General features: G+C 43.0%; 43 protein-coding genes and 3 tRNA genes (1 of these 46 running past the window's edge). 30 read left to right on the top strand and 16 right to left on the bottom strand.

Annotated elements, in window-relative coordinates:
* From ACT3TU_RS03720 to ACT3TU_RS03675, 10 genes are all read left to right on the top strand, one after another.
* Positions 1 to 894, top strand: partial view of a porin gene (locus ACT3TU_RS03720; protein WP_192528993.1) — the 3' portion only. 132 nt of this gene lie to the left of the window's left edge; the window shows 894 of its 1026 coding nt (coding positions 133-1026); its start codon lies beyond the left edge, outside the window; the stop codon is at positions 892 to 894.
* 213 nt (positions 895 to 1107) lie between these two features.
* Positions 1108 to 2742, top strand: coding sequence for a CTP synthase (locus ACT3TU_RS03715; protein ID WP_192528992.1), 1635 nt, complete (start codon positions 1108 to 1110; stop codon positions 2740 to 2742).
* 554 nt (positions 2743 to 3296) lie between these two features.
* Positions 3297 to 4172, top strand: coding sequence for a 3-deoxy-8-phosphooctulonate synthase (gene kdsA, locus ACT3TU_RS03710; protein WP_192528991.1), 876 nt, complete (start codon positions 3297 to 3299; stop codon positions 4170 to 4172).
* Positions 4173 to 4199: 27 nt separating this feature from the next.
* Positions 4200 to 4454 carry a cation transporter gene (locus ACT3TU_RS03705; protein ID WP_192522842.1) on the top strand — a complete coding sequence of 85 codons (255 nt, stop codon included), beginning with the start codon at positions 4200 to 4202 and terminating at the stop codon, positions 4452 to 4454.
* A gap of 344 nt (positions 4455 to 4798) precedes the next feature.
* Entirely contained in the window at positions 4799 to 5023 is a 225-nt protein-coding gene (locus ACT3TU_RS03700) for a heavy-metal-associated domain-containing protein (RefSeq protein WP_192522843.1), read from the top strand.
* 195 nt (positions 5024 to 5218) lie between these two features.
* Positions 5219 to 7585 (top strand): heavy metal translocating P-type ATPase, encoded by a 2367-nt coding sequence (locus tag ACT3TU_RS03695; protein WP_192528990.1) that lies wholly within the window; start codon positions 5219 to 5221, stop codon positions 7583 to 7585.
* Between the two features lie 496 nt (positions 7586 to 8081).
* Complete coding sequence (eno, locus tag ACT3TU_RS03690) at positions 8082 to 9398, top strand: phosphopyruvate hydratase (protein WP_192528989.1); 1317 nt, start codon at positions 8082 to 8084, stop codon at positions 9396 to 9398.
* Positions 9399 to 9506: 108 nt separating this feature from the next.
* On the top strand, positions 9507 to 9815 hold the full coding sequence (locus ACT3TU_RS03685; RefSeq protein ID WP_192522846.1) for an FtsB family cell division protein: 309 nt from the start codon (positions 9507 to 9509) through the stop codon (positions 9813 to 9815).
* Positions 9816 to 10106: 291 nt separating this feature from the next.
* Positions 10107 to 10865 (top strand): 2-C-methyl-D-erythritol 4-phosphate cytidylyltransferase, encoded by a 759-nt coding sequence (gene ispD, locus ACT3TU_RS03680; protein WP_192528988.1) that lies wholly within the window; start codon positions 10107 to 10109, stop codon positions 10863 to 10865.
* Between the two features lie 379 nt (positions 10866 to 11244).
* On the top strand, positions 11245 to 11868 hold the full coding sequence (locus ACT3TU_RS03675) for a BLUF domain-containing protein (RefSeq protein WP_192528987.1): 624 nt from the start codon (positions 11245 to 11247) through the stop codon (positions 11866 to 11868).
* Positions 11869 to 12061: 193 nt separating this feature from the next.
* On the opposite strand, the gene ACT3TU_RS03670 is transcribed toward ACT3TU_RS03675, so the two are convergent.
* The 3 genes from ACT3TU_RS03670 to pyrC form a co-directional block, all read right to left on the bottom strand.
* Positions 12062 to 12137 (bottom strand) — tRNA-Glu (locus ACT3TU_RS03670).
* A 552-nt stretch (positions 12138 to 12689) separates the two neighbouring features.
* The gene (gene rnt, locus ACT3TU_RS03665; RefSeq protein ID WP_444784028.1) at positions 12690 to 13352 is read right to left on the bottom strand and encodes a ribonuclease T; all 663 of its coding nucleotides are present in this window, start codon (positions 13350 to 13352) and stop codon (positions 12690 to 12692) included.
* A 260-nt stretch (positions 13353 to 13612) separates the two neighbouring features.
* Entirely contained in the window at positions 13613 to 14689 is a 1077-nt protein-coding gene (gene pyrC / locus ACT3TU_RS03660; protein WP_192528986.1) for a dihydroorotase, read from the bottom strand.
* 327 nt (positions 14690 to 15016) lie between these two features.
* Here pyrC and ACT3TU_RS03655 point away from each other — a divergent pair, with 327 nt between their 5' ends.
* On the top strand, positions 15017 to 16255 hold the full coding sequence (locus tag ACT3TU_RS03655; protein ID WP_192522851.1) for an argininosuccinate synthase: 1239 nt from the start codon (positions 15017 to 15019) through the stop codon (positions 16253 to 16255).
* A 192-nt stretch (positions 16256 to 16447) separates the two neighbouring features.
* On the opposite strand, the gene ACT3TU_RS03650 is transcribed toward ACT3TU_RS03655, so the two are convergent.
* Positions 16448 to 17923 (bottom strand): hypothetical protein, encoded by a 1476-nt coding sequence (locus ACT3TU_RS03650; RefSeq protein ID WP_444784027.1) that lies wholly within the window; start codon positions 17921 to 17923, stop codon positions 16448 to 16450.
* A 230-nt stretch (positions 17924 to 18153) separates the two neighbouring features.
* Here ACT3TU_RS03650 and ACT3TU_RS03645 point away from each other — a divergent pair, with 230 nt between their 5' ends.
* Complete coding sequence (locus ACT3TU_RS03645; RefSeq protein WP_192528985.1) at positions 18154 to 18696, top strand: L,D-transpeptidase; 543 nt, start codon at positions 18154 to 18156, stop codon at positions 18694 to 18696.
* 276 nt (positions 18697 to 18972) lie between these two features.
* Positions 18973 to 19593, top strand: a complete 621-nt coding sequence (locus tag ACT3TU_RS03640) for a nitroreductase family protein (RefSeq protein ID WP_192522854.1) — start codon at positions 18973 to 18975, stop codon at positions 19591 to 19593.
* 116 nt (positions 19594 to 19709) lie between these two features.
* Here ACT3TU_RS03640 and ACT3TU_RS03635 read toward each other — a convergent pair whose 3' ends face one another.
* Positions 19710 to 21332: a CYTH and CHAD domain-containing protein gene (locus ACT3TU_RS03635; protein ID WP_192528984.1), complete on the bottom strand. Its 1623-nt coding sequence runs from the start codon at positions 21330 to 21332 to the stop codon at positions 19710 to 19712.
* A gap of 204 nt (positions 21333 to 21536) precedes the next feature.
* Here ACT3TU_RS03635 and ACT3TU_RS03630 point away from each other — a divergent pair, with 204 nt between their 5' ends.
* Positions 21537 to 22811 (top strand): DUF4349 domain-containing protein, encoded by a 1275-nt coding sequence (locus tag ACT3TU_RS03630; protein WP_192528983.1) that lies wholly within the window; start codon positions 21537 to 21539, stop codon positions 22809 to 22811.
* A 284-nt stretch (positions 22812 to 23095) separates the two neighbouring features.
* Here the strand turns inward: ACT3TU_RS03630 and ACT3TU_RS03625 are convergent, their stop codons facing one another.
* Positions 23096 to 24679, bottom strand: a complete 1584-nt coding sequence (locus tag ACT3TU_RS03625; protein WP_192528982.1) for an isocitrate lyase — start codon at positions 24677 to 24679, stop codon at positions 23096 to 23098.
* A 796-nt stretch (positions 24680 to 25475) separates the two neighbouring features.
* Here ACT3TU_RS03625 and ACT3TU_RS03620 point away from each other — a divergent pair.
* Together ACT3TU_RS03620 and ACT3TU_RS03615 are read left to right on the top strand one after the other, a co-directional pair.
* Complete coding sequence (locus ACT3TU_RS03620) at positions 25476 to 26465, top strand: LysR family transcriptional regulator (RefSeq protein WP_192522858.1); 990 nt, start codon at positions 25476 to 25478, stop codon at positions 26463 to 26465.
* A 636-nt stretch (positions 26466 to 27101) separates the two neighbouring features.
* Entirely contained in the window at positions 27102 to 28490 is a 1389-nt protein-coding gene (locus ACT3TU_RS03615; protein ID WP_192528981.1) for an NAD-dependent succinate-semialdehyde dehydrogenase, read from the top strand.
* Between the two features lie 189 nt (positions 28491 to 28679).
* Here ACT3TU_RS03615 and purN read toward each other — a convergent pair whose 3' ends face one another.
* Together purN and purM are read right to left on the bottom strand one after the other, a co-directional pair.
* The gene (gene purN / locus ACT3TU_RS03610; RefSeq protein WP_192528994.1) at positions 28680 to 29399 is read right to left on the bottom strand and encodes a phosphoribosylglycinamide formyltransferase; all 720 of its coding nucleotides are present in this window, start codon (positions 29397 to 29399) and stop codon (positions 28680 to 28682) included.
* Between the two features lie 8 nt (positions 29400 to 29407).
* Positions 29408 to 30457 carry a phosphoribosylformylglycinamidine cyclo-ligase gene (purM, locus tag ACT3TU_RS03605; protein ID WP_192522861.1) on the bottom strand — a complete coding sequence of 350 codons (1050 nt, stop codon included), beginning with the start codon at positions 30455 to 30457 and terminating at the stop codon, positions 29408 to 29410.
* Between the two features lie 351 nt (positions 30458 to 30808).
* On the opposite strand from purM, the gene ACT3TU_RS03600 reads away from it, so the two are divergent.
* The 3 genes from ACT3TU_RS03600 to ACT3TU_RS03590 all read left to right on the top strand — a co-directional run bounded on the left by ACT3TU_RS03600 (position 30809) and on the right by ACT3TU_RS03590 (position 33780).
* Entirely contained in the window at positions 30809 to 31915 is a 1107-nt protein-coding gene (locus ACT3TU_RS03600; RefSeq protein ID WP_192522862.1) for an AI-2E family transporter, read from the top strand.
* Between the two features lie 291 nt (positions 31916 to 32206).
* Positions 32207 to 33019, top strand: coding sequence for a DnaA regulatory inactivator Hda (gene hda / locus ACT3TU_RS03595; protein WP_192522863.1), 813 nt, complete (start codon positions 32207 to 32209; stop codon positions 33017 to 33019).
* Positions 33020 to 33075: 56 nt separating this feature from the next.
* Positions 33076 to 33780, top strand: a complete 705-nt coding sequence (locus ACT3TU_RS03590) for a DUF2057 family protein (RefSeq protein WP_192528980.1) — start codon at positions 33076 to 33078, stop codon at positions 33778 to 33780.
* A gap of 237 nt (positions 33781 to 34017) precedes the next feature.
* Here ACT3TU_RS03590 and ACT3TU_RS03585 read toward each other — a convergent pair whose 3' ends face one another.
* Complete coding sequence (locus ACT3TU_RS03585) at positions 34018 to 34503, bottom strand: Dps family protein (RefSeq protein ID WP_192528979.1); 486 nt, start codon at positions 34501 to 34503, stop codon at positions 34018 to 34020.
* A 381-nt stretch (positions 34504 to 34884) separates the two neighbouring features.
* Positions 34885 to 35544 carry a YcxB family protein gene (locus ACT3TU_RS03580; protein WP_192522866.1) on the bottom strand — a complete coding sequence of 220 codons (660 nt, stop codon included), beginning with the start codon at positions 35542 to 35544 and terminating at the stop codon, positions 34885 to 34887.
* A gap of 527 nt (positions 35545 to 36071) precedes the next feature.
* Here ACT3TU_RS03580 and serS point away from each other — a divergent pair.
* Together serS and tkt are read left to right on the top strand one after the other, a co-directional pair.
* Positions 36072 to 37358, top strand: a complete 1287-nt coding sequence (gene serS / locus ACT3TU_RS03575) for a serine--tRNA ligase (protein ID WP_192528978.1) — start codon at positions 36072 to 36074, stop codon at positions 37356 to 37358.
* Positions 37359 to 37640: 282 nt separating this feature from the next.
* Complete coding sequence (gene tkt / locus ACT3TU_RS03570) at positions 37641 to 39638, top strand: transketolase (protein WP_192528977.1); 1998 nt, start codon at positions 37641 to 37643, stop codon at positions 39636 to 39638.
* An 83-nt stretch (positions 39639 to 39721) separates the two neighbouring features.
* On the opposite strand, the gene ACT3TU_RS03565 is transcribed toward tkt, so the two are convergent.
* The 4 genes from ACT3TU_RS03565 to exaC form a co-directional block, all read right to left on the bottom strand.
* Entirely contained in the window at positions 39722 to 40327 is a 606-nt protein-coding gene (locus tag ACT3TU_RS03565; RefSeq protein WP_192528976.1) for a YceI family protein, read from the bottom strand.
* 283 nt (positions 40328 to 40610) lie between these two features.
* On the bottom strand, positions 40611 to 42254 hold the full coding sequence (locus tag ACT3TU_RS03560; RefSeq protein ID WP_192528975.1) for a GMC family oxidoreductase: 1644 nt from the start codon (positions 42252 to 42254) through the stop codon (positions 40611 to 40613).
* Positions 42255 to 42621: 367 nt separating this feature from the next.
* Positions 42622 to 42951, bottom strand: a complete 330-nt coding sequence (locus ACT3TU_RS03555) for a DUF779 domain-containing protein (RefSeq protein ID WP_225735202.1) — start codon at positions 42949 to 42951, stop codon at positions 42622 to 42624.
* Between the two features lie 89 nt (positions 42952 to 43040).
* A complete protein-coding gene (gene exaC, locus ACT3TU_RS03550) occupies positions 43041 to 44567 on the bottom strand; it encodes an acetaldehyde dehydrogenase ExaC (protein WP_192528974.1) in 1527 nt (508 codons plus the stop codon).
* Positions 44568 to 44981: 414 nt separating this feature from the next.
* On the opposite strand from exaC, the gene ACT3TU_RS03545 reads away from it, so the two are divergent.
* From ACT3TU_RS03545 to ACT3TU_RS03535, 3 genes are all read left to right on the top strand, one after another.
* The gene (locus tag ACT3TU_RS03545; RefSeq protein WP_192523179.1) at positions 44982 to 46907 is read left to right on the top strand and encodes an AAA family ATPase; all 1926 of its coding nucleotides are present in this window, start codon (positions 44982 to 44984) and stop codon (positions 46905 to 46907) included.
* Positions 46908 to 46983: 76 nt separating this feature from the next.
* Positions 46984 to 48159 carry a type I glyceraldehyde-3-phosphate dehydrogenase gene (locus ACT3TU_RS03540; RefSeq protein WP_192523178.1) on the top strand — a complete coding sequence of 392 codons (1176 nt, stop codon included), beginning with the start codon at positions 46984 to 46986 and terminating at the stop codon, positions 48157 to 48159.
* Positions 48160 to 48251: 92 nt separating this feature from the next.
* A tRNA-Ser gene (locus tag ACT3TU_RS03535) sits at positions 48252 to 48342 on the top strand.
* A gap of 306 nt (positions 48343 to 48648) precedes the next feature.
* Here the strand turns inward: ACT3TU_RS03535 and ACT3TU_RS03530 are convergent.
* On the bottom strand, positions 48649 to 48975 hold the full coding sequence (locus ACT3TU_RS03530) for a CopG family transcriptional regulator (RefSeq protein ID WP_192528973.1): 327 nt from the start codon (positions 48973 to 48975) through the stop codon (positions 48649 to 48651).
* 206 nt (positions 48976 to 49181) lie between these two features.
* A tRNA-Asn gene (locus ACT3TU_RS03525) sits at positions 49182 to 49257 on the bottom strand.
* Positions 49258 to 49849: 592 nt separating this feature from the next.
* On the opposite strand from ACT3TU_RS03525, the gene ACT3TU_RS03520 reads away from it, so the two are divergent.
* From ACT3TU_RS03520 to ACT3TU_RS03495, 6 genes are all read left to right on the top strand, one after another.
* Positions 49850 to 50194: a DMT family transporter gene (locus ACT3TU_RS03520; RefSeq protein ID WP_192523176.1), complete on the top strand. Its 345-nt coding sequence runs from the start codon at positions 49850 to 49852 to the stop codon at positions 50192 to 50194.
* A gap of 21 nt (positions 50195 to 50215) precedes the next feature.
* Entirely contained in the window at positions 50216 to 50782 is a 567-nt protein-coding gene (locus ACT3TU_RS03515; protein WP_192523175.1) for a TetR/AcrR family transcriptional regulator, read from the top strand.
* A 289-nt stretch (positions 50783 to 51071) separates the two neighbouring features.
* Positions 51072 to 52574: a betaine-aldehyde dehydrogenase gene (gene betB, locus ACT3TU_RS03510; RefSeq protein ID WP_192523174.1), complete on the top strand. Its 1503-nt coding sequence runs from the start codon at positions 51072 to 51074 to the stop codon at positions 52572 to 52574.
* A gap of 274 nt (positions 52575 to 52848) precedes the next feature.
* Positions 52849 to 54549: a choline dehydrogenase gene (gene betA / locus ACT3TU_RS03505; protein ID WP_192523173.1), complete on the top strand. Its 1701-nt coding sequence runs from the start codon at positions 52849 to 52851 to the stop codon at positions 54547 to 54549.
* Positions 54550 to 54818: 269 nt separating this feature from the next.
* Positions 54819 to 56864 carry a choline BCCT transporter BetT gene (gene betT / locus ACT3TU_RS03500; protein WP_192523172.1) on the top strand — a complete coding sequence of 682 codons (2046 nt, stop codon included), beginning with the start codon at positions 54819 to 54821 and terminating at the stop codon, positions 56862 to 56864.
* Between the two features lie 247 nt (positions 56865 to 57111).
* Positions 57112 to 57603: a M48 metallopeptidase family protein gene (locus tag ACT3TU_RS03495; RefSeq protein ID WP_192523171.1), complete on the top strand. Its 492-nt coding sequence runs from the start codon at positions 57112 to 57114 to the stop codon at positions 57601 to 57603.
* Positions 57604 to 57671 lie beyond the last annotated feature (68 nt).

Genomic DNA, 57671 nt, shown 5'->3' with positions numbered 1-57671 from the left:
TCAAACTCGTTACAAATTAACTCAAACGCATCACGTTTAGGTTTTAAAGGCTCTGAAGCTATGACTGCCAACACTGATGTTGTGTATCAGTTAGAGTATGGCGTTGATATCGACGGTGAAGGTTCTCAAACTTTTAAAAGCCGTGATACTTTCTTGGGTTTAGCCAACAAAACTACTGGTGAGTTCCGCTTTGGTCGTAACACCTCTGTACTAGATTACGTAAACAACGTGACTGTTACTGAAGGCTTTTGGGATAACTTAGGCAGCAACACGCTTGCTGACGGTGGTGTTGTTGAAGCGCTAAATATGCAAAGCGATGAGCGTCAAGACAACTCAATCGTTTGGATTGCGCCAAAATATGCTGGCCTACCATTAGAGCTAGCACTACAGTACTCTGCTGACGAAAGCTTCGTTGAAGACAACGATGATCGTAACAACGGTTACGGTGCGTCATTGATGTTTGACCAAGGTACTGGCTACACTGCTGGTGTTGCTTATACTAAAGATATGGATGCTGGTGCCGGTGATGTTATCCGTGGTACTGCGACTGTTGATTTAGGTAAGTTCATCGCTGCACCAGTGATGCTAGGTGCTCTATATCAGCAAACTGATTATGACTTTGATGGCTCTGATAAAGAAAAAGGTCTAGTAGTAAGTGCTGAGATGGGTCTGGCTAACTTTGCTCGTCCAGCTTCTGTATACCTACAGTACAACAAAACTGATAACCTAGCTGGCTTGGAAGATTATGATTCTGACCAAATCGTCCTAGGTGGCAAGTACATGTATAAAGACAACATGATTGCTCATGCTTATATTGGTCAAAACTCAGCTGATTGGGAAGATAATGATGCTGATGTATTTGCAGTTGGTGGCGGTCTAGAATACTTATTCTAATCTAAGCATTAGAATTGTATTATAAAAAACTCATCCTTCGGGGTGGGTTTTTTTTGTTACGGCCTTTTTAATTGGGTAGTGGGCTATAATAGTGATGCGCTTATAACCGCTATACGCTAAAAACGGAATGTTTCAAAGAGTTTGTGCTTTTGCCCTATATTTTGTGCCGTATTTTTAGTAAAATCCTTCTTTACCAATTACCGACAGAGTACTATGACCAAGTTTATATTTGTGACCGGTGGGGTAGTGTCCTCACTAGGAAAAGGTATCACCGCCGCTTCTCTTGCTGCCGTCTTAGAAGCGCGTGGCGTAAACGTGACGATGACCAAAATGGATCCGTATATCAACGTCGATCCAGGGACGATGAGCCCGTTTCAGCATGGCGAAGTATTCGTCACTGAAGATGGCGCCGAGACTGATTTGGACTTGGGCTATTACGAGCGTTTTTTACGCCATTCAAAGATGAGTAAGAGCAATAACTTTACCAGTGGTCGTATTTATCAGAACGTCCTGAACAAAGAGCGTCGCGGCGAATATCTTGGTGGTACGGTGCAGGTGATTCCGCATATCACTGACGAAATCAAAAGCAAAATCATTGCTAGTGGCGAAGGCTACGATGTTGCCATCATCGAGATTGGTGGGACAGTGGGTGATATCGAGTCGTTACCGTTTATGGAAGCGGTGCGCCAAATGCAAGTAGAGCTAGGCCGTAATCGCGCCATGCTGATGCATTTAACACTGGTGCCTTATATTGCCAGCGCGGGTGAAACCAAAACCAAGCCTACCCAGCATTCGGTAAAAGAGCTACGTTCTATTGGTTTACAGCCAGATATTTTAATCTGCCGCTCTGATCATCACATCTCACAAGACAACCGCCGTAAGATTGCGCTATTCACCAATGTCGAAGAGCGTGCGGTCATCATGTGCGAAGATGCACAAAGTATCTATCAAATACCGCGTACCTTACATGAGCAAGATTTAGATGACTTAATCTGTGAGCGTTTCGGTCTTGATTTGCCAGAAGCAGATTTAAGCGATTGGGATAAGGTGGTCGAAGCGCAGCTAAACCCTGAAGCGACGGTGACAGTGGCGATGGTTGGCAAATACGTCGAGCTACCTGATGCCTATAAGTCTATCAACGAAGCATTGCTACACGCAGGTATCACTCATAAAGCGGATGTAAAAATTGATTATATCGATGCTGAGCTATTAGAGAGCGACGATAAGTTATTTGCCCGCCTGAGCGACGCCGATGCTATTTTGGTACCCGGTGGTTTCGGTGAGCGTGGCACGATGGGTAAAATGAAAGCCATTACCTATGCACGCGAAAAAAAGGTGCCGTATCTAGGTATTTGCTTAGGTATGCAGTTGGCAGTGATTGAATACGCGCGTAACGTGCTGCATATCGATGCCAACTCTTCTGAGTTCCATCGTACGGCGGCTGAACCTATCATTGGCTTGATTACCGAATGGTTAGATGAGCGCGGCGAATTACAGATTCGTAGTGACGATTCAGACCTTGGTGGCACCATGCGTTTAGGGGCCCAGCAAGCCGAATTGGTCGCTGGTAGTAAGCTTGCCCAAATCTATGGCGCAACCAATATTACTGAGCGTCATCGTCATCGTTATGAGATGAACAGTCGCTATATCGAGCCATTAGAGCAAGCTGGTATGATGGTTTCAGGGTATTCTGCCAAGCAGCATTTGGTAGAGTCGGTTGAGATTGCCGATCATCCTTGGTTCATCGCCGTACAGTTCCATCCAGAATTTACCAGCTCACCACGCGGTGGTCATCCACTGTTTAATAGCTTGGTAAAAGCCGCAAGAACTTATAGCGATAATAAATAAGCGTTAAGCTTAATGACGAACAAAACTTCAAAAAAGACTAATCTGCGGATTGGTCTTTTTTTTGGCTTTTTTATGATGATGTTTTGATTGTTGTGCAGTTAATATTATCGGTATAGTCGATTTACTATAAAAAATACAGTGCTACTGGGATAAGTTTTGCGCCGCCTTTGTCTGCGTAGGCACAGCAAGCAAGGAAAACTTATCCTAGGGCATGTCCTCAATCTGAACGAAAGCAACTAAATGGGTTAAAAACGGCTAAATCTTGCCAAACTGCGTCAAATAGCTGGCTAATATCTTGATATTATCTGTGCTACTTTCCTTGTTTGACAGCAGTTTATCTCATTTTTATCACCATTTTCAAAATGAGGACACGCCCTAGTAGCTCGCTATAATATTTGTGCTTATTTTATTGAGGATTGACTATAGGGTCTAATTACGCCCAATTACGCTTGGACACTTTTTTTCATCGGGCTATCGGTTACAATATGGGATAGACGTATTTATAACAACTATTCATACCAATTATTTATAACAATAACGAGGGCCAGCACTTCATGGAAAATTTATTAACGGCACAATCACATATTGAGCTTAATACCCCTAATAACAACACCATCAACATCGGCAACGATCAGCCGTTTGTGTTATTCGGTGGTATGAACGTCTTAGAGTCAAAAGAGATGGCGTTTGAAATTGCTGAGCAATATGTCGATATTTGCCAAAGGTTGGGTATTGACTATGTGTTTAAAGCTAGCTTTGATAAGGCCAATCGCTCAAGTCTACATTCGTATCGCGGCCCTGGATTAGAACAGGGTATCGATTGGCTTGGACAAATTAAAGAAAAGTTTAATGTGCCGATTATTACCGATGTGCATGAACCGTATCAAGCGGCACCGGTTGCTGAGGTTGCCGATATTATCCAACTGCCTGCTTTTTTATCGCGTCAGACGGATTTAGTCCATGCGATGGCCAAGACAGATGCCATTATTAATATTAAAAAGGCGCAGTTTTTAGCGCCACATGAGATGCGCCATATCGTTAATAAATGCCTTGAAGCAGGTAACGACAAGCTTATTCTTTGTGAGCGCGGCAGTGCCTTTGGTTATAATAACTTAGTCGTCGATATGCTGGGTTTTGATACCATGAAGCAGATGGATATTCCGGTGTTTTTTGATGTGACCCATAGTTTGCAGCAACCGGGTGCACGTAGCGACAGTGCTGGCGGACGCCGTGAGCAAATCACCACTCTGGCACGTGCAGGTATGGCGACCGGGTTGGCAGGGCTGTTTTTAGAGGCACATCCAAACCCAGAAACTGCTAAATGTGATGGGCCCTGTGCGCTGCGTATGAGCCAACTAGAACCATTTTTACGCCAGCTGAAGCAGATAGATGATTTGGTCAAAGGTTTTGAGGTATTGGATACGCAGTAATAACGTCAATGATGAGAGGATAAGACCATGGCAATTAAAATTGCGCAAGTAAGTATCGAAAATATCGATGATACCGAGGGGTTAGAAAGCGTGATGACAGCGCTGAAAAATATCACAGGCGTCACTGAAATTGAGCTAGATACTGATAACAGTATTGCGTTCATACGTTATGATGATACGCAAACGACCATTCATGCTTTTGTGGCGGCCATTAGTACGGTCGATTATGTCACCCAACCGTTTCCTATCGATGCCCCGCAAAATCCACGGTATGATGATTAATGGCAATACTTTGACAAACTGTACTTCTATAAAAAACACTTAAATAAAAACTGCTTTAATAAAGTTACAACCAAACGGACTTGTTGTTGACCTTGATTCGGCTTATGCTAGTTTCATACTGTATTTATAAGTATAGTTAATTTACTTTAAAACCGATACGAGTGCTACTGGAGTAAATTTTTCGCAGCCTCTGTCACGCTTGCGAACAGCAAGCAAGAAAAATTGATAACAGTAGCACGTGGTTGCTAACCTGCCAACGTATCAATTTTATTTAGAACTGCCTATATGTGTATAAAGACAATTATAAAAGCAGTGTATTCACCAATAAAAATAAGGAGCCTACCATGGCAAACCAAACCCGTATTATTAAAATCGATGGCATGACCTGTGGTGGCTGTGTGGCAAGTGTCCATACTGCTACTAGCGAAATCGATGGGGTAGAGACTATCTCTGTTGATCTGGCTGATAATTTAGCGACAGTAACCTTCGATGACAGCAAAACCAGTATAGAGGCAATTGCTGCTGCTATCGACGAGGCAGGCTTTGATGCCACCGTTGCAAACGCTTAATTGCTAATTGGGGTAAACGAAAAACCAGCTGCTATAGCTGGTTTTTTAGTGGCTGCGCTAAAGTAATGCTAAACTATGCGCATTTAACATTCATTATCATTATGTTTTTTAGTATAATAATTAAACCCTCTGTTATTTTTATGCGTGCTTTTTATATTTTATCCTATTTTACAAACGCCATATCGAGTTCTATCTATGAATGATTCTCTCCGTACCGATGCTCATAATCAGCAGCAAAACGCCTACGATGTTGAGACTGATATCCAGTCCAATACGTCGCTTGCACCCAAGCGTGCGCATTTGCAACTGGCGATTGAGGGGATGACATGTCAGGCCTGTGCATCACGAATCGAAAAGGTATTGAATAAAAAGCCTGCGATCTATGAAGTCAGTGTGAACTTCGCTGGTGAGACTGCCAACGTGGATTATGATCCGACGCAGACCACGCCTGAACAAGTGACAGAGTGGGTAAATAAAACAGGCTTTATTGCCAATTTGCAAGCGGCTGATAGTTTGTTTGCACAGACGGATGAAGATACGGCCACTCAGTACCCATGGCGCTTGATTGGTTTGTGGGTCTGTTTAGTGCCGTTCTTGGTTGGTATGGCAGGCATGCTGGTTGGTCAGGGTATGGCGTGGATGCCACCGGTTTGGATACAGTTTGTCCTAGCGACGATTGTACAGTTTGGGCTGGCATTGCCGTTTTATAAAAGCGCTTGGGCGTCTATCAAAGGCGGTCTTGCCAATATGGATGTATTGGTGGTCATTGGTACGGTGACCATTTGGGCGTATTCAACATATCTATGGCTGACACATGGCGACGGCACTTTGAATAGTCTATTGCAAAGTGGTCATGCTGGTGGTCACGGTATAGATGGCAGTCCTGCGGTATATTTTGAAGCAGGGGTGATGGTCATCGCTTTTGTGCGAACGGGTAAGTATCTTGAAGAGCGCACCAAAAAACACAGTCTCAACAGTATCGATTTATTATTGTCACTGACGCCTGATGAAGTCGAACAACAGCAGCCAAATGGTGACTTCCATAATGTCGCTTTACAAGAGGTACAAGTCGGCGATATCTTGCGTGCTAAGCAAGGCAGCCGCGTGGCAACCGATGGGATAGTTATCGATGGCAGCGGCTGGTGTGTAGAAAGCCATTTAACCGGCGAGTCGGTACCGCTTAAAAAAGAGCAGGGTGATGGGATATTGGCAGGGGCGTTGGTAGAAAACGGTAGCTTGCTCTACCGCGTACGCGCCAAAGGCAGTGATACCAAGCTGGGTGATATGGTACAAGCACTTAGCGATGCCCAAGGCTCAAAAGCCAATCTGGCGCGTCTGGCAGATAGGGTCACCGCTATTTTTGTGCCAGTAGTGGTGACGATTGCCTTGGTCACTTTTGGGCTGACGTGGTGGTTGACCGGTATGGTTGATACAGCATTAATGCACGCAGTATCGGTACTGGTGATTGCCTGTCCGTGTGCGCTTGGCTTGGCCACACCAGCCGCTATCATGGCAGGTATGGGGGTTGCTGCGCGTCATGGTGTCTGGTTTAAAGACGCGCAAAGCCTTGAAGCTGCTGGTAGTATTGATACGGTCGTACTCGATAAAACTGGCACATTGACCATTGGTAAGCCGACCATCGTCGATCAGGTGATGGTCGATAAATCACTTGCTGTTGACGATGTATTACAAATTGCCGCCAGTGTCGAAGCGCATGCCAGCCATCCGCTCGCCACTGCGCTTATTAATGCTGCTACCGATCGTCATTTGCCATTAATGAATGTGACTGATATCAGCGTCATCAAAGGCGCAGGTATTCAAGCAAACATCGAAGGGCTTGGACTGGTAAAAGTCGGCACCGCAGAGTTTGCTAATTTGACGCTGCCTAAGCTAATGCCAAAAGTATGGCAAATTGCCAGTACCGTTGCTATCAGTATTAATGATGAAGCTTTGGGTGCTTTCGCTTTAGCAGACGACTTAAAGGCAGATACCCCGCAGGCCATTACTGCGCTACAAGATGCTGGTATTAATGTCATTTTGATGAGTGGTGACAAACAATCAGTCGTTGACCATGTAGCAGGGCAGCTGGGTATCGCGCAAGCGTATGGTAAAATGAGCCCGCGTGACAAAGCCAGCCAAGTGGCTTTATTGCAAACGGCTGGTCATAAAGTGGCGATGGCAGGCGATGGTGTCAATGATGCGCCAGCGATGGCAACTGCAGATGCTAGCTTTGCGATGTTTGAAGGTACCGATGTCGCCCAGCACAGTGCGTCTGCACGCTTGATGGGTGAGTCATTGATGCATATTGATGCGGCGCAGAAAATCGCTAATGCGACGGTGCGTAATATTAAGCAAAACCTATTTTTTGCCTTTATCTATAATTGTTTAGGTATTCCGCTGGCAGCTTTTGGTTTCTTGAATCCTATGATTGCTGCTGCTGCTATGGCGCTTAGTTCTATTTCGGTATTAATGAATGCGTTACGCTTAACCCGATTTAAAACAAAGGTAGAGCTTGATAATACAGTATCGAACTCTAGGGCGTGTCCTCAAACTAAACAATAATACCTAAATGGGCTAAAAATGGCTAAATTTTGCCAAACATCGTCAAATAGTTGGCTAATATCCCGATATTATCTGCACTATTTTCCTTGTTTAACGGCAATTTAACTCATTTTTATCACCATTTTTAAAATGAGGACACGCCCTAGTAATAAAAGGCAACCACTCACAAAATCATAGGATTACTATCACTTTTGATATCATAGGCAATGAGACAGATAAATAATTATCAATATTGCTAATAGTGCATAGTTTTATGGCGGTAAGTTGCTGTAAGGTAAGGGCAGTTTGGCAAAATTTATGCTATGATGCCAAGCACTGTAGCCAACAGTTAAGGTACTAAAAAAACCTTTAATAATGCTTAAAAATAGCCGATTATATAAATAAATAAGGCTGTTTTTGGCGCATTGCTATACGATATTTTGTTTTATCTTTTTATATTCTAGTTGCCGTTATTTATCCCATAAACTTGGCATGACCAAAGGAATTAACAGACATTATGTACGCTGAAGAAACCAACAACGTCACCGCAATTAAAGACATTCGCGCTCGTGAGATTTTAGACTCGCGCGGTAACCCAACGATTGAAGCCGATGTTATCTTAGCTGATGGCACTATCGGACGCGCTGCAGTACCCAGTGGTGCATCAACCGGTTCACGCGAAGCCGTTGAGATACGTGATGGTGATCAAGATCGCTATATGGGCAAGGGCGTCAGAAAAGCAGTTGCCAATGTCAATAGCCAAATCCGTAGCGCTTTAATGGATAAAGATGTTAGTGAGCAGCAGAACATCGATGACACTATGATTGCGCTCGATGGCACGGACAACAAAGACAACCTTGGTGCCAATGCCATACTTGCGGTCTCACTTGCTGCAGCAAAAGCCGCGGCTAAGTCACAAAGTCTACCACTGCATCAATATATTGCTAATCTGCGTAATCAGACATCATTGACCATGCCTGTACCGATGATGAACATCTTAAACGGTGGCGAGCATGCAGATAACACCGTTGATATCCAAGAGTTTATGATTGAGCCGGTTGGTTTTACCAGCTTCTCAGAGGCGTTGCGTGCTGGTACTGAGATTTTCCACAGTTTAAAGTCAGTATTAAAATCTCAAGGTTTAAGCACCTCAGTCGGTGACGAAGGTGGTTTTGCACCAAACTTGCGTAGCAACGAAGAAGCCATCACCGTTATCATGCAAGCGATTGAGCAAGTCGGTTATAAAGCAGGCGAAGATATTCACCTAGCCTTAGATTGCGCGGCTACTGAGTTTTACAAAGATGGTAAATATATCTTGGCAGGCGAAGGCAATAAAGCTTTTGATAGCCAAGGATTTTCAGACTATCTAGTTGGATTGGCGCGTCAATATCCGATTATCTCTATTGAAGACGGTCTTGATGAATCAGATTGGGATGGTTGGAAATATTTAACTGAGCAAATCGGTGATAAAGTCCAATTGGTTGGTGATGATTTGTTTGTAACCAATCCTGTTATCCTGCAAGAAGGTATTGATAAGCATATTGCCAATGCTATTTTGATTAAGTTTAATCAAATCGGCACATTGTCTGAAACGCTAGATGCGATTTATCTAGCGAAGAAAAATGGCTATGCAACCATTATCTCGCATCGCTCAGGCGAAACCGAAGACAGCACCATTGCTGATTTAGCCGTGGGTACAGCGGCTGGTCAAATCAAAACTGGCTCGCTATGCCGTTCAGACCGTGTCGCAAAATACAATCAGCTACTACGTATCGAGCAGCAAGTACGTGCCAGCTATCGTGGCCGTGAAGAGTTTATCGGTCTACGTGGTTAATAATCGGGGCTGATAACCAATGCTAGGCGATAGGTGGTTTTAAGTATCGTCTAGCAATATTTATTGGTTTTATTCCATTGTTTCTATATCGTTTGGCGCTATCCTTTTATGAAATACTTTAGCCAATTTATACTACTTGCTTTAGCCGTTGCGGTACTTTTAGGACTGCAATACCAGTATTGGCTGGGTGAAAATGGTCGGTTTGAACATAGTAAGCTGATGACTGAAGTCGAAGAGCAACAGCGCTTGAATGACAATCAAGTCTCGGCAAATAAATTATTACGTACGGACGTAAATGATTTAAAAACGGGTCTTGAGGCCGTAGAAGAACATGCGCGTTTAGATTTAGGTCTAATTAAGCCAAATGAGACTTTTGTACAAGTATCAACGGCACCGACGACACATAGTCGCTATTAATTTTTATTAGCATCAGCGTTTATGATTAATCGTTTTGTTTGTCTTTTGAATGTCACATTTCTATCAAAATATACTTCCTTCTTATCTTATCAGCATACAGTGGATCCATAATATAGTGGAGTCGCTTTAAAAACGATACCGTGCTACGGCTATAGTTTTTCTTGCTTGCTGTTCGCAGGCGTGACAGATTCTGCGAAAAATTTATAGCCGTAGCACGTCATTACCATCGTATCGCTTTTATTTCAAACTGACTATACTATGCTACGAACACTGCCTTAAGAGCATTACTCTATGCACAGCACCCCTAATATATATGCCATGATTGTCGCTGCTGGCCGCGGTAGTCGCTTTGGCGCGTCTATTGCCAAGCAATACACCAAGATTGGAGAGCAGACATTGCTACAGCACAGCGTGGCGCGGCTCGCTGCTAGTGCTTATATTGATAAATGCCTATTGGTGGTAGCAGCAGATGACAGTACTGCACAGGCATTGAGTTTTGCCTTGCCTATCTATTATGCTATGGGCGGTGCTGAACGCTGGCAGTCTGTGCAGGCAGGGGTAGAGGCTATTAGCAATGTAGGTGCTGATGATGCAGATTTAGTCTTAATACACGATGCCGCGCGTCCTGCTGTGCCCAGCCATGATATTGATGCAGTGATTCAAGCCGCCATGTTAGAGCCTTACGGCGCTATATTAGCGACCCCAGTTGCTGATACTCTCAAACAGTCTTATAAGCACTCTAAAGCGCCATACGAGCGTCTGAATGACTCTTTAAGCGTCGATGAGGACATTTCCAACGCTTATATCGAACAAACGATTGAGCGCAATAACATATGGCAAGCTCAAACGCCGCAAGTATTTCGACTTGGTCAATTGAGGCAAGTGTTAGAGTATGTCGCTGCGCATAATCTTGCTATTACTGATGAAGCCAGTGCTTTTGAACACTTAGAGTTGCCCGTTCGTCTAGTGACTGGCAGTCGCCAAAACATTAAGCTCACCTATCCTGATGATGCCATACTACTCACCGCCATTCTTGCTGCACAATCGTAATCTTACTGACTATAGCGAATAACCTCCCACCAGATTGATGCTTATCCAAATTCTCATAAGTTTGTATTCTTTCATTCATTGCGATCTCCGGTCAGCGATTTATTGTGTAATTCGCATCTGAACATATTTTGAATTTCAGAGTTCAATGTTTCTAATATTATCGTTCAGCATTCGTAAGTCATTATTTAATATAAACATATATTGCTTTGATGACCAAACTAGCCTATGATGTAACTAACTTAATACAATTAATATAAAAGTTTACAAAATCAATAATATAACAAGCCGATATGTTGTTTTTAAACGTCTTGTTTCTATGTTTTTCTAAAATGAGTATGGTTGTCTTAGCAATATTTACCTAATAATAGGGAGAAGCTGATTGTCCATAATTAATGATTCGACGAATCCAGTAACGACGGGTCTTTGCCAGCTTGTATATATAAGTCGGATTACTTCGGCGGGCCTTGCAAGCCCTAGTACGCTCAATGATATCTCAGAGGTTGCTATCGAGCATAACCAAGCGGATAACATTACTGGTATTCTGTGCTATGGCAATGGTTATTTTTTACAATGTGTAGAGGGCTCAGAGCAGGCTCTAACCAATCTAAAAAATCGCTTATTATTAGATGATCGACATAAAGAATTAGACATTCTAGATTTTTCGGAAATTACCGCACGTCGTTTTACAAGTTGGTCACTGCGTTCTATTGCGCTGGAACGTTGGATGATTAAAGAGCCTGGTCTGAAAAAACTCATGCCATTTAAACCTTACAACTGGGCTTCTAATGACTGGCGACAATTTTTGGATATTATCCAAGAGTATTATGAAGAACAAGCAAGAACAGGCAGTATTGACACGCCACCTATCAAATATAATACCTTGGGTTTGACGTTAGGAAAAGTAGTGGGGCAGCACCAAGCTTTTTTCTTAATTCAGACTGTACTAGGTGGGTTAATTGTCCTAGCCTTAATTTGGCTGATGCTTGCAGATAAAATTTGGTAGAAGCTCTATTGAAATAAAGACCAGTCGAAAAAGGCCAGCATTCATTGCTGGCCTTTTTTGTTAGCTGTTAAAGGGATAGTTATAGACATAAAAAAGCCCCATCACAATATATTGTGATGGGGCTTTTGGTGGTGCACTTATTAGTCTTATCGAGTGCTTTGCAGCAATCTTGCTAATAAGAGACGCCAAATAGTGGCGTCCCCAGGGGGGTTCGAACCCCCGTTACCGCCGTGAAAGGGCGGTGTCCTAGGCCTCTAGACGATGGGGACTAGTAACAACACTTCAACTGCTTTCACCATTTATGTCGAAGTGGTGCGTATTCTAATAGCGTCTGCGTTTTCTGTCAAGCCTTTTTCTTCGTCTTTTTACAATTAAGTATCTTTTTTTGAGTGCGCGTCGCGGATGCAGGTCTTTACGCTTTAGATGATGTCGAATCCATAAGGTAGTACAGCCGCTAATAGTTAACGCTAACAACATATAACCGATGATGGCTCCCCATAACTTAAGCTGTGGATCCATAATAAAGTCCCTCCTATTAAGCTTGATAATGATTACTATCAAGTCAGTGTGAGCAACTTAGACCATCTATGGGATATAACCGTATCGTTTGAGCGTCGAATGTTATAAGCACTTTATTGGCTTATTTTATGCAAAAATATGACATAGAAAACTATGTGAAATAGTGAAGCTAAGGTCTATTTTTTTATCATGATATCAATCATATCCCTATTGACTGTAAATCAAGATGTTAAAGTCATCAAGCATTACAAATAGCACTATTGTTCACGCTTATCAATATAGGATATGTGATAAAGAGATTATTACTTATCGTTGGTAGCAGATTCAGGCTCTGCAGTTTCCGGCTCGCTATGCATCGCATTAGCCAACATAGGGTAATTATTTAAGATATGACAAAATAGCTCAGCGGTCTTCTGGGTGTCATATAGCGCTGAGTGAGCATTATTGCCATCGAAATCCAGCCCTGCAGCCTTACAGGCACGTGCAAGCACCGTTTGACCAAAAGCAAGTGCCGATAAAGTCACGGTATCAAAAACTGAAAAATTATGAAAAGGGTTGTGGTTTTTGCTGTTGCTACGTAGCACTGCGGCATTTAAAAATGCTAGATCAAAGTGGGCGTTGTGTCCGATTAAGACGCATTGACGGCAGTCTTCAGCGCGGCGTACTTCTTTTAAACCTTTAAAGATACGGCGTAGTGCGGTTTTTTCATCTTCGGCAATGGCTTTACGCATTGGGTTGTTAGGATCAATACCGGTAAAGGCGAGGGCGCTTGGTTCAAGGTTGGCGCCTTCAAAAGGCTCGATATGAGCATTTAATGCTTCACCTGGATAAAACATGCCATGCTCATCAAGTAACACAGGAATACAAGCGATTTCTAATAAAGCATCGGTTTGGGCGTTAAAGCCTGCAGTTTCGACGTCAACGACGACAGGCAAAAACTTACGAAAACGGTCCTTTAACTTCATTGGGGTTTGTTCGTCTGTTCCGGCGTCTGTAATATTGTTTGGAGCACTATCGAGGGTGTTATCTACATTATTAGCTAGAGTATCTTTAGGCAAGGCGGCATCGTTTTGAGTGGTCATATCAGGTTAAATCGCTTTTATCAGTCGTGCTAGGATATTAAATTTGAAAAGAAGCAGCCTATGATAACCGTCATACCTAATACCGCTTGGCATAAAGATGTAAAATTATCATAGGGTAAATATAGAAAGCTCTATTCTGGCAGTTAGTGTGACGCTTTAATTGACCAAGGTAATGTCTCACCAGCCATCAATGGGGTCAGGGTGCTACCATCAAAGTAAGGGTAAGATGCTGGCACTTGCATCGGGTTGTTGATGAGAGTCACTGTGTTGTCATTCACAGGTAGGCCATAGAATTGGGCACCAAATCGGCTGGTGAAGCCTTCTAATTTGTCGATTTTACCCACACTATCAAAAGCAGTGGCATATAGCGGCAGGGCAGTGGCGGAACTATAACAGCCTGCACAGCCACAAGCGGCTTCTTTTTTATCGGTTGCATGAGGCGCAGAGTCTGTCCCTAAAAAGAATTTTGGATTGCCGCTGGTGGCGACATCCAGTAATACTTTTTGATGGCTTTCACGCTTTAAAATAGGTAAGCAATAAAAATGCGGCTTTATACCACCGAGTAGCAGGTGATTGCGGTTAAACATCAAATGCTGCGGGGTAATAGTGGCGGCAATGTGATTGCCTTGCGACAATACAAAGTCTGCGGCATCACTGGTGGTGATATGCTCGACGACAATCTTTAGCGTCGGGAATTTGATGATAATCTGTGCCAACACTTCATCCAAAAAACGCTTTTCGCGGTCAAAAATATCTACATGATCTTGAGTGACTTCGCCATGTATCAGTAGTGGCAAGCTGTACTTTTCTAATGCTTCAAAGACATCGACGCAAGCATTGATATCGGTGACACCATCAGCAGAGTTAGTGGTAGCTCCTGCAGGGTACAGCTTAACCGCTTGTACGATACCTGACTTTGCCGCCATTTCGATATCTTGCGCAGTGGTGTTATCCGTGAGGTATAAGGTCATACGCGGGTCAAATGCTGATTTGCGCTCAGCAGTCAAATCACTGGACTGTAGATGTTCCATGATACGGGCACGGTAGGCGTGGGCATCATCGACATTTTTGACAGGTGGCACCAAGTTTGGCATACAGATGACACGGTTAAAGCTCTGGGCGGCATGGGGCACGGTGGTTGCTAACGCTTTATCGTCACGCAAATGAATATGCCAATCATCTGGCTGAAGGATGGTCAACTCTCTAATCGAAACAGTCATAATATCGTCGCGCTCTATATGGTCATATATGGGGATAAGGGGAAAGGGTGTTGTGTCGTTATCATAACAGATTTGCCTACTTGACTAAATATGCGGCTAACTATCTATACATAATTCACTGATTGTTTTTGAATAAAAGGTAGATAAGAAGTATCTGAACGTGAATAATTCAAAACTAGCAGCTACCAATATAAAGCAAAAGCTCATGCCTGAGGGCAGTTGCACTTTTGCCTATGATAAATATGATGTACACTGAGTAGGTAATTTATCTTTTGATTTAATCTTAGCGCTTTTACCAACATCAAATTCTCATAATAGGAGTTATTCATGGCTCAACTTGATCCAAAAAATATTAATAAAATCGTACTGGCATATTCAGGTGGCCTTGATACCTCAATTATCGCTAGATGGCTTAAAGAGACTTATGATGCAGAAGTGATTACCTTTACTGCTGATATCGGTCAGGGCGAGGAAGTTGAGCCAGCACGTGCTAAAGCAGAAGCGATGGGTATCAAAAATATCTATATCGAAGACTTACGCGAAGAGTTTGCCCGAGACTATGTATTCCCAATGTTCCGTGCCAATGCCATCTATGAAGGTGAGTATTTGCTCGGTACGTCTATCGCCCGTCCTCTAATTGCCAAGCGTTTGGTTGAGATTGCCAAAGAACACAACGCTGATGCGATTAGCCATGGTGCAACGGGTAAAGGTAATGACCAAGTACGCTTTGAGCTTGGTGCGGTTGCGTTATCTCCTGATGTGGTTACGATTGCGCCTTGGCGTGAGTGGGACTTATCTAGCCGCGAGAGCTTGATGCAATATGCTGAAGAGCACGACATTGCCATTGATTATGCGGGTAATAAGAAAAAGTCTCCTTATTCTATGGATGCCAACTTACTGCATATCTCTTATGAAGGCGGCATCCTAGAAGATCCGTATGCTGAAGCAGAAGAAGATATGTGGCGCTGGTCAGTTAGCCCAGAAGAAGCACCAGATAAAGCCCAATACTTAGAATTAGAGTATGAAAAAGGGGATATCGTTGCTATCGATGGCGAGAAGCTCAAGCCTTATGAAATTATGATTAAGCTTAATAAAATCGGTGGCGATCATGGTATCGGTCGTTTGGATATCGTCGAAAACCGTTACGTCGGTATGAAGTCACGCGGTTGCTACGAGACACCAGCCGGTACGATTATGCTAAAAGCGCATCGTGGTATCGAATCATTGACGCTAGATCGTGAAGCGGCACATCTAAAAGATGAGCTAATGCCGCGCTACGCTAAGATTATCTATAACGGCTATTGGTTCAGCCCTGAGCGCCTTATGCTACAGGAGTTAATCGACAAATCACAAGAATACGTCAACGGTACGGTTCGTGTGAAGCTGTATAAAGGTAGCGTAAGTGTGGTCGGACGCAAGTCAGATGACTCATTATTTGATGAAAAAATCGCCACCTTTGAAGACGATGCGGGTGCTTATGATCAAAAAGATGCAGAAGGTTTCATCCGTTTAAATGGTTTACGTTTGGCGATTGAAGCCAGCCGTGGTCGCGATTTATCAAAGTAATACCAAACCCAAAAAATAAGATTAGCTGTGTCAAACTCGTTTAGTGTAAAAGTGCGTAGTACTTTCACTTATTTTCCTTGGCACTCTAATTCTTGTGAATGGTATAAATTGTTTGGTTTTAAAATGATTCGTTAATGATCAATAAAAAGAGGCGCTATATAATAGCGCCTCTTTTTTTATGGCTGATTTTGTCTACTCGGTGGTTACTGTCTCTGCATCATCAGGTTCATCCTCGTCCATCATGACAATCGCCACATCTTGTTGCTGGCGTTCCTTGCGGCGATCTTGTTCTAATACTTCTTCGGTGGCAAGGATGACGCCATCAGATTTTTGCGCCTGATATTTTAGGGTCGCTAGGCCCCCAAGCACACCGATAACGACAATAATAATTAAGATAACGGGGTTTTTCCACAGTGGCGCTGACTTCTCATACTCAATCGGCTTTTCGCTGACTGTTGTTGGGGTAGTGTCGCTATTACCACCGACCAGTCCCAAGCTTACCAAAGGAGGTTTTGGCGGGGTGGTAGGTTCAGAGGTGACGCGTAAACGATTTCGACTGAGGTAGATGTCAGATATTTTTGCCAGCTGCAATAACCAGCGTTGATGTGGTAAGGCGATAGCGTGCATGTCTGTGAACACCAACATGTCATTGTGGCGGCCCTGTTGCAAGTTATCTGGTGAGCGACCAATGGCTTTTAAGTAATTGCCTGTGGCCAGTTGCATATCTTGTACGGGCTCATGTTTTTCAGGTTTGAATGTCGTCAGCTCGTACCAGTAAGGGTCAAAAGGCGGTGGATTGTCTGATAGCGGCTCAGGATTTGATATATGAGGCTTGGTGCTATTTTCTGGCTTTTCTGCTAACGGATTCTCTGCTAACGGATTCTCTGCTAACGGATTCTCTGCTGGCGCATTTTCTGCTGGCGCATTTTCTGCTGGCGCATTTTCTGCTGGCGCATTTTCTGCTGGCGCATTTTCTGCTGACGCATTTTCTGCTGACGCATTTTCTGCTGACGCATTTTCTGCTGACGCATTTTCTGCTGACGCATTCTCTGCTGACGCATTTTCTGATGATGTATCGACTGCTACAATAGAATTTTTATCATCGTTAGTCTTTTCTAGTTCGACAGAGGCTGCTTTTGGCTCATGTGCTGCAAAGCGAGCTGGGGTTAAAAACTGTGGCTGTAAGGCAAACCATTTGTTAATCTCATCATTATCCAGTTGACTATATTCTGTCAGGATAGCCAGCTCACGTAGAGCAATCACGCATAAAGACGTGAGTAAAATTTGGACTTGTTGCGACGTTGCGTCAATTTGTGCAGCAATATGCTCGCTCGCTTTAACCACCCGCGCATTGTCATTGAATATAGCGTCCGCAGTATCATGACGATGATAGAATGTGGCATTGAGCGTCGCAAAATTCATCGAGTTATACTGTCGTAGCTCCTTAACTGCACTACGTCCAAACAGTTTTTTGCTCACTACCTGTCCTTGATGGCGCTGCTGATAACTAAGAAGGGCACTAACGATGGCCTGTAAACTGGCATCCATGGCCAAACGCGCTTGTGGTATTGAAAGTTTTGCAGCATCTGCCAATAGTGACACCATAGGTTTGGTATCTTGATATAGAAAATCATACATCGACACACGTGTCGGTGAAATAGTCGTCATAATCTGCTAGCATCAAAAAGTGTGCCCCTATATTACGGTGCCTAATGTCTTGATACAATCCTTTAATAATAGAAAATCTCACTAATTTTACTCATGACACTGTCAATCATGGCATAAATGAGTGAGTCGATTCAGTTTAAAACGAGACAGTTAAGAAAAGCTCATAGCAATAGCACATAGCTATAAACTTCTCTTTTTTATTTAGACCTGACTATAGTAGGAATATGTCCATGACAAATGATAAAAAGTGTACTAAGCAATTGGTGGTCAATATTGCTCAGCAAACCTTGACGGTATATCAGCAAAATAAAGAAATTACTCAATACAAGGTATCGACCGCTAAAAATGGTATTGGTAGTCAGCAAGACAGTGGCTGTACACCTCTTGGTCAGCATGTTATTGCAGAAAAAATAGGCGGTAACGCAGCTATAAATGCGGTATTTATAGGAAGAGTGCTAACAGGCGAGTTATATGATGCTGAGCTTGGTAGATTGTACCCTGAGCGCGACTGGATATTGAGCCGTATTTTATGGTTGAGTGGACTTGAAGCAGGGGTGAATAAAGGCCGTAATAGCCAAGGTGGCTGCGATACTCATCAGCGTTATATCTATATTCATGGGACGCCAGACACCGAACCGATGGGTGTGCCTCTTTCGCATGGCTGTGTGCGTATGCGCAATAAAGACATCGTTGACTTGTTTGAGGAGGTTGATGAAGGCACGCCTGTATCTGTTATAAGTGGTGTTAATGGTATCACTGATACTATCGAATAGTAGCCAGCTGTGAAAAAGGAGGTGTCTAAAGGTTGATTGCTATTTTTGATATTATCAAAACTAAATTTACAAGACATACTTACAAGGTTATTTATAAAATAAAATTAACGATAACCAATGATCATTCAGTTCATTGCTATAATGGTCATTGAGATTAAGCGTCACCAAAAGACAGTTATAACTCTCAAAGCTATCAACCAAAGTTATCAACAAGATTATAAAAAATCTATAACGCTTTTTTTAAATATATTCATAATAATGATGGGGATAATAATAATGACTGAAGCCAGTCTAGTAAGCCTACAACAAGCTTTTGATGAACGCCGTACTATCTATGCCTTAGGTAATGATTTACCAGTAGACCCACGGGCGATTGTTAATATTGCTGAGCGTGTATTGCTACATACGCCGTCTGCTTTTAACTCGCAGTCTTCGCGGTTGATCGTGTTATTTGGTGAGCAGCATAAGCAGGTGTGGGATATTGCCGAAGATAAACTACGCATTGAGGTTGGCGATGGGGACTTTTCGGGTTCTAAGAAGAAAATGGACAGCTTTCGCGCGGCGGCAGGCACGGTGCTATTTTATGAAGATAAGGAAGTCACCAAGTCGTTGCAAGATAAGTTTGCGCTATATGCTGAAAAATTCCCTCTGTGGGCGCATCAGACCTCAGCGATGCACCAGTATGCCATGTGGACAGAATTGCGTACTTTAAACGTTGGTGCTAGCCTTCAGCACTACAACCCACTGATTGATGATGATGCCGCAGCGGCATTTTCGGTCCCTGAAAACTGGGAGTTAATCGCGCAGATGCCATTTGGTAATATCGTTGAACCTGCTGGTGAGAAAACGTATCAGCCACTTAATGAGCGTATGCAAGTATTTGGTTTAGAGGATTAATAGCAAAAAGACAGTCCTAAAAAAGACAGTCCTAAAAAAGACAGCCCTAATAAAGTGAGCTGTCTTTTTTAAGCTTTTATTAGAGGCTGTTTAACGGCTCCTATTTAGGCAGGTATTTATTTATCAAAAAACGAACTGTCCTGCACTTTAGCCAAGTATTTTTTGGTGCGCTTATCCTCTTTTTTTCGCATGGCAGCGAACCAACCAGCCCCATATAGCGCATTGCTATCTACTGCTGATTTCAGCTGATAACATTGCTGATACTGCATATGATCACGATATTGTCCTAGTGTTTTATCTGCTTTTTTCAAATCTTTTAGCCAGCGCTCACCCTTCTTTTTTGCCTCTTTTTTATTCAACAACGGTGTGACAAACTCACTGATATAGCGTAAGTCTTTGAGTTGACGACGCAATTTGTGCTGTGCTTGGTTTTTAGCATTAGCGATTGAATCGCTAGTATTTAAATCAATGCGTTCCGAGTCAATATTTTTTGAATCAGTGCTATCGAGTTCAGCGCTAGTCATCTCATCATATTCTCTATCAGCTTTTAAGAATTTATTATATTGCTTGGCCAGTATTTTTGAGAGTTTATCGCTGGCAAGTGTGTCAGCTTGAGGTTCAAGCTTTGGGTCGCTCATGGTAAAGGCAATCAGCTCTAATAGGGTTAGCTGAAAGTCATTGGCACTAACTGCATCGATAGGCTTAACTTTTAAAGTTTCTATGTCTGCTGTCCAATCGACGTTTGGTGCCCCATTTTTCCGTAATTTCGGCTCAATATGATTGATTAGATAGGTAAGCTCACGGTAGTCACCAAGTAAGTTGGCGGTTTGCTTCAGTATAGGCTGCCAATCAGGATTGAGCTCATCAGAGAAGCTTGCAAATGCTTTTATTGCAGCGCGTAAGCGGTTAATACCGATACGCAATTGCAAGGTGTGCTCATTGTCTGTGCTACCAGCGACGATGGCACTACTGTTCGGTAGGATTTGTAATAGACAGTTATGTACGGCGGCGCGGGCAAAGGCTGGCATGCTAGTTTTTTTATTGATATTTAGCTGGCTAAAGTCGGCGTTCATCGCTAGGCTATAGCGTTGTGCATTGATTAATAAACCGCCACGTTCGGCTTTGGTCACGGTGGATAAGCATAGTTTATAGCGCTTACACCAAGTTTTGGCTGTTGCAAATAAGAAATCTAAATCTCCTGATAACAGTTCAAACTCAATCTCTTGAATGGCATCTCGCTGGGTGTCATCGTTGCCATGGATGATGTCGCCATAATCGTATGCCATCTCGATACGGTTATCTGTTTTTTCATTATCATCATCTACCAGTACTCGCGTGATGCGCTCGACATCAGTAACATAGAGACGGGTGAGTTTTTTGGCCAGTTTTTTTAGCTTAAAACCCTCGAGAGCAGGGGCAACCGAGGTGTCTTTATAAATCGTCAAATCAGGCTTCAACTCGTTATGGTCGAGCATGGCTTGCACCAGCTCACTGTCCAATATGGCATTGTGCTCTAAACGTGCCGCAATCCCATCGCCACCCGCTTTGATGGTCTGTACCCAAGTATCTCCTTCTTTACGGATACGCAGGCCAATACTAGCCTGTGCAAGCTGCTGATCTGGTGTGTCGTAATAATGGGCTGCCAGTTGTGTTACTTGTGAAGATTTGACTTTTGCTTGACGCATGAGACCTTGTAACCGTGATTCTGGCACCAAAAACTTCAGCTCTATCTCTTGCATGATGGTTCCTTATTATTTTTATAAAAATAAATGTTTAGATATCTACCATCGTATGAGAGCGAACCATTAATGACAAGCGAAAGTTTTTTATGAATAAGTTGAGCTGATATTAGAGATGTACTTTCAATGAGGAATCATTATAATCAAAGCTAATTATTAAACAAAAGTAGGTCAAGGAATAATGGTTTTATAATGAAAATAAAAATGTTTTTATCTAATACCTCTACCATATCTCATAAAACTCCGGATTATAAAATAATGACGCAAGGCAATCAAAACAAGTCTGACACTCCTAAGACTTATTCAAGATTAACCACTAAAAGTGTATTATCAAAAGCTTATTCACAAGATTTGTTTCTACCCGCTGCTTTTTTGCCAGTAATGCTAGGATCTGTATTACTGATAAGTGGCTGTGATAAGGCTCCTGAATATGCAGAGAGTCGTGCTGATATGACAGAAGTGGTCACTGAAGAAGTTGCAGCAGCGACAGAAAGTGAAATGGTCGGCATGGTGTCCGATGTGGCAACTGATGATTTACAGGTGCAAAACCTATCGAACGGTAGCGAGCAAACGCTAGGCAGTCAGACAGCAGATATTCAAATCGCTGGTAAAAAGCTCTTGATAACTGCCAGTGCCAACTTCAAAGTCAAAGATGTGGTCAAGAGTAGCAATGCCATTGAGAGCTTGACGCGGCAACAAGGTGGCTATGTCGCGCTCAGCCATATTAATAATTATCCGGATGATAGACGCACCTTTGTGCAAGGTGATAAAAACATTACCATCACCACTTATACTCGCCAAGCGGACATGACGGTTCGCATACCTCGTGTCAATGTCAATAAGTTCTTAGACCAAGTACAGCAGCAAGTGGCATTTTTAAATGAGCAGCAGTTTAGTGCGCAAGACGTGACTCTCGATATTTACCGTGAACAGCTGGCCAGTCAGCTGAGTAGTGATATGGCAAGCGAGCTTAGCGCGGAGCGTTTAAACAGTAAGAATGACAAAGAGCAGACCAGCAATGTCGATGCTATCAGCGCCACGTATGCTGCGCGTCGTCAGCAAGAGCTGGCTAAGCTTGAGCAGCTAGCCATCGCTGATAAAGTTAAATACAGCAGTATTAGCCTCACTTTTAAGCAGCCAGATGTTAGCTATAAAGAAATCACAAAAAATCTAGACGTGCTGCTAGCGGCTGAGCGTCCAAGTTTTGGCGCTCAGGTGAGCGAGGCATTTCGAGAAGGCTGGGGGATACTGAGATCGTTTACACTTGGCCTGATACAACTGTGGTGGCTGCTCGTGCTTGGTGGGGTTTTTTATCTGATTTATAGGCTGATAAAAATGCTTTATCGTAAACGACTTAAAAATGAGCCGCGTCTAAAAAACATGAAGGGTGAGCGGATGGACAAAAAGCAAACACATCAATATTCAACAGATATAGAGAACAGTCGGGCAGAGATTAGTAATACCAAACCCAAAAAGTAAGATTAGCTGTGTCAAACTCGTTTAGTCTACAAGGCGTAGTACTTTCACTCATTTTCCTTGTCACTCTAATTTTTGTGAATGGTATAAGACTACTAATAACACCGACAGCGCCAATATTGACAGCACTGATAATAAACGCACTGATAATAAACGCCCTGATTAGAATTAATAAACTGGTCTTATTAGTGCCAAAATACAAGCCCATAAAAAAGCCGCCCTACATGATGTAGAGCGGCTTTTTTTATAGCTTATTCTTATAAAATGTACTTATAAGTGGTCGGTTATTAGAACTGGTTCATTGTGTTCTTGCCGCCGCCCGCTTTCAGTGCGTTGTCACCAGAGAAGATTTCTTTGTGATCATCGCCAAGGTCAGAACCAGCCATTGCTTGGTGCTTAACACAGTCGATGCCTTCACGGATTTCTTTACGTTGGACACCAGCTGCATAAGCAAGCATACCGTCTTCACCAAAGTAGCCTTTAGCAAGCTCATGCACGCTAAGCGCTGTAGTGTGGTAAGTCGGTAGGGTGATTAAGTGATGGAATACACCTGCTTCACGTGATGCGTCTTTTTGGAAGTTCTTAGCTGCTTCATCAGCTGCTGTATCAAGCTCAGTACCGTCGTAATCAGCACTCATCAAGTCATCTTTATTGTATTTAGAGATGTCTTTACCTGCTTCTTCCCACTCAGCGATAATTTGCTTACGGAAGTTTAGCGTCCAGTTAAATGATGGGCTGTTGTTATAAACAAGCTTGGCTTTTGGCTGTTGCTCTTTAATGCGATCAACCATCATTTTGATGTGTTCAACGTTTGGCGTAGGTGTTTCGATCCATAATAGATCTGCACCGTTTTCTAGCGCGGTTACACAGTCAAGTACCACACGGTCGACGTTGGTGTCTTCACGGAAGCTGTACAAGCCGTTTGGCATACGAACTGGACGTACCAGTTTGCCGTCATGCTTGAGTAGGCTATCGTTTTCGTTAGCATCTTCTAGAGAGACTTCTTCCATTTCGATGAAATCGATATATTTAGAAGCAAGATCGCCAGGCTCATTTGATACTGGAATTTTTTGCGTTAGTGATGCGCCTTCAGAGTCAGTACGGGCAACGATAACGCCGTCTTCAACACCTAGCTCTAAGAATGCATAACGCAGTGCGTTGATTTTTGCGATGTAGTCTTCATGTGGTACTGTAACTTTACCAGCTTGGTGACCACACTGTTTAGCATCAGATACTTGGTTTTCGATTTGTAGGGCACAAGCACCCGCTTCGATGATCTGTTTGGCCAATAGATACGTCGCTTCTTCGTTACCAAAACCAGCATCGATATCAGCAATGATTGGCACAACATGTGAATCAAAGTTTTCGATTTTTTCTAGAATAGCTTTCGTATCTTGACCCGCTTCTTCAGCTGCATTTAGCTCACGGAAGTAGTCGTTTAATACTTTAGCATCCGCTTGACGTAAGAAGGTGTAGATCTCTTCAACCAAACTCGCAACTGAGGTTTTTTCGTGCATAGATTGGTCAGGTAAAGGACCGAACTCAGAACGTAGCGCTGCTACCATCCAACCAGATAGGTAGATGTAAGTTTTAGAGGTAGTGCCAAAGTATTTTTTCTTAGCATACATGGTTTGCTGAGCGATAAAGCCATGCCAGGCACCTAAAGACTGGGTGTACTGAGAGGTATCGTTATCATAATCTTCCATGTCTTGACGCATGATTTTTGCAGTATACTTAGCGATATCTAAACCTGTTTTAAAACGGTTTTGTAACATCATACGTGCCGCATCGGTTTCACTGATATTTTCCCAGTTACCGTGTTTTTGCTTTAGTTCACGTACTAAATCGATCGCTGATTTATAAGTTGACATCTAAACTTCTCCATTGGTGATGAATAAATTAGTAAATTAAAGTAATTTAAATAATTTCCGTATATATAAAGATGCTGGCAGAGGTGAAAATTTGAGATAAAAGCCTCTTGCGTGAGCAATCCTTACTAAACTATAAGAAAATCGTCATAAAAGCAATAAAAACCTGTCGATTTGGTCAGCTTTTATCATTTGATCTGTCGTTTTGGGGGTAATTGGTTCTTTTTTAGGATTTGTTGGCCTATTAAAGCGCTTATTACCCTAAACAATGCTAGTGATTAATTCAAGCTCAAAGAGAAATAAGAGCCCTAAGTTAAATTTGCGCAAAGTTCAGTAATAGGGTTTATATTTCTATTTCAGCATAAAAATGCGATAAAATAGATACAATGCCAAGCCAGTCAAACTGATGATAATAGTCTTATATTAAGCAACGACTGACGAGCGCTTGCCAGTCACTATAGCTAGGTTACCTTAATTTATCTAATTTATGATAGTTATCTTTGGTATTTCTATTAATTATAGTATAGTAACAGCAAGGGTTTGAGGTGGGTTGTAGAGGTTATAAACAAAGGTTAATTAATATTTAATCCTTATTAAATGTAACAAATCCATTTATATGATTTAATCAATAACTATTGTATGGAAACGTTCTAAAAGCTAAAAACTGACTGTAAAGTAAGGTCCGTTGGTCAGCCTAGTGTTTTTGCTTTATTCGGTCGCGTACTTAAGAGTCGCCTGAAATTATAAATTTGCCTGAAATTAGAAAGTATTCTAAAAAGAGGCTTAAAGAGATGTTGATATGAATTTGCAACGTGTAGATCTAAACCTACTAGTACATTTAGATGTGTTATTAAGAGAGAAAAACGTAACACGTGCAGCTGAGCAGCTTGGAATCACTCAGCCTGCTATGAGCAATATTTTGCGCCGTTTGCGTAAGTTGTTTAATGATCCGTTGTTGGTGCGTTCATCTGAGGGTATGACGCCGACTGAACGTGCTTTAGAGTTGCAGCCACGAATCCGCGAAATATTGGCGGATTTGACCCAAGTATTAGAGCCGCGCACTGAATTTCGTCCTTATAGCACTTCGCGCGTTTTTCGTATCATGACCTCAGATTATGCTGAAGCGACCTTAGTACCAAAGCTGGTAAAAGCGCTAAGATCAGAGGCGCCGAACGTTATTTTAGATTTCTTGACGCCATCTGACGTTTCCTATCGCGATATGGAACAGGGGCGAGTAGATTTGGCGATTAATCGTTTTAATGAAATCCCGCAAAGCTTCCATCAGGTGTTGGTATGGCGCGATACGTTTAGTTGTTTATTGTCTTCTGAAAGCCCTTATGCCAATCGTTTTAATCTAAAAAACTATCTAAAAGCGCAACACGTTTGGGTCTCTAAAACAGGTATGGGCGTGGGATTTGGGGTCAATCCAGAAAAATCTGGCGGCTTAGGTTCTATCGATCAAGCCCTGCAGCGCTTAGGTCAAAAGCGTCAAATTAGTGTTTTTACCCGTCATTATCAAATGCCTGCGATGCTCGCTGCTAATAAAGATTTGGTTGCAACATTGCCGACCCGTGTGGCAAAAATGCAAGCCAATAACGACAGCATTATTATGGAAGAGCCACCTTTCTTTATCCCTGAGTTTGAGTTGACGATGGCGTGGTCGCCTTTATTGCAGCATCATCCAGCCCATCGTTGGTTGCGTCAACTTATCATGCATGTGGCCCGTCAAATCGTCGATGAAGAAGAGAATCCACCGCAAGAGATTCCGATTATTAATCACTTGTTTTAACTGTTTTAATGTATATTTTATTTAATACCCACTAAACCAGCCGCTGCGCTGGTTTTTTATTTGTTTGATTTTGAAATGAATTTCATCTTTATGCCAAACCTAGAAAGTACGATTAGCGACTTCAAACTCGTTTATAGTCAGTGAAACGTAAAATCGATACATCACGTACTGCAGGTACCGTTTTTTCTTGCTTGCTGTGCCTACGCAGACAGAGGCTACAAAAAAACCATACCCGCAGTATCGTAGTGTTTTTGAAGTATTTTTTAACTATAGTCTACAAGGCGTAGTACTTACACTCGTTTTCCCTACTATTCTAATTTTTGTGAATGGTTTATTTATAAGGGTGTCACATTCTTAACATCTTAAGCACACTTCTTTATAACTTGTAAAAACTATCGGCTGGGCATTTTGTTATGATAATTGAACGTTAAGAAAAAAAACAACTGAAATAAGCATTGTTAAGTTATACGTCACTATTATCATTTTCAATACTTTTAAATTATTCGTATAAATCTCAATATAGCTGTCCATTAATAATTAGCTGTCCATTAATAATCAGCGGCTCTCTAGATAGCTATTACCTTAACAGCAATTTTCATTCAATAAATCAATAATAAATAAACAAGGATAATTATCATGGCAGATATTACCACTGTAAACCCAGCGACGGGTAAAGACATTAAAGACTATCGCTATATGAGCAATGATGAAGTCAATAAAATCATTGATGCGTCTCACAAGGCATTTTCAGAATGGCGTTTAGTAAGCCCTGAAGAGCGTGCTAAAGTGATTACTTCTATTGGCGACACACTGATAAAGTATAAAGATGAATTGGCAAAACTGATGACCGAAGAGCGTGGTAAAACGTTAGCGGCCAGCTTAGGTGAAGTTGATTTATGTAAAGGTATTTGCGATTTCACTGCCAGTGAAGGCGCTGCTGCTCTGGCGAGTGATGAACGCGATATCGAGGGTATTAAGCAAGGTCTTATCAGTTACGATCCTATCGGTATTATCTATGGTATCCAACCATGGAACTTCCCCGCTTACCAGGTATTTCGCTATACCATTGCCAATTTAATGGCAGGTAACAGTATTTTGCTTAAGCACGCCTCTAACGTGACAGGTTCAGGCTTATTGATTGAAAAAATCATGCATGAGTCTGACCTACCAAATGATTTGTTCCGCGCATTAATTATCAGTCATGACCAATCTGAAAAAGTGATTGAACATGAAAAAGTACGCGGCGTCACACTAACCGGTAGTGATGTGGCGGGTCGCGTTGTAGCTCAACAGGCGGCTAAAGCGTTGAAAAAGACCGTCATGGAACTTGGTTCTAACGATGCGTTTATCGTATTAGAAGACGCCGACTTAGACTTGGCAGCGGCAACCTGTGCCCATGCACGCTTATACAATAATGGTGAAACTTGTATCGCCGCCAAACGGTTTGTCGTCGTCGATAGTGTTTATGACAAATTCCGCGATCTCGTTATTGAAAAATTCAATAACTACAAAGTAGGCGACCCAATGGACGACTCTACTGACGTCGGTCCCATGTCAAGTATCAAGCAGCGTGATGATTTGAATAAACAAGTTCAAGAAAGTGTGGATAAAGGCGCAACGATTACTTTAGGCGGGGAGGTTTCTGATAAGCCTGGTGCTTTTTATCCACCGACTATTTTGGAGAATATCACTCCAGAACAGCCTGCTTATAAAGACGAGCTATTCGGTCCAGTTGCCTCGCTTATTCGCGCCAAAGACCAAGATGATGCGTTCAGAATTGCCAACGACAGTCGTTATGGGCTAGGTGGTGCTATCTTCTCAAAAGATGAAGAGAAAGCCATTAAACTGGCTCAGCAGCACTTCGATACCGGTATGGTTTATATCAATGGCTATGATTTGGTCAATCCAGGTTTACCGTTTGGCGGTGTTAAAGACTCAGGTTACGGCCGTGAACATGGTGGCTTCGGTATAAAAGAGTTTGTAAATATCAAAGCAGTACATGTGGTTGGCAAAAAACCTGCTTAGTTTTAAATTATTTTAACAGCTTAATTTTAAATATCCCGTTACTCAGTAGCGGGATATTTTTTTTGCTATGAATCATCAGTGCTATAAATTATCAATCACGTTATTTGAGCGCATAAAAAAGCAGAACCAGTTATGGTTCTGCTTTTTTATCAAACGGAAAGTTATGGGTGAAATAGTTATGTTTAAAACTTAATTATTTAGCCATAGCTTTAAAGGTAAGGCTGGTAAATGGCTGGATTTATTATTAATGCCATCGTTCAAACTGATAACACCTTTAGCAATCAGTAATATCGTCCAAGGTAGCAGTTGGTGTTCGAGCTTTTGTACGCGTGATTGTAAGCCATCCACTGTATCTTTAACGCCAACCGTTAATACAGCTTGGGTTAAAACTGCGCCAGCATCGAGCTCAGCGGTGACCACATGAATACTACAACCATGATGACGCTCGCCCGCTTGTATGGCACGCTGGTGCGTATTAAGCCCTTTATAAGCAGGTAGCAGCGACGGATGCAGATTGATCATCGGTGCTGGTGCATTATTGATAAATGATCCGCTCAATACCCGCATAAATCCGGCCAAGGCAATCAAGTCAGGTTGCCATGATTTTAACTGCTCATTAGCGTGGCTCTCAAAAGTTTTAATCCCCATACGTTTGCCGCTATCGGTATGTGAGAGCAGGGCAACAGGGATATTTGCTTGCTCAGCGCGTTTAATCGCATAGGCATCTTCACGGTTACTAATGATACCGACAATCTCAATCGGTAGCGCGCCTGCTTGCATCGCATCGATCAATACTTGCAGGTTACTACCACTACCAGATACCAAGACAGCAATGCGCAATGGCTTACGGGCTTGGCTGATAGGTTCAACTGAGACAGTATCAACGGATATTGGTAATACATCTGACATTTCTGACATTAACGGTACACCACGGCGTCCGCTTCGCGGCTGACCATTTCACCCATTTGCCACGCATTTTCGCCTGCATCATTTAAGATTTTTATAGCCGTTTCGGCTTTATCTTTAGGAACCACGATGACAAAACCAACGCCGCAGTTAAAGGTACGGTACATCTCGCTTTGCTCAATATTACCTTGGGTTTGTAACCACGTAAATAGCTCTGAGAACTGCCAGCTATTGGCATCGATACTCGCCGCTAGATTATCTGGTAATACACGCGGTAAGTTATCCGTTAAGCCGCCACCAGTGATATGTGACATCGCATGTAGAGCTGAGCTACCGAGGGCGTCTTGTAGTGCTTTGATGGCTTTAACATAGATACGTGTCGGTGCCATTAGGGCATCTTGAATAGGTTGACCGTCTAATTGCTCATTGCTGGTAGTGACATCAATGCCGCTGACTTCAATGACTTTACGAACCAATGAATAACCGTTAGAATGCGCACCACTGGAAGCTAGGGCAATCAATACATCGCCTTCTGCGACATTTTCACCAGTGATTACCTCGCTCTCTTCAACGACGCCTACGCAGAACCCAGCCAAGTCATAATCGTCATCTTGATACATACCGGGCATCTCAGCCGTTTCGCCACCGATCAGTGCGCAATTTGATAGCTTACAGCCTTCGCCAATACCAGTAACGACCGTGGCCGCCACATCAACATCAAGCTTGCCTGTTGCATAGTAATCTAAGAAAAATAAAGGTTCTGCACCGCAGACCAATAAATCGTTGACGCACATGGCAACCAAATCGATACCGATGGTGTCATGGCGATTCAGTTGCAAGGCCAGTTTAAGCTTGGTGCCTACGCCGTCAGTACCCGAAACTAATAAGGGTGAGGTGTAACCAGTCGGAATACGACAAAGCGCCCCAAAACCGCCAAGTCCACCCACAACTTCAGAGCGTGAAGTGGCTTTTGCCACGGATTTGATACGTTGAACCAACGCATCGCCAGCATCAATATCAACGCCTGCATCTTTGTAGCTTAAAGAAGGCTTATTACTCATGGTCATCTCACAAATTTTATAGGAATGAAGGTCAGTCAGTAGAAAAGCGAATCGGTCGTGTGAATTTCGTAGATTGTGCGCGCATTATACCCAAAAATGCCCCACACTCGCAAAGCAACTTGCTGTTATTTGCTCGATAATTGGCTGATATTTAATGTAGGCTGATGATAAAGGGTCAATAAAAAATTAAGAAACAAAAAATGACGGCTTTTTTATTTTACTCTGCAATAATAGAACGCTAAATTTATTGTCAATAACTGTTCGCTGTTATAAGCTTACTGCTTAACGCATGTTACAACATGGACTAAGCGCACCACTATTTTAAATCAGCCTAACCAAGGATTACTTGTCATGATGAAACAACCAATAGATCCTTTTTTTCGGCGTTTATTTATTGTCGTTACTATCATTGTGGCGGTGTTCTTGTTGTATTTAATGATGCCGGTCATTGTGCCGTTTGTCTTTGCTTTTGTGCTGGCGTATTTATTTAATCCACTGGTAAAGCGTCTGTCTAAATATATCAAACGCTGGATGGCGATTATTATCGTCTACTCGACGATTACTTTGGGGATGGTGCTGCTACTTTGGTGGCTAGTACCGACGCTGTGGCATCAGCTGCAAGCTGCATGGGATTATTTGCCCAAGGTTTTAAATTGGTATAATCAAGTCGTGCGAGAATGGTTCACCAACAACAGTCGCATTCGTCTACCTGAACTAAAAGCCAAAGGGTTTTCTGAGAGCTTAGTCGACTATATGCAGGCGAATTATAAGTTTGCCGATGCCAGCACGATGATGAGTCAAATACTTGTCTCGAGTATGAATTTCATCAACAATGCTGGACTCATTGTATTGGTTCCTATTTTGACCTTTTATTTCTTGTTTAACTGGGATCAACGCCTACAAACATGGAAGGTAGCGATACCAGAGCCTTATTGTGAAAAAGTAGTGGCCATCGCTCAAGAATGCGATCGTGCATTGATGGCATTTATTAAAGGTCAGCTATTAGTGATGGTATTATTGGGTGCCATTTATGCCGTGCAGCTCCAGCTTATCGGACTTGAGCTTGGGCTTATCATTGGCATGGTGGCTGGTATTGCCAGCTTCGTCCCATATTTGGGCTTCGGTATCGGCTTTATTGCGGCGATTACTGCTTGCCTATTCCAATTTGGCTTAGACTGGACACATTTATCATTGATTGTTGGCGCGTTTTTGGTTGGTCAAGCCGCAGAAGGCTATATCCTACAACCTTTACTATTAGGTGATAAGATTGGACTGTCGCCGTTATGGGTCATCTTTGCGGTGTTGGCAGGGGCAAGTTTGCTAGGTTTCGTCGGTATGCTTATTGCGCTGCCTGTGTCTGCTGTCATCAACGTTTTATTCCGTCACCTGTATGCTTATTACCAATCCACGGATTTTTATAAAGGCCGGAAACAGTTTGCTTTATTTGATAAACAATAATGAGGTTATATTACCCAAGGATAGAAATGTATTAGGTGGGAAGGCTGTTTTACGGTGCAAGGCACTGTTGATAAATGATAATTGATTGGGCTTAATGGGTAAAAGACTTGTCAGTCATTTTGCAAATATGTTATATATAGGCGCAGTAATAACGGTATTTGCCGTTACTAGGTTGGCTTTGATAAAAGCGAGTTTTGCCAAAGCCGGTTTAAAAATATTAGTCGTTTATCCTTTTTTATGGCACTTTTTATTACCCTACTTATTACCCCATGCAAAACGAGTTGATGATTCATGGCAGAAGCACAGCTAAGTCTCAATCTGGATATTAAGCACGATGCAAGTCTCAGTGACTTTGCCGGTCCAGGTTGGATGTCTATTATTGATGCAGTGCGGCAGCTACATGTCGGCCTGATTGGTCAGCTGTACCTATTTGGCAGTCCTGCTACAGGCAAGTCGCACTTATTATCCGCTATTTGTGAGTCGTTTATCGAGATGGACAAGTCGGCGATTTGTTTGTCACTGAATGAGCTGATTCATACCGATGTCAATGTGCTTTCTTCTTTAGAGAATTTCTCATTGATTGCTATTGATGACTTAGAAGTGATCGAGCAAAACAGCCAATGGCAAGAAGCATTATTTCATCTGATCAATCGCAGCCGTGAAGGCCAGCGCCAGCTATTATTTGCTGCCAATAAGCCTGCATCCGAACTGCCGTTTCAGTTGAGAGACTTGCTGACACGTTTGGCACAAGCGCCTTCGTTTAAAGTGCCTACAGGTCACGATTTGGCAGATCGTCAAGCCTTATTGCAGTCCATATTACGCAGACGTGGTTGGCAGTTTGATGAACGTATTATCAGTTATTTACTCACTGAAGGGCCGCATCGTATCGGTGCGATGATGGAAGTGCTCAATTACATTCAACCGATGTTTTCAAACCTTGGCCGTAGTAATATATCTAAAGCAGTGATAAGCGATGCTTTGCGTACGATTGATGAGCAGACACTCGCCGCAGAGCTGGCTGATATTGCCCAAGAGACGCAAGTAGACAACGATGCTGCTGATCAAGATCAGCATACCCATCATACAATGCCGCTTGATTTTTAGCATTAAGCACACGAATATCTCTATCCGAAACGTTTTTACTATTAATGGAACCACTTATGAAATTGAATGCTTCTTTGCTAAAAAAATTGTCTATCAGCGCTTTGCTCATTGGTGCGGGCGCCGTTTCTACGTTGTCACAAGCAGCGGTGACTTTATTGGTTGATGACCATATCAAAGTCACCGCAATCAATGGTCAAGAGCTTACGCAAAGCCTCTTTCAGCCTTTAACCAAAAGTTTCACATTACAGCCTGGCAAACATGTGATTACCGCTAAGTATGATCGTCTATATAAATTGCGCCGCGATGATCACGACTATTTGCGCTCAGGGAATATCAGCGTCGCCGCTGAAATGGTAGACAATCAAACCTATCGCTTAACCATGCCAAACCAACCAGAAGAGTACGCAGCAGCCAAAGAATATGCTGAGCGTCCAACACTCGCGGTACAACAGAACAATACCGTTATTGCCAGCCAAGAAAGTGTTGGGGGTAGCGATGGCGGTTTATTCTCAGGGCTAGGCAAAGCACTAGGTGGGGCATTTGGTGGCGGTGATGCTGAGCTACAAAACCAGCGTGCTATTGCGGCACTAGATAAGCCAGAAGCAAGCACTCAAAGTAACGTTGATACCGGTACAGTCACTGCGGTTAAGCAAACGACAAGCGTTGCTTCATCTACCAATACCTTAGATCAATTTATGCAACTTTGGCTACAAGCAACACCTGCTGAGCGTGAGAAAATGCGTCAGTGGATTCAAAAATAAATAGGCATTAGTAACGTATTAGCAAAATAAAAAAGCACCTAATTTAGGTGCTTTTTTATTACTCAAAATTTATTTTTTCTATAGTCAGTGAGAAGTAATATCGCTACATCACGTACTGCAGGTACCGTTTTTTCTTGCTTGCTGTGCCTACGCAGACAGAGGCTGCAAAAAAACTATACCCGCAGTATCGTAGCGTTTTTAAAGTATTTAACTATATATTGTTTTAAACAGAAATTGTTAGCCTAAAAAAGCGTTGTACATCCAAACCAGCTTTTCTTGCTCTTGCACGTAAGCATCAACGAGATCCGCTGAACCTTGGTCATCGGCATCGCTTGCTAGTGCCGACACTTGGCGCTGTTCTTGGATAAGTACCTGTAGGCCAGTTACCACACCTTTGACGCAAGTGGTGCCATCTTTAACGTTTTTATCTTCTTCAATGCTTGTATGCTGAGCAAAGTCGCTATAGGCGTGTAGTGGTGTGCCGCCTAAGGTTAAAATACGTTCAGCGATTTCATCAATTTGTATTTGTAGGGCAGTATATAGCTCTTCAAACTGTGGATGCAAAGTAAAGAAGTGCTCGCCTTTAACGTTCCAATGATAGCCACGAACGTTGATATAAAACATATGGTAGCTTGATAACAGGCTATTTAACTTCTCAATTACTTCGCTCATGTCTGCTTTTTCTAGACCGATTTGGTTGGTCACATTGTTAGTATTACTCATAATATTATCCTTATAGTGTGAGTGTTCATTGACTCTATCATATATAGTCAATCCACGATAAAAGAGTACAGTGTCAACCTCGATTGAAGTATGACATATACCTCTGCACTCGGCTGCCTTGACCCTCTTTTAAATTGAATCAACAATACTAAAAAAGGTTGAATCTAAATATGCTTTGTTCTTATTTCAGTAGATGAATCTCATATTTAGAGCTTAATATTTTTTAGTATTCAATATTTTGTCTGTTGATGCTTATTATAATAGCAAAGTAGCAGTGATAAGTTAAATTCAATAAATGTAATTTTATGATTGATTTATTGAAACTACTAATTCATCGATGCTACTCATTTATTGATACTATCCATATCTACGTTATAAGGTTTATGCGGGAGGTTGTAAGTTTTCAGGGTTCAGACCTTTTACCGCAATGACTTCTTCTAGATGTTGGCGTACCGTATCGATAGGGAATTTTTGCGCTTTTAAGCGTTTAGGGATGATTTGACTGCCTTGTTGACCCTTCATTTCAAACATCATAAAAATATAATCGTCCGTCTCATCCCAACTTTTGACCGCGCTCCAAGGAATCACTGCTTGCTGGGTTTGACCCGCGCGCATTTGCATCCCGCGCATCTGATTGCTATTAAACATATCTGGCTGATTGACCGGCATGGCCATGACCAAACCATGCTTTTGCACCCCAAGCTTCATTTGACGCATCTCATCGGGCATTTCTTGTTCAGCGACTTGTTTTTCAAACTCTCTTTTGACATACCATTTAAAGCCAAGGGTACGAACCAGTAGATAAACCACCACTGCTACCAGCATCAACCAAAAAATAATGGTCGAGTAGCCGGTGACAAAGACCAGCCCTGCAATTGCCAGTATCACAACCACCGCCATAATAATCCATTCTTTGGTCTTGAAGCTGGATAGACCAAATGATGGGCTGGCACTGGCAAACAGTTCATACTGTGCTTGGTGAAATTCAGCCTCGGTCAGGTTTAAGGCGACAGGTTGTAGGGTGTAGGGGTACAGGGCCATAAAGGTTTCTCAAATACTTGTATTAAAAGCGTTAGGTTTAATCGTTAAAGCAAAGCAGCAAAGCTGTACTCGGCTAGAAGTGAAATAAAGGTATGCGCTTATCTTACCGAAAAGCGCTCTTAAATGAAACATATAAGCCACTCTGTTCTCTGATAGAGTTCATATTATTACGATTAAGGGAGATAGAAAAGCATTACAAGTACTCGTGACACACCAGAGCAGATCGTTAAGCTAAAAATAGCGTGTCACCAATCATGGATATTATGGCGCAGTGAGTGATGTCTTCATCAAAAAATGAGCGAAAATTAATTAAAAAATGAGTGAAACCTACCCAAAGTCTGGCCAAAACATGGTCAAATCTGCTGGGTCTTGGTATTATAGCGTCCACAACATATTCTCATGACCAACACAGCGTCATAGCTGAGCTTTATCACATGACATTTATCACGACGTCATAAAGCTCAGCTAACCAATTGACGATTTTATTTTTGAACCTTTTATCCACTTTAGCGTTACAGGCAACTATTATGATTGATCCAAAACTCTTACGCGGCGATTTAAGTGATTTACAACAGCAGTTGGCCACTCGTGGTTATGCGCTTGATCTGGCATTCTGGCAAACGGTTGAGTCCGAGCGTAAATCCTTACAAGTCAAAACTGAAGAGTTGCAATCGCGCCGTAATGCAGGGGCTAAGCAAGTAGGTGCACTAAAAAAATCAGGCGAAGATGCCAGTGAGCTATTGGCTGAAATGCAAAATGTCAGCGGAGAAATTAAGGTGGCTGAAGACGAGCTGCGTACTCTGCAAGAGCGTATCACTCAAGCGGCATTACAGATTCCAAATATTCCAGCAACAGACGTACCCGTTGGTACCTCAGAAGACGACAATGTGGAAGTACACAAATGGGGTACACCGCGCGAGTTTGATTTTGAGGTTCAAGACCATACGCATATCGGTGAAACGCTGGGTATGCTCGACTTTGAAGCCGCCGCCAAGCTTACGGGCAGTCGCTTTAACGTGTTAAAAGGGCAACTTGCGCAAATGCACCGCGCCTTAATTCAGTTTATGCTAAATACTCATACCATTAAGTACGGCTATACTGAAACCTATGTCCCTTATATCGTTAATAGTGAGAGCTTAAAAGGGACGGGTCAGCTGCCGAAGTTTGAAGATGATTTGTTTAAACTAACCAATCATACCAATAATGAAGGCACTGATTTTTATCTGATTCCAACCGCCGAAGTACCGATGACCAATTTGGTGCGCGGTGAGCGTTTAGATATTAAAGAGTTACCGTTAAAATTTACCGCGCATACACCCTGTTTCCGTAGTGAGGCGGGTTCGCACGGCCGTGATACCCGCGGTCTAATTCGTCAGCATCAGTTTGAAAAAGTTGAGATGGTCAATATTGCTACTGCTGAGCAATCTGATGATTTGCTTGAGGCGATGACTGGACAAGCAGAATATGTCTTGCAGCAGCTAAATCTGCCGTATCGTACGGTAAAATTATGCACTGGCGATATGGGCTTTGCTGCGCAAAAGACTTACGATATCGAAGTGTGGTTGCCAAGCCAAGAGACTTACCGTGAAATCTCAAGCTGCTCAAACTGTGGCGATTTCCAAGCACGCCGTATGGGCACACGCGTCAAAGACGGCAAGCAAACCAGCCTAGCACATACGCTAAATGGTTCAGGCTTGGCGGTCGGCCGTACTTTATTGGCTGTGATGGAAAACCATCAAAATGCGGATGGCAGTATTACGATTCCAGAAGTATTACGTCCGTTTATGGGCGGTGTCGAGGCAATTACTGTTTAATAGAAATTTAGCCGTATGAACAGCGAGTCGCTAGGTTGACTCGCAGTTTATTTATAGCCCCCTATGATTGTTTATCATTTAACAAAACTGATATGAATGATTGTTAAATACAAACGCTTCTGTCAGCGCATTTTTGGCTTGCTTCATAGCAAATATGTTAATATTACATTTTGATTTTATAGCCTATCTATTGAAGATGCCTAGCGCGTTTTTGATGGATGACCCTCTGAGTAAACTCTCCTCTTATGCTCCATACCTCTCTTTCGAATATTAGGACACTCTATGCCAGCTCCAATTAGCGAACGTAAATTAGCCAATGCCATCCGTGTACTGTCGTTTGATGCGGTTCAAAAAGCCAACTCCGGACATCCAGGCGCACCGATGGGTATGGCGGATATTGCCGAAGTGTTGTGGCGCAAGTTTTTAAAGCACAATCCTGCTGACCCGCAGTGGCATAACCGCGACCGCTTTGTACTATCAAACGGTCATGGCTCGATGTTGATTTATTCATTGTTACATTTATCTGGCTATGATGTCAGCGTCGATGACCTAAAAGGCTTTCGTCAATTGCATTCGAAAACCCCTGGTCATCCTGAGCTTGGCTATACCCCTGGTATTGAAACCACCACTGGTCCACTAGGACAAGGTATTGCCAACGCCGTTGGTTTTGCAATTGCAGAAAAAACGCTGGCAGCGCAGTTTAACCGTGACGGTCATAACGTCGTTGATCATCATACTTATGCGTTCTTAGGTGATGGCTGCTTGATGGAAGGTATCAGCCATGAAGTTTGCTCGCTAGCAGGTACGCTAGGTCTTGGCAAACTAGTGTTCTTTTATGATGACAACGGTATTTCAATCGATGGCGACGTCGACGGCTGGTTCACGGATGACACGCAAGCGCGTTTTGAAGCGTACGGCTGGCAAGTGATTAAGGTTGATGGTCATGATGCCGATGCTATTACGCAGGCCACTGAACAAGCGATTAAAGAAACCACTAAGCCAAGTCTTATTATTTGTAAAACGACGATTGGCGCTGGTAGTCCAAACAAGCAAGGTCTAGCAGCCAGCCATGGCGCGCCACTTGGTGATGATGAAATCGCCTTAACTCGCGATGCGTTATCTTGGAAGCATGCACCATTTGAATTAGATGATGAAATCTATGAAGCGTGGGATGCTAAAATCAAAGGTGACGTCCAACAGAAGAACTGGGATGCAGATTTTGACGCTTATAAAAAGGCGTATCCAGAACTGGCAGCTGAGCTATTACGCCGTTTAAACGGTGAATTACCTGCGGACTTTGACAAGCAAGCCCAAGACTATATTCAGCAAACTCAAGATCAAGGCGGCGATGTCGCTAGCCGTAAAGCCAGTCAAAATGCGATTAATACCTTGCAGCCATTATTGCCTGAATTGATGGGTGGTTCAGCGGATCTTGCTGGCTCAAACCTCACGCTATTTAAAGGTGCTAAAGGCATCGAAAAAGATGCTGACGGCAACTACATTTACTATGGCGTGCGTGAGTTCGGTATGACTGCGATTGCTAATGGTATCGCACTGCATGGCGGTTTTATCCCCTACGTGGCAACGTTCCTGATGTTTATGGAGTATGCACGTAACGCCGTCCGTATGGGCGCACTCATGAAGCAGCGTATCATTCATGTTTATACCCATGACTCTATCGGTCTGGGTGAAGACGGCCCAACCCATCAGCCAGTTGAGCAATTGACTAGCCTGCGTACCACGCCGAATCTACGTACATGGCGTCCGTGTGATGCGACCGAATCTGCCAGTGCTTGGGTTGAAGCGATTAAGTCTGAACACAATCCATCAGCGTTAATCTTTAGCCGTCAAAGCTTGCCACATCAAGCACGTGATAGCGAGCAAGTCGCGAACATCACCAAAGGCGGTTATGTACTGGCAAAAGAAAAAGGCGAGCTACAAGCAATCATCATCGCCACTGGTTCAGAAGTTGGACTAGCCATGCAAGCGTATCAAACGCTTAGCCAAAATGGCGTTGGCGTGCGTGTGGTTTCTATGCCATGTGCTGAAATCTTTGTAGAGCAAGATGCTAGCTACCGCGAAGCGGTATTGCCAGCCAATATCCGCGCCCGCGTAGCTGTAGAAGCGGCGCATGTAGATTACTGGTTTAAGTTCGTCGGTCTTGATGGCAAAGTCATCGGTATGAGCGCTTATGGTGAATCAGCGCCAGCAGATGAGCTGTATAAAGAGTTCGGCATTACCACTGAAGCTGTGGTTGATGCGGTGAATAGTTTGGTTTAATTAAACCAGCTGTTTAGATAATAAAAAAGAGTTGCTAGATTCCTAGCAACTCTTTTTTATTGGGTTTTTTAAGCTATTCAAAACTAATTAGCAGCAATCAGCTTCCCTGATATCTCAAGAGGTATGATATTGTTGATGATTTTTGGAAAAGCAGTAACTCCGTAATTATATCTATCAACCATGCCGGTAGCGCGGAACTTCAAAACAGGTTTAGAGGTGACAGGATCCTTTTCGACATCCGATAGCTTTACTCTAACGGTTAAGGGTTTGGTTTGACCTAAGACGGTAAAGTCACCGGTTACATTCGCTTCTTTGGGATTAATCATGCTGACTTTTTTGGAAACAAAAGTCATCGTCGGATATTGCTGAGTATTCAGCAGCGCCTTCCGACGCAAAAAGGCGTCTCGTAGACTGCGATCTGTATCAATACTATCGGTATAAACGGTAAAGTTAATGGTCGTACTTGCTGGTTTTTTTACATCATAATGGATAGTGCCATTTACTTTATTAAACCTACCATCGGTAGTGGCTTTACCTAGATAATTGACTTCAAAATTCACGTTGGTTTTTGGTACGTCCAACTTCCATTTTTGTGGCGTTGTACTAGCGGCCAGACTCATTACTGGTAGTGATAATAATAGGTAGGTGCTTAGCGTTATTTTGAGCCAAGAAGTGGTGCGTGTATTCATAGGTACAATCCAGATGGTAATAATCACTTTATCGTTATTTGAAGTGGGTTATGAGAATTTGTCGTTTTTTAAGCAATAAATAATAAGTAGATAGCTTACTACAACTATCTTATTTCAATGTATTATTAAAGTCGTGATTAAATGACATGCCCTAAATAAAATAAATATGTTGTGACGCGAGACAGGTATAAGTTTTTCTGGCTTGTTATGCCTATATCGATAGGGACTGTAAAACTTATGTTTTAAACGTAAGCGTCTCAGTCCCGCTGTATCTCTCTTGTATTTATGCAACCACTGACTTTTTATGGCTATGATTTGCCTTAATAAGGTCGGCAATTTTTTCAGCAATCATAATCGTTGGTGCATTGGTATTGGCACTAATCAATGTCGGCATAACTGACGCATCAATGACTCGTAGCCCATTTACCCCACGTACTTTTAATTCTAAATCGACCACTGAATCGCTATCTGAACCCATGCGGCAAGTGCCAATTGGATGGTAGATAGTATCTGACTTATTGCGAATATAGCCAAGCATGCCGTCTTTTTCGATATAAGGAGCAGGGTAGTCCTCGGTAATATATTTGGCCATTGGTGATTCTTGCATGATTGCTCGCGCCCGCTCCGCGCCTGCTACCATATACTCTACATCTTTGGGGTCAGAGAGGTAGTTTGGATCTATCAATACTGTGTCTGAGGGGTTGGCAGAATCGAGCCTGACCGTACCGCGACTTTCAGGACGTAAATAGCAGCTGTGACATGAGACAGCAAAGCCGCGCCTGAGATCACGACCGTGTTCGATCACGCGAGAGATTACAAAATGCAATTGGGTGTTTGGCCATTCTTTTGGAGCGTCACCAACGCTATAGAATGCGCCTGCTTCAGCATAGTTAGAAGACAAGAGGCCTGTACCGTCCTTTCTCCACTGTCGAATACCCTTGGTCAGCGTTGAAATGGTCGCCATGCCAATACCAATAACATCAGTAGTATTAACCTCGTAATCAAATACTACATCCAAATGGTCTTGTAGATTACCGCCAACTTCGGGCGCATCTACCAATACATCGATGCCGTGTGACTGTAAATGCTCAGCAGGGCCGATACCTGATAGCATCAGAACTTTGGGTGAACCAAACGTGCCACCTGATAATATCACTTCATGACGTGCCATGACTGTATGTTCGACACCGTCTTTTTCATACGCTACGCCCGTTGCCTGCTTGTCTTCAAAGATGACGCGGTTGGCTTGCGCATGGGTAACGACCGTCAGATTTGATCGACTTTGCACAGGATGTAGGTAAGCGGCAGCGGCAGAGCAGCGCTGGCCTTGTTTTTCGCCATGAAAGTGGGTGACTTGATACAGTCCTGCACCGTCTTGCTTGGCGCCATTAAAGTCTTCATTGTGGTCAAGACCATTGGCAATGGCCGCTTCGACAAATGCTTTTGAGATGTCGCGTGGGCTGAGTAATTCACTGACATGCGAAGGTCCGCTATCGCCATGTAGTTCATCGCTACCATGGACATTGTTCTCGGCTTTGATAAAGTAGGGAAGCACATCGTCAAAACCCCAGCCTTCGCAGCCTTGCTCCACCCAGCGCTCATAATCTAACGCACTACCACGGGTGTAAATCATGGCATTGATGGCAGAGGAGCCACCTAAACATTGCCCTCGTGGTTGAAAGCCACGACGATTGTTTAAGTGCGTTTGTGGAGTAGTATGAAAGCACCAATTATTTAATTTCAGTGGTTTACCTGGAACCATAAGAATCAGTCCAGCAGGTACGCGAACCGCAAGGTCTTTACCTTCGCCGCCGTATTCTAATAAACAAACACTGATATCTGGGTTTTCTGTTAGACGGCTGGCAAGCACACATCCTGCTGAACCACCACCAACGATGACGTAATCAAAATTTCCATCAAATTCCATTTTATATTCCCTGTTGCATCCATGCTGATTAAAATATTTATGTTAAAACAGACTTATCAAAATAAGTGACGTCTTACAGTATCTATTATTTCACTGAAATAATATAGTCCGTTCAATATAAAGCAGATGTACCGGGAATGGAAATTATGGGGCTAATTTTTTCAGCCTCGTTATGTAGGCAGTTCTAAATAAGAGCGATACGATTGTAATAAAGTAAATAGCCACGTACTACTGTTATAAATTTTTCTTGCTTGCTGTTCGCAAGCGTGACAGAGGCTGCGTAAAATTTACTCCAATAGTACTAATATAGGTTTTAAAGTGAATCAACTGTAGTATGTACAATTGGAAGAATTCAGCTTAGTCCCGTCTATACCGAGCAAACATCTGAGCGTACGATAAAGCGTTTGCCTTCGGGTATCTCTAGCGAAAAACTGGCACCGCGTCCATTGACCACATCAATGGTCAAATCAGTATGTTGCCAGAGTTTATGTTGCGCTTTGCCCATATAAAACGGACAGCCGACTAGCTCGCCGACAAGGACATCTTGACCGCCAACTTTAAATTCGCCTAACGGATAACACATCGGAGAGCTACCATCACAGCAGCCGCCTGATTGGTGAAACATCAGCTCGCCATGTTTAGATTTTAAAAGCTCAATAAGGTCTTTACAGGATTCTGTCGCGGTAATTTTCATCATTTATTCCTTTTAAAATTATTTATAAAAAAATGCAACCTACCTTTTGATAGATTGCATTGATTTACCTAAAGTGATTTTGCTACCTTAGATTAAAAGAAACCCATCTTTTTTGGACTATAAGATACCAGCATGTTTTTGGTTTGCTGATAATGGTCAAGCATCATTAGATGGTTTTCACGACCAATACCCGATTGCTTATAACCACCGAAGGCGGCATGTGACGGATAGAGATGATAACAGTTGGTCCAAACGCGACCAGCTTGGATGCCACGGCCGAAACGGTAGGCTTTGTGAATGCTACGAGTCCATACGCCTGCACCCAGACCATATAGCGTGTCATTAGCAATCTGCATGGCTTCTTCATCATCTTTAAAAGTGGTGACAGCAAGTACAGGTCCGAAGATTTCTTCTTGGAACACGCGCATGTCATTGGTGCCTTCAAAGATAGTTGGTTTGACATAGTAACCATCTGATAGGTCGCCGTCGTGTTTGGCTTGGTCGCCGCCAACCAGAACTTTCGCGCCTTCTTTTTTACCAATATCCAAATAAGATAGGATTTTTTCTAATTGATCTGAGCTGGCTTGGGCACCAATCATGGTTTCGGTATCTAATGGGTTACCCATTTTGATGGCTTCGACACGAGCAATGCAGCGTTTCATAAATTCGTCATAGATACTTTCATGGACGAGTGCGCGCGACGGACAGGTACAAACCTCGCCTTGGTTGAGGGCAAACATTACTAAGCCTTCAACGGCTTTGTCTAAGAAATCATCGTCTTCATCCATGACATCAGCAAAGAATATATTTGGGCTCTTACCACCCAGCTCTAGTGTCACTGGAATGATGTTTTCACTGGCGTACTGCATGATGAGGCGACCAGTCGTCGTCTCGCCAGTGAACGCTACTTTGTTAATACGCGGGTTCGATGCAAGCGGCTTACCGGCCTCAACACCAAAGCCATTGACCACGTTTAGTACGCCTTTTGGCAAGATATCAGCGACACCGATAGTCTCTAGCATAAATAAGATAGACGCAGGCGTTTGCTCGGCAGGTTTCATGACGATACAGTTACCAGCAGCTAGGGCAGGCGCAATTTTCCATACGGCCATTAAAATTGGGAAGTTCCAGGGAATAATTTGACCGACCACGCCTAGTGGCTCATGGAAATGGTAAGCGACCGTGTCTTCATCGATTTGGCTGATGCCGCCTTCTTGGGCACGAATGGCACTGGCGAAATAACGGAATTGATCGATGGCCAATGGAATATCTGCCATTAGCGTCTCACGTACTGGCTTACCGTTTTCGTAGCATTCGGCAATGGCGATGGCTTCTAGATTGGCTTCCATGCTGTCAGCGATTTTGAGTAACAGATTGGCGCGTTCAGCAACACTGGTTTTGCCCCAAGCGTCTTTAGCAGCATGAGCGGCATCTAATGCTAATTCGATATCGGCTTCTTTTGAGCGTGCGACTTGGCAAATAGTTTTTCCATCGATAGGACTTGGGTTATCAAAGTATTCGCCATCGACTGGTGCTACCCACTCACCATTAATAAAGTTATCATATTTTTCGCGGAATTGGACGGGACTGTTTTCAGTGTTGGGATAAGCGTATAACATTAACCACTCCTTGTTGTGTATTATGACTACTTGAGAATACTTGATCTTCCTGATCAAGTTATGACTCTATCGTACTGAGCTTTTAGGTAGAGTGATAATGACTTTTTATAATGATATATTTTGTATCATATAACTTTAAGTTATACAACGTATGAGGGTTAAAGTGGTTCGTAATATGCAGGTAGCTGTTATAATCATGGCAGCTGTTTTTGCTGATAGTCGATAATAAATAAAATGGATACATGGCATATAACGTGGGACTGATATAAAATTTCTTGTGTGCTGTGGCTTCGCCGACAGAAGCTACAAAAAGTTCATATCAGTCCCGCTATATATTTTTTATATTGATCTGACTATATATTACTTTTCTTTAGATTTTTCTCTTATCACTATTAAATAAATTGGTTTGGATATATGCGTCAATCTTCTGCTCTCAATATTTTAAAAACAGGACAAAATGTCTTTTTGACTGGCTCAGCAGGTTCAGGAAAAACTTATACGCTCAACCAATATATTGACTATCTGCGTGCGCGCCGTGTACCCGTTGCCGTCACTGCCAGTACTGGTATTGCTGCGACGCATATGAACGGCACGACCATCCATAGCTGGTCAGGTATTGGCATCAAAGATGAGTTATCTGAGCGCGATTTGACCAATTTATCACGCAAGCAGTTTTTGGCTGATAGACTCAAAGACACTGCGGTACTGATTATCGATGAAATATCGATGCTGCATGCCAAGCAGATCAATTTGGTCAGCCAAGTACTTAAGCATGTACGCAAAAATGACAAAGCCTTTGGTGGCATTCAAGTCGTCGTAGCAGGAGACTTTTTTCAGTTACCGCCGATTGGTAGCAAGGGTGAGAGCAACCGTGAGAAGTTTGCCTTTATGTCGGAAGCGTGGCTCGACGCTAAGTTTCATATCTGCTATTTATCCGAGCAACATCGGCAAGTGAGTGAAGCGGCCAATGGCGGGCTTGATTTGGACGATATTCTCAATCAAATCCGCCGTCAAGAAGTGACCTTTGAAGCGATTGCTGCACTGGAGGCGACCTTTGATCAAGACGTCGATATCAAGCGCACGCGCCTTTATACCCATAATCTCAATGTCAATAAAATTAATGATAAAGAGTTAGCCGAGCTATCGGGTGAGATGATGCGCTTTGAAGCCACGTCTGTTGGCGATAGTAAATTGGTTGAGACGCTAAAGAAAACCGTCCGTACCCAAGATGAGCTTATCCTCAAGGTTGGCTCAAAAGTGATGTTTATTAAAAACAATACCGAGCTTGGTGTGTCTAACGGCACCATGGGTGAGCTGATAGGCTTTGCGGCGGTAAAAATTAATGATGATAAAGACAGCAATGATAATTTGATTGCAGACGATGAAACCACTGTAGATACTGACGAAGACAAGGCTGACAATACAAAAAATAAAGCTAAGGATAAAGAAAAGTTAAAGGACAAAAAAATAACCACACAAAAAATGCCAGTGGTTCGGCTCAATTCAGGACGTGAGGTCATCGCTGAGCCAGAAGAGTGGATCATCGAGGACGAGACGGGTGAAGTGTTGGCGAGCTATGAGCAAGTGCCGTTATGTCTGGCATGGGCGATTACTATTCATAAGTCACAAGGTATGACGCTTGATGCCGCTGAGATTGACTTGTCACGCACCTTTGAGCTTGGGCAAGGTTATGTGGCGTTATCACGGCTAAAGTCGCTGGCAGGTCTGCAATTGCTAGGAATGAATGAGATGAGCTTGCAGCTTGATCCGCTGGCACGTGGCGCCGATAAGCGCTTTTTAGTGTTGTCTGACGAAGCTGATGCCAGCTATGCCATGCTCGATGAAGAAAGCATGACGCAAGCCCATGAGAAGTTTGTTTTGAAATCAGGCGGTACATTAAGTAAATCAGTGATTGATGCTTATGCCAATTTGCAAAAAAAGCGCCGCGAGCAGCAGCACGCGAAGCTAGATAAAAAACAGAAATTAGGCAATCAAGTCTCTGATAAATCAGCAAGCACCTTACAGGCGACCCGGCTATTACTAGAAGAAAGCTTATCTATCGCTGAGATATCCCAGGCGCGTCAGCTTTCACAATCGACCATCATGCGGCATATTGGTGAGCTAAAATCTCAAGATCCGAGCCTCGCTTGTGATCATCTGCGTCCAGAGGATGAGGTGATGACGGCGGTTGGTAATGCCTATATAGCGATTAAAGTGGCCAATAACCCCAACGACTTCAATGATGATGGTAGTATTAAGCTACGCCCAATCTTTGAGCACCTCAAACAGGCGATTGATTACAACACCATACGCTTGGCATTAATCTTTATTACGCCCTAATTTATTACGATTGGTTAGGCTCTGTTCAATGAAAGCGCTCAATTCCTTTTTATATCTTTTAAAGCGATAACTTGTTATGCCTGATTTTTCTAGTGCTACCTATCGTCTAACCTCTGACCCTTCTGTTGCAGGTTTTTATGCGACCAACGAGCAAACTCAGCCTTTGCGAGTGGCTATCAATGGTTTTGGTCGTATTGGTCGTAATGTACTGCGCGCATTATTAGAGCGATTTGAGGTGCTAGGGCGTGCCATTCATGTGGTCGCCATTAATGATTTGGCGCCAGCTGAGACCTTATTGCATCTACTTAGGTTCGATAGTACCCATGGGCGTTTGAGCCGATTGGGCGTGACCGCTGATATTGTTCAAGATGGTATTACTGATTATCAGCAAAAGCCCTGTGCGACAGCAGAAACCGATATTCAGCTGTGCTTAAATAAAAACAATCTCACTTATTGTATCCGTTTATTATCAAGAGAGAATGCAGAGACACTGCCGTGGAAAGATTTGCAGGTTGATGTGGTACTTGAATGTACGGGACACTATCGTTCATACGAGCAAGCCAGTGTGCATATAGAGGCAGGCGCTAAGCAGGTGATAATCGGCGCGGCTCCCTTTGATCATGTCGATGCTTCTATCGTTATGGGCGTTAATGGCGAGTCGTTAACGCGTAAATTGCCTATTATATCGAGTGTCTCATGCACCACTCAGGCATTAGTGCCGCTCATTGATACCCTTGATAAAGCCTTTGGCGTAAAGTCGGCGATGATGACTGAGATTCATGCCGTGACTGCGGATCAAACGGTGCTTGATCAAGCGCATCGTGATTTGAGACGGGCGCGCGCGTCTGGTTATAATATCATTCCAACGACCTCAAGCAGCATCGCCGCTACGGAGCGCGTGCTACCTAATATGATAGGCAAGATTAACGGTCACTCCATTCGTGTGCCAACCATCGATGTGGCGGCGATTGATGTCAATTTTATATTTGATACGCTGGACGTCGACATTGAGGCGATTCGAGAAGTATTGAAAACTGCCAGCGCTGGTAGTTTGATCAATATTATGGCTTATACCGATGAACCTTTAGTCTCAAGTGACTTTATCCATCAGACTGAATCGCTTATTATTGATGGGCAACAGCTTATGCAGATAGGCGAGCAGTATAAGGTTTTTGCTTGGTATGATAATGAATGGGGTTATGCCAACAGGCTGTTAGATATGTGCTTGCATCTTGCCTCAAGCAAGTCATAGCCCAGAGATTTTAAGCCGTTTATAAATTAATTTAACTTTTTTGAGATAAGCGCTTGCATTCTTATTTCAGATCGCTATAATGATGCACAAATGGAGACGTGGCAGAGCGGTTGAATGCACCGGTCTTGAAAACCGACAAGGGTTCATAGCCCTTCGAGAGTTCGAATCTCTCCGTCTCCGCCAAATTCAAAAAGCCCCAATCAGTAATGATTGGGGCTTTTTTTATGACACTGCTTTAGTGCTATATAGTTAAAATACTTTAAAAACGCTACGATACTGCTGGTATAGTTTTTTTGTAGCCTCTGTCTGCGTAGGCACAGCAAGCAAGAAAAAACTATACCTGCAGTACGTGATGTATCGATTTTACGTTTCACTGACTATTATAGGACAGAGCAGAGAAGAAAAATGGTTTGTTAAATATAAAAAAACCAAGCGCGATTAAGCAGGCTCGGTCTTTTTATTGAATGAAGCTGTTTTTAATATAGTGAGTTAGTCGTTGTCTTGCAGCTCAGATAAAGGGTGGGTGATATTATTATGGGTCACCACAATCGCCTCATCAATGATGTGCTGACTCACACCACGCTTACGCAGAGTCTCAATAAACACCTCATCATGGGCGAGTGTATAATCTTGATGATCACGGTCAAGCCCTTGGCGAATATATAAACGAATAAGTCCTTGAATGCGTTTAAAACCCAATTCTTCCGAAGTCGCCTCTAGTAGTGTAATCATCTCTTCAGACAAACGAATACTGATCGGGCGCATGATTTTTTGCGGATGATCAGAAAACTTATTTTTTATACGTGCAGGTATCATAATAAACCATTACTTTTAGTGAGTAGGAGTAAAGCACTCAGATAAAAACTAACCTAATGAAAACAATCCTTACCATACAACAAATACGTTCAAAAGAACACCGCAGCTGCGCGAATATTCTAAGTGTTCAATTAATACATTAATCAATATAAAAGTGATAACCATAAAAAAACCTTCATCAAATAATGATGAAGGTTTTTAGTATATGGCTCTCCAACCTGGGCTCGAACCAGGGACACACGGATTAACAGTCCGTTGCTCTACCAACTGAGCTATTGGAGAATAAGTTGTCATAACGGTTGTTGCTACAAGTTTTACAAAGGGGTTGATAAGCGCCGTTGCTTGTCTTGTTTGCGTTATGTGGAGCGTATTTTAGCCAAGTAGTTATGAGCTGTCAACCTTATTAGAGCATTAATTATAAATATTATCGTAATCTATCAAAAATAGGTGTTTTGGCATATTAAATAAACTGTTTTAGTCGATGTGCTAATCGATGACGCGGCCTAGATATAGTCAGTTCTAAATAAAATCGATACGTCAGTAGCCACGTGCTACTGGTATAAATTTTTCTTGCTGGCTGTTCGCAAGCGTGACAGAGGCTGCAAAAAATTTGCTCCAGCAGCACTGTGTCAGTTTTAAAGTGAATCAACTATATCAACAGGTAAAACTGGTTTTAATTGAATGAATTACTTATCTTTTTGAATATTAAAGCAATCCATAAATAAATTGAAACAAAATTTATGAATATACCCTTCACATTGCGCAATTATTTCTATAAAATACCGACCGTGTGGTTTCTTTAATGTATATACATTATTAATATATACTTGATTTGAACCCAATTTAAGCATGACTTAAAAAAGGCATCCTAATTATGAGTCCTACCACTATTGCTTACGGTTACCTTGCGATTGCCATTATTTGCGAAGTGATTGGTACCACCTTTTTAGTGAAGTCAGAGCAATTCACCCGTTTGGTGCCGACCTTAATTATGGGTGTGCTTTATGCCATCTCGTTTTATTTGCTGACCCAAACCATCAAAACCATACCGCTCGGCATCGCTTATGCACTGTGGGGTGGTCTGGGAATTGTGCTGACATCGCTTGTTGGCTTGGTATTTTTTAAGCAAAGTCTGGATACAGCAGCAGTGGTTGGCATCGCTATGATTGTTGGCGGGGTCGTGGTGATGAACTTACTGTCTAATTCTGTGGTGAATTAACCATTTAACAGGGAGGTAAAAATGGAAATTGAGAATGCTTATAAGCGTAAAAAACAGCCCGAACTGGTTCGTCGTGCGCTGCTTGACCAAGCCGCACGGATAACGCTAGAGCAGGGGTTGTCTAAGGTTACTTTTCAAGCGGTGGCTGATGCGGTCGGCGTGACCAAAGGCGGTGTGATGCATCATTTCGCCACCAAAAATGCGCTTATCCTTGAAGTGTTTCATGATGCGATGGCGAAATTTGAGGCAGAAGTGAATACGGCAATGGCCAAAGACCCTGTCAGTTATGGTGCTTTTACCCGCGCTTATATCGACGCCACCATCAGTTTGGGCGAAAAAGGACAGGAAGAGTTTAATAGCCAAGCCACGTTATATGTATTGATGCTTGGCGATATCGAACTGCGTGAATTGTGGGCCGAATGGTCAAATGCGCAATTAAAGAAACATGACGCCACTGATAATAACGAAACCTTATGTATGGTGCGTTTGGTTGCCGATGGTATTTGGCTTTCTGACTTTTCAGGCATCAATATATCTGACAAAAAATCCTTACGCGCGCGTTTGATAAACATGACCCAGCGTGAGTAGGATTGAGCAGTAGTTTTAGGGTAGTTAATGGGTTCAAGATGGGTTCAAGCGCTCTATAAATAAGATAGAAATATTGCTATAAGTTTTTCTTGCTTGCTGTGTGCTTTAGCAGACAGAGGCTGCAAAAAAATTATACCAATATCACATAATTACCGATGTATAAGTCAACGTAAAAACTTTATTTCAACACTTTTTATTCTAAAGTATTTTAATACTTAAACAGTAACGACACGATTTGAGATGAGTGTTCTTTATTAATAGCATTTATCAGTCGTCGCAAGGAGATTTTATGACAAATTCCAATAATTTAACCGACCTTATCCATTTAGACCAAGTGCAAACGGCTTATATCAACGGTCGTTTCCTACCTGTTGATGATTCGCTTGCAACTTTTGAAGATATTAATCCTGCGACTGGTGAGGTGCTAGCAACTATTCAGCAAACGACTGATGAGCAAGTTAATGCAGCGGTTAAAGCGGCACAAAAAGGCCAAAAGGTATGGGCGGCGATGACCGCGGTTGAGCGTGGCCGTATCTTATCAAAGGCGGTGGAGATATTGCGCGAACGCAATGACGTACTGGCGTTACTGGAAACCAAAGACACCGGTAAAGCTTACTCTGAGACCAAATACGTCGATATCGTCACTGGTGCTGACGTCGTTGAATATTATGCCGGACTGGCTCCAATGTTAGAAGGTCGTCAGATTCCACTACGTGATAGCAGCTTTGTCTATACTCGCCGTGAACCATTGGGCGTGGTCGCTGGTATCGGCGCTTGGAATTATCCCATTCAAATAGCGATGTGGAAGGCTGCGCCAGCATTAGCCGCTGGTAATGCGATGATTTTTAAACCATCAGAAGTTACCCCGTTAACCGCGCTAAAGCTAGCAGAAATATTCACAGAAGCGGGCTTGCCAGATGGCGTTTTTAACGTCGTGCAAGGGGATTACAAAGTGGGCGAAGCCTTAACCCAACATCCTGATATCGCTAAAGTCTCATTTACCGGCGGCGTACCAACGGGTAAAAAAGTCATGTCAAGCGCAGCAGCATCGTCGCTTAAAGATGTGACCCTAGAGCTGGGTGGTAAATCGCCATTAATCATATTTGATGATGCTGATATCGATACCGCCGCTGACATCGCCATGATGGCGAACTTCTATAGCACCGGTCAGGTCTGTACCAATGGCACGCGTGTCTTTATCCCGAAAGCCTTACAGGCCAAATTTGAGCAAGCCATTTTAACGCGTGTTGAGCGTATCAAGCTAGGCGATCCGATGGATGAAAGCATCAATATGGGGCCATTGGTGAGCTTCCCACACATGGAGCGAGTACTTGGCTATATCGAGCAAGGTAAAACTAGTGGCGCGCGCTTATTGACTGGCGGCGAACGTGTGATCACAGGCGATTTGGCTAATGGCGCCTTTGTTGCACCGACTGTGTTTAGCGATTGCAGCGATGACATGACTATCGTACGCGAAGAAATATTTGGTCCAGTAATGTCGATATTGACTTATGAAAGCGAAGAAGAAGTGATTCGCCGTGCCAATGATACTAATTATGGCTTGGCAGCAGGTGTCGTGACCGCTGATTTAACCCGCGCACATCGAGTCATTGCCCAAATTGAAGCCGGTATCTGCTGGTTAAATACCTGGGGTGAGTCGGCAGCACAAATGCCAGTCGGTGGCTACAAGCATTCAGGTATTGGCCGCGAAAACGGTATTGAAGCGCTTGAGCATTACACGCAAACCAAATCTATCCAAGTAGAGCTGGGTGCGTTTGAGTCTGTATTCTAATCATTTGTATTTGAAAGATTTTTAAAACAGTAAGGTTGATGTATAGGTAGTTCTAAATAAGAGCGATACGATTGTAATAAAGTAAATAGCCACGTGCTACTGGTATAAATTTTCTTGCTTGTTGTTCGCAAGCGTGACAGAGGCTGCGAAAAATTTACTCCAGTAGCACTCGTATCGGTTTTAAAGTGAATCAACTATATTAGGAATAATGTGTCCTTTTAGCACAGCCTTACGTATATGGAATGATGGATTTTTTAATATTACGGAGCGTTTTATGACATCCACTACACCTGAGTACGACTATATCATCGTCGGTGCCGGTTCAGCAGGCAATGTACTTGCTACGCGCTTAACCGAAGATGCCAACATTAAGGTGTTGCTGTTAGAGGCGGGTCGTCCAGACCATCGACTAGACTTTCGTACCCAAATGCCAGCGGCGCTTGCCATGCCTTTACAAGGAACCACTTATAACTGGGGCTATAAAACCGATCCCGAGCCGTATATGAATAACCGCGTTATGGACTGCGGACGCGGTAAAGGGCTCGGTGGTTCATCGTTGATTAATGGCATGTGCTATATCCGTGGTAACGCCTTGGATTTTGATGACTGGGCTAAAATTAAAGGTCTGGAAGATTGGACGTATTCGGACTGCTTACCCTACTTTAAAAAGTTAGAGAACTGTGACGCGGGCGAGAATGACTATCATGGCGTCGGTGGTCCGGTTGAGATGACTACTTCCAAACCAGGGGTTAATCCACTGTTTCAAGCCATGATTGAAGCGGGCGTACAAGCAGGCTATCCAAGCACCGAAGACCTAAACGGCTATCAGCAAGAAGGCTTTGGGCCAATGGATAGGTTCGTCACCCCTAATGGGCGCCGTGCTTCAACAGCTCGCGGTTATCTTGACCGTGCCAAACCGCGTAGCAATATCACCATTTTGACGGGTGCCTTGACCGATGTGATTTTATTCGATGGCAAGCGTGCTGTTGGCGTCAAAGTAGAGCATCAAGGTCAAACCAAAAACTTCCATGCATCTCGTGAAGTCATTGTTTCATCGGGCGCGATTGCCTCGCCGCAACTGTTACAGCGCTCAGGCATAGGTCCTGGCCAATGGCTCAAAGACTTAGGTGTAAATGAGATACTTGACTTACCAGGCGTCGGTAATAACCTGCAAGATCATTTAGAGCTGTATATGCAGTATGAATGTAAGCTGCCTGTTTCGATTGCACCTGCCAATAAATGGTGGAATAAACCAGCGATTGGTGCGGAATGGTTATTCAATGGCACAGGACTGGGTGCCTCCAATCAGTTTGAAGGTGGTGGCTTTATTCGAACCGATGAGAAGTTCACCCATCCTAATATCCAATATCATTTCTTGCCATTAGCGGTGCGTTATGACGGTCGCAGTGCGGTGAAATCACATAGCTTCCAAGCGCATGTCGGCTCATTACGCTCGCCAAGTCGTGGTCGCGTCAAGCTGACTTCGAAAGACCCAAGTGCGCATCCGAGTATTTTATTTAACTATATGTCTCACGATCAAGACTGGCACGAGTTCCGTGCGGCGATGCGTATTACCCGCGAGATTATGCATCAGCCTGCGCTCGATCCTTATCGTGGTCGTGCTATCTCGCCAACCGATGATTTGGTGACCGATGCGCAATTAGATGAATACGTCCGTAATAATAGTGAGACGGCTTATCATCCTTCTTGTACCTGTCCGATGGGCGAGGGTAATGATTCGGTAGTCAATGGTGAAGGGTTAGTGCATGGTATCGATGGTTTGCGCGTCGTCGATGCGTCGATTATGCCAAATATCATCAGTGGCAACCTCAACGCTACTACCATTATGCTGGCAGAAAAAATCGTCGATAAGATGAAAGGTAAGCAGTTGCCACGTTCAACCGTGGATTATTATGTCGCCAATGGCGCACCGCTCAGAGCCGAGCCGATGCGCGTCTATAGCGCTGCTGTCTAAGCGACCGATAAGCCATTTATTCAATAATCATATAAGCGAATCTCATCAAAAAGGCCTTTCCACGTAAAGGTCTTTTTCATCAGCGCTAAGCAATTAGTGTCATAAATAATCCTACGGCAGCATTTGCCTATTATTTATTTTGCCATTTAGAGAGTGGTTTTTTTACCATGTTTTTATTTATTGGTACTGCTTTGTGCGTCATGCGGCAATAAAGTCATAACGGACAAAGCAATACCACGTAGTGTTCAATTTACTTATTGAGGTCTTTTATGCACAGTTCGCCTGCAGAAGATGCGACGAAACCTCTGGGTCTAAATAAAACTGTATTTTTAGGCTCAGCTATTATTTCTATTTTATTGATAGTCTGGACGATCGCGTTTCCAGATTATAGCGAAAACCTGCTTAGCGCTGGTATGGCTTGGGTGTCAGAGAGTTTTGGCTGGTATTACATGCTGGTGGTTGCCGCTTATAGTATCTTTGCATTATTCGTTGGTCTGTCGAAATATGGCGATATCAAACTTGGTCAAGACCATGAAAAAGCCCAGTTTCCTTTTTTAACCTGGGCTGCCATGCTGTTTTCAGCAGGTATTGGCATTGATTTGTTATTCTTTGGTGCTTCTGAGCCGTTGATGCATTATCTAACGCCACATACTGGGTTAGAGCCTGCCAGTGCCGAGGCCATGCGAGAAGCGCTATCGCAAACTTTCTTGCATTGGGGGCTACATGGTTGGGGTATTTACGCACTCATCGGCATGGCGCTGGCTTACTTTGCTTATCGTAAAAATATGCCATTGGCACTACGTTCGCCGTTGACGCCGATATTTGGTGAGCGTTTAATCAAAGGCTGGCTTGGCGATGGCATTGATACCTTTGGCGTGGTTTGTACTTTGATGGGGATTGCCACGAGTTTGGGGATTGGTGTATTACAGGCCAATGCTGGACTGTCACATGTATTCGGTATCGAATCGAGTAAAATGGTTCAGACGCTCATCATTGTAGGGGTCGTCGCTGCTGCGGCCATTTCTGCCATGACCGGTGTGGAAAGAGGTGTACGCCGTCTTTCTGAATTTAACATGCTGTCTTCAGTATTGTTATTACTGGCAATATTAGTGATGGGTAATACGATTTATCTATTGAATACCTTTACTCAAAGTATTGGCCAGTATTTTCAAACCATCGTTTATAAAACCTTTGATGTGTACGCTTATGATGGTACTGCTGGTGCTGATTGGAAATCAGGCTGGACGATATTTTTCTGGGCATGGTGGGTGGCTTGGGCACCGTTTGTAGGCTTGTTTATCGCTCGTATTAGCCGTGGCCGTACCTTGCGTGAGTTTGTCTTTGGGGTGATGTTTATCCCACTTGGTTTCATCTTTGCTTGGTTCTCTATCTTTGGTAATTCCGCGATAGATTTGGTTGCCAATGGTGCTACTGAGCTTGGTGAGATTGCGGTTAATGATGCAGCGATGGGCATGTTTGCCCTGTTTGAGTACTTTCCCTACAGTGATATTTTGTCATTTGCTGGTGTGGTTATTGGTTTAGTGTTTTTTGTAACTTCAGCGGATTCGGGCGCGTTAGTATTAGCGAACTTGAGCTCAAGAGGCATGACCAATGATACCGATGCGCCAGTTTGGTTGCGCCTGTTTTGGGCAGCAGCAACGGGTCTTATTACCTTAGGTTTGCTGTTTGCCGGTGGCTTTGCTTCATTGCAGTCAGTCTCTGTCATTGCCGGTTTGCCATTCTCGCTTATCCTCTTGCTCTACATGGTGTCGATGTGGCGCTCGTTAAAAGAAGAGGGCAATAAACGTAAAGCCAGTACGGTTGGTACGGCCAATGTATTGGATAGTGGTAAGGGCTGGAAAGCGCGCTTGCAACGTATTGTCAGCTTCCCAAGCCATACGCAAGTTGAACGGTTTTTGCAAAATATTGTTAGACCTGCCATGACTGAAGTTGAAAATGAGCTTAAAGCTGGTGGTCTAAAAACCGCTCTAGATATTCGTAATTTGGCACATATCGGGCAAGATATAGATGACGGTTCGGATGACAATAGCGGTCAAATAGATGGTCTAAGTTTGCGCGTGGGACATGGTGATGAGGACGATTTTGTTTATGAGGTTAATTTAATCAAAGCCGAGCGTCCGAACTTTACCCTTAATACCTCAACGAAGCATGCCGAGTTTTATTATCGCGCTGAAGTGTTCTTAAGCGATGGCTCACAAGAGTATGATTTGGTTGGCTATACCAAAGAGCAAGTACTGGTCGATATCTTGCATCAGTACGAACGTCATATGCAGTATCTGCATTTGGAGCGTTAATTAATAACCCTGAGTAAATATATTTTTGAAGATAAGCCCATAAGCTGGATGCAGCTTGTGGGTTTTTTATTAACCATAAAATAAGCAGAGATAGGGTAAAGTATATCATTGGTTTATTTTGAAGGTATTATAGCGAGGCTGAAGAAAAATTTATCAGCCTCGTATACAGTTAAAAACCGTCATGCTTTTATATGAGATTGATTGTATAAAGCTCGGACGTTTTAAAGTATCAGCAAAGGATAAATTTGTGACCACACTCAAGTATATCGCTCATTATTCTGAGCAAATCCAAACCCAAGCCGCGCTATTAATTAGTGAAGGCAAGCTGGGAGAATATATAGAAAAAAAGTACCCCAATCAGCACCAAGTTCAGAGTGACAAAGCGCTGTATCAGTATATCAATGAGATCAAAAACCAATCGATGCGTAAAATTGGCCCGTTATCAAATGTCAGCTATAGCAGTAAACTTAAAGTCCTCAAGCATGCGCTGGGCATTCATACCACCCAATCTCGTGTACAGGGCAGCAAGCTCAAGTCGCATAATAGCATCACTGTCGCTAGCTTATTCAAAGAAGCGCCACCTGAGTTTTTACGTATGATTGTCGTGCATGAGTTGGCACATTTTAAAGAGCATGAGCACAACAAGGCTTTTTATCAATTATGTTGTCATATGCAGCCTGATTATCATCAAGTCGAGCTAGATACGCGTTTGTGGTTGCATTGGCGTGAGCTTGCGTGATTGTTGTGATTTGGATTATCCATGGGTTGAAATGAGATATTTTGATAGACGCTTAAATTAAAAAATTA

The sequence above is a fragment of the Psychrobacter sp. AOP3-A1-26 genome (assembly GCF_052378235.1).
GTDB lineage: Bacteria > Pseudomonadota > Gammaproteobacteria > Pseudomonadales > Moraxellaceae > Psychrobacter.
The sequence above is the reverse complement of the archived record's forward strand: the minus strand, read 5'-3'. Positions and strand labels throughout refer to the sequence as shown.

Excerpts from the sequence above, each read along its gene's own strand:
- ACT3TU_RS03715 (WP_192528992.1), top strand. The coding sequence starts at position 1,108 with ATGACCAAGTTTATATTTGTGACCGGTGGGGTAGTGTCCTCACTAGGA.
- kdsA (WP_192528991.1), top strand. The coding sequence starts at position 3,297 with ATGGAAAATTTATTAACGGCACAATCACATATTGAGCTTAATACCCCT.
- ACT3TU_RS03705 (WP_192522842.1), top strand. The coding sequence starts at position 4,200 with ATGGCAATTAAAATTGCGCAAGTAAGTATCGAAAATATCGATGATACC.
- ACT3TU_RS03700 (WP_192522843.1), top strand. The coding sequence starts at position 4,799 with ATGGCAAACCAAACCCGTATTATTAAAATCGATGGCATGACCTGTGGT.
- ACT3TU_RS03695 (WP_192528990.1), top strand. The coding sequence starts at position 5,219 with ATGAATGATTCTCTCCGTACCGATGCTCATAATCAGCAGCAAAACGCC.
- eno (WP_192528989.1), top strand. The coding sequence starts at position 8,082 with ATGTACGCTGAAGAAACCAACAACGTCACCGCAATTAAAGACATTCGC.
- ACT3TU_RS03685 (WP_192522846.1), top strand. The coding sequence starts at position 9,507 with ATGAAATACTTTAGCCAATTTATACTACTTGCTTTAGCCGTTGCGGTA.
- ispD (WP_192528988.1), top strand. The coding sequence starts at position 10,107 with ATGCACAGCACCCCTAATATATATGCCATGATTGTCGCTGCTGGCCGC.
- rnt (WP_444784028.1), bottom strand. The coding sequence starts at position 13,352 with ATGAAGTTAAAGGACCGTTTTCGTAAGTTTTTGCCTGTCGTCGTTGAC.
- pyrC (WP_192528986.1), bottom strand. The coding sequence starts at position 14,689 with ATGACTGTTTCGATTAGAGAGTTGACCATCCTTCAGCCAGATGATTGG.
- ACT3TU_RS03655 (WP_192522851.1), top strand. The coding sequence starts at position 15,017 with ATGGCTCAACTTGATCCAAAAAATATTAATAAAATCGTACTGGCATAT.
- ACT3TU_RS03650 (WP_444784027.1), bottom strand. The coding sequence starts at position 17,923 with ATGACGACTATTTCACCGACACGTGTGTCGATGTATGATTTTCTATAT.
- ACT3TU_RS03645 (WP_192528985.1), top strand. The coding sequence starts at position 18,154 with ATGACAAATGATAAAAAGTGTACTAAGCAATTGGTGGTCAATATTGCT.
- ACT3TU_RS03640 (WP_192522854.1), top strand. The coding sequence starts at position 18,973 with ATGACTGAAGCCAGTCTAGTAAGCCTACAACAAGCTTTTGATGAACGC.
- ACT3TU_RS03635 (WP_192528984.1), bottom strand. The coding sequence starts at position 21,332 with ATGCAAGAGATAGAGCTGAAGTTTTTGGTGCCAGAATCACGGTTACAA.
- ACT3TU_RS03630 (WP_192528983.1), top strand. The coding sequence starts at position 21,537 with ATGTTTTTATCTAATACCTCTACCATATCTCATAAAACTCCGGATTAT.
- ACT3TU_RS03625 (WP_192528982.1), bottom strand. The coding sequence starts at position 24,679 with ATGTCAACTTATAAATCAGCGATCGATTTAGTACGTGAACTAAAGCAA.
- ACT3TU_RS03620 (WP_192522858.1), top strand. The coding sequence starts at position 25,476 with ATGAATTTGCAACGTGTAGATCTAAACCTACTAGTACATTTAGATGTG.
- ACT3TU_RS03615 (WP_192528981.1), top strand. The coding sequence starts at position 27,102 with ATGGCAGATATTACCACTGTAAACCCAGCGACGGGTAAAGACATTAAA.
- purN (WP_192528994.1), bottom strand. The coding sequence starts at position 29,399 with ATGTCAGATGTATTACCAATATCCGTTGATACTGTCTCAGTTGAACCT.
- purM (WP_192522861.1), bottom strand. The coding sequence starts at position 30,457 with ATGAGTAATAAGCCTTCTTTAAGCTACAAAGATGCAGGCGTTGATATT.
- ACT3TU_RS03600 (WP_192522862.1), top strand. The coding sequence starts at position 30,809 with ATGATGAAACAACCAATAGATCCTTTTTTTCGGCGTTTATTTATTGTC.
- hda (WP_192522863.1), top strand. The coding sequence starts at position 32,207 with ATGGCAGAAGCACAGCTAAGTCTCAATCTGGATATTAAGCACGATGCA.
- ACT3TU_RS03590 (WP_192528980.1), top strand. The coding sequence starts at position 33,076 with ATGAAATTGAATGCTTCTTTGCTAAAAAAATTGTCTATCAGCGCTTTG.
- ACT3TU_RS03585 (WP_192528979.1), bottom strand. The coding sequence starts at position 34,503 with ATGAGTAATACTAACAATGTGACCAACCAAATCGGTCTAGAAAAAGCA.
- ACT3TU_RS03580 (WP_192522866.1), bottom strand. The coding sequence starts at position 35,544 with ATGGCCCTGTACCCCTACACCCTACAACCTGTCGCCTTAAACCTGACC.
- serS (WP_192528978.1), top strand. The coding sequence starts at position 36,072 with ATGATTGATCCAAAACTCTTACGCGGCGATTTAAGTGATTTACAACAG.
- tkt (WP_192528977.1), top strand. The coding sequence starts at position 37,641 with ATGCCAGCTCCAATTAGCGAACGTAAATTAGCCAATGCCATCCGTGTA.
- ACT3TU_RS03565 (WP_192528976.1), bottom strand. The coding sequence starts at position 40,327 with ATGAATACACGCACCACTTCTTGGCTCAAAATAACGCTAAGCACCTAC.
- ACT3TU_RS03560 (WP_192528975.1), bottom strand. The coding sequence starts at position 42,254 with ATGGAATTTGATGGAAATTTTGATTACGTCATCGTTGGTGGTGGTTCA.
- ACT3TU_RS03555 (WP_225735202.1), bottom strand. The coding sequence starts at position 42,951 with ATGATGAAAATTACCGCGACAGAATCCTGTAAAGACCTTATTGAGCTT.
- exaC (WP_192528974.1), bottom strand. The coding sequence starts at position 44,567 with ATGTTATACGCTTATCCCAACACTGAAAACAGTCCCGTCCAATTCCGC.
- ACT3TU_RS03545 (WP_192523179.1), top strand. The coding sequence starts at position 44,982 with ATGCGTCAATCTTCTGCTCTCAATATTTTAAAAACAGGACAAAATGTC.
- ACT3TU_RS03540 (WP_192523178.1), top strand. The coding sequence starts at position 46,984 with ATGCCTGATTTTTCTAGTGCTACCTATCGTCTAACCTCTGACCCTTCT.
- ACT3TU_RS03530 (WP_192528973.1), bottom strand. The coding sequence starts at position 48,975 with ATGATACCTGCACGTATAAAAAATAAGTTTTCTGATCATCCGCAAAAA.
- ACT3TU_RS03520 (WP_192523176.1), top strand. The coding sequence starts at position 49,850 with ATGAGTCCTACCACTATTGCTTACGGTTACCTTGCGATTGCCATTATT.
- ACT3TU_RS03515 (WP_192523175.1), top strand. The coding sequence starts at position 50,216 with ATGGAAATTGAGAATGCTTATAAGCGTAAAAAACAGCCCGAACTGGTT.
- betB (WP_192523174.1), top strand. The coding sequence starts at position 51,072 with ATGACAAATTCCAATAATTTAACCGACCTTATCCATTTAGACCAAGTG.
- betA (WP_192523173.1), top strand. The coding sequence starts at position 52,849 with ATGACATCCACTACACCTGAGTACGACTATATCATCGTCGGTGCCGGT.
- betT (WP_192523172.1), top strand. The coding sequence starts at position 54,819 with ATGCACAGTTCGCCTGCAGAAGATGCGACGAAACCTCTGGGTCTAAAT.